Below are 57,671 nucleotides of genomic sequence, written 5' to 3'. Positions count from 1 at the left end.
GTGCTGAGCCTGCGGGACGTATCACGCACATATCAGGATGGCCAGCCCGTGCACGCGTTACGCGCCACCAACCTTCAGGTGGAGACCGGCGACTACGTGTCGATAACGGGCCCGTCCGGGTCGGGCAAGTCAACCCTGCTGAACCTCCTTGGCCTGCTCGACGTACCCACCACCGGTTCGTATCGGGTGGGTGCCGTGGAGACAGCCGACTGCGGGCCCAGCACCCGCGGCGCGATCCGGGGCCAACTCTTCGGTTTCGTCTTCCAAGCATTTCACCTGCTACCGGGACGCACCGCTCTGGAAAACGTCGAGCTCGGGATGCTCTACGGGCCGCAGGGGCGCCGACAGCGTCGGCTGATGGCGACCGAGGCGTTGGAGCGCATGGGCCTGATCCACCGCATGAAAGCCGACCCCCGACAGCTCTCCGGCGGCGAGAAGCAACGGGTGGCCATCGCCCGCGCGGTGGCGGCACGGCCGCGGGTTCTCTTCTGTGACGAGCCGACGGGCAACCTGGACACCGCCAACACCGCTGTCGTGCTCACCGTGTTGCGTCAGCTCAACCAGGAAGGGTTGACCCTGATCGTGGTCACCCACGACGCGGAGGTCGCCACCGAGGCCCGTCGCCGCCTGCGTGTGACCGACGGCCTCGTGGAGGAGACGTGAGGAAGAGTCTCCGTCGCGTGCACCAGGACATCGAAGAACTGGGGATCCAACGGTCCCGGATGCACGTCCGTGACCTGCTCTGGGAGGCCGCCCTCTCCGTACTCGGTCATCCGGGCCGCTCACTCGTCACCGTGATCGGCACAATTCTCGGTGCGGCGGCCTTCGTGGCGAGCCTCGGTCTCGGTTCCACCCTCAACCAACAGGTTTCTGCCGCCTTTGACGCACGTCGAGCTACCGAGGTGCTCGTACAGCCGGAGGACCCGGAGCTGATCAGAGCCTGGTTCGGTGATGCGGCCCTCGGCCGACTCACCCGGCTGAACGGTGTGGTGGCGGCCGGACGCCGCGTCAGTCTCGGCGAGCAACCGATGCGCCGGACGATCGACTCCTTGGCCGCCCCGACCGGCGTACCCCTGATCGGAGCGGATCCGGCGGCACTGCGGGTGATGGCGCCTCAACTGACCGTCGGGCGCAGCTTTGACGACTTCCACGAGCGCGACGCCACGCCGGTGATCATGCTCTCCGATGCGGTGGCACGTCAGCTCGGGATCCACCGCGCCGGTGTCGCGATCTTCGTGGCGGATCAGCCCTACACGGTGATCGGCATCTTCCACGACGTCGTCCGGCGGCCCGAGGCGATGGCAGCCGCCATCGTGCCCTTCTCCGTGGCCAGCCGCCTCGACGAGGCGACCGGCGGTCAACCGGCGACCAGAGACGTGCTGGTGGAGACCGCTCCTGGTGCTGCTCAACTCATCGGACGTCAAGCGCCCCTCGCACTGCGACCCGAGGCCCCGGCCGAGCTACGGGCCGTGGCACCGCCAGATCCCCGTACCCTCCGCCGGGAGATCGAGGGCAGCACCACCAGGTCAACCCTCCTGATCAGCGGCGTCGCCCTACTGATGGGCACCGTCTCGATCGGTAACGCCGCAACGGCCGGCATCGCCGCGCGCACCGGTGAAATCGGCCTCCGCCGAGCGGTTGGCGCCCGGCGACGCCACATCTTCGGCCAACTGGTCTTGGAGACCGCTGTGCTGGGCGGGTTGGGCGGAGCGATCGGCGCTCTGCTCGGCGTGCTGGCCACCTCCGTCGTGTCGATCGTCAACGGATGGGCGCCGGTCATCGAGATCCGGTCCGCCCTGGTCGCCTGCGCGATCAGCACGGTCGCCGGTCTGCTGGCCGGGCTCGTTCCGGCAGCCCGAGCGGCCCGTGTACCTCCCGTGCAGGCACTGCAGCGATGACCCACCGCGTCCAACCGCCGAGCTGACCTGTCCACGTAAGACGCGCTGACTACCGGAGCCGGGCACACCGGCTCTTCTGGTCCCTGAGCCCTCGCCTGCCTGCCTCAGAGGCTGCGGTCGGTGCCGAACCAGAACCAGAGGAACGGCAGGGCCAGTGCTACGAGGGTCGCCGCCAGTAGAGGCAGGAACGCCACGAGGCGCACGGCCCGGAACCGGCGCCACTGCCGACGATTGAAGAGCACCGCGGCGACCAACAGCACCACGCCCGTGACGGCGATCTCGACGACGGCGAAGCGGGCGCCGTCACGGCCGTACGGCGCGACGACGTCTTGGCCGTTGACCGCGCGAAGGTAGTAGGTGAGGGTATCGAGGGCGGCGATCGGCACGATCGCACACAGGCCGATGACCAGGTTGCCGGCCAGCCAGACCAGCACGATCCGAAGGAGGCGCGTGCGGTTCGCGGTCGCCGGCACGGTCATTGACTGCCTCGCATTTCGACAAGGTCATCCATGAGGGCCGGTTCCTGGTCAGGAGGCGGACAGCCATCTGACCAGGAACCGGTCGAGCCTACATCGGTCGATGGGACTGCTCGGTCAGCGTTGCCGCACGGTGGCGTTGAACCGCTCAAAGACCCGGTAGACGCCGATGAGCTCTTTGCCGTAGGTGATCGAAAGGTCACCGTCGCCCTGGTAGGACGCGAGCATACTCTGCATCTCCGCATCGGTGTAGGTCAGCCGTTGCCCGGTGATACCAGCGCGCCGGGCGCCACCTTCGAAGAGCATGAGTGGGACCGTACTGATGTTGTAGTTGTCGTCCTCGTTGAGTCGTTGCCACTCGGCCCACATCTCGTGCCAGTTGCCGGGGTCCATCGGGGCACCTCGATGCAGGCCGTTGTTGCGCGCCCAGTTCTTTGCGCGCATCGACGCCCAGGCAAAAATCTGGCTGACCCCGGTGCTGCAGTCGGGGTTTTCCGGCATGGGGGTCGGGGGTTGGCCGATCATGCCACTACGGCGCCACGCCTCTTCCTGCGTCAGGTAGCTGTACCAGAGCCGAACCGCTGTATCGGACACGATCGTGTCCTCATAGGTCATCTTCCAGTATTCCCAGAAGGGGTTGGACTGGAACAGCGCCTTACGCACGTTGAACGAATTGGACAGGTTGGTGATGAGTTCGTCGTAGGCGAGCACCTTGTCGACAGCCTCGTCGATGTCATGTATGAGCAGGGTGGTCGCCGTGTCCAACGAGTTGCAGTACGTTTCCATGGCGGCGACCAGATCGTTGCGCAGCGCCATGTCGAACCGCACGTCGGGCTTCGGCCCGACGTCCCGAACCTTGCCCTGACCATAGTCCCGGCCCGAGAAGATGTTGTTGTCGATCTCGATGCGCCCGTCACCGGAGCCGATGGTGACGGTGGAGATCTGGTCGAACGCCCAGTCCCTTGGCAGCGGGAAACCGAGGTTTCCGCTGAATCCGGTCGACAGGTCGGCGACGAAGCTCGACTCGGTCAGGCCCGCGTCGGCCAGACGGCTACACACGTTCCGGGCACCATAGACTCCGATGCGGTACGGGTTGTGTAGCTGGTCCATGGTCCGCTGGATGGCGCGGAAGTGCGGGATGATGTTGCTGGTGATGTCGCTGTTGAGCGCATCGAAGTCGACGGCGTGGTAAATGATGGTGTCCCGGTCGAAGCCGTAACCCGCCGCCGCCTGCACACTGAGACTGGCATCCCGGGCGCCCTGCTGCTCACTGAAGTAGGAAACCTCGCCGCCCCAGGTCTGGTAGATGGGGAAGATTCGCAGTTTCCCCGCGAAGATGTCGGCAATCTCGCCCGGCTTGATCTTCTTGTCCAGGCTGGTGTTCGGCACGTTGGTCAGATAGCGGCCGACCACCCGGTAACCGGCGTTGTACAGCGTCTGCGCCCGAGCCGGCGTGATCGTCGTGACGCAGTCCACGGCACCGCCCACCCGGCTGGTATCTCCGGTGCTGACCAGCAGCGAACACCACGTCTGGTAGTCACCCTTGCCGGTGACCGGGAGCGCGGAGAAGTTCTGGAACTGGCTCACCAGACTGCTGGTCTGACTGCCGAAGGCTCCGTCGAAGGACACCGTGTACCGGTTGAAGATCATACCGGCCTGGAACAGTCGGATGAACGAGCTTGAGCCGCTGTCCGACTGGTTGACCGAGATGCTGCCGCGCGCCCTGAGGCCGGCCTGCGTGTTCGGCCCGAAGACACCGTTCGGTGAAGCGATGTTCAGCTCGATCTGCAGCGCGTAGATGAGCGCCTTCGCGACGTCTCGGGAGGGATGTCCGTCCGTCGGGATGATGTAGAACCAGGACTCGTTGACGTACTTCCGGTTCATCCACTGCTGGACGTTGCGCACCTCGGTGGAGCCGTTCTCCACGACGACGTAGGCGTCCATCGTCAGCAACGCCTTGAACACCTTGGGGCTCACGAGGTTGCTGACCTCGGTGAACCCCATGTTGGTGCGCAGTTGGGCGATCGAGTTGGTGGTGACGGCGCCCCACACGCCGCTGATGTCCTCGCCGTAGTAACCCTTGCAGTACAGCCCACTCTGGATGATTTTGATGATGTTGGCGGGTGCGGTGGAACTCACCAACCCGTACTTGCTGGCCAGGGTGGAGAGGGTGGTCGGGCCGAAGGTGTCCGACGTCGCGGTGATGCCGAGCTCGAGCTGCAGCGCACGCGTCAGCGCGTACATCGTCGGCCAACCCGTCCGGCCGTCCTCCGGCGCCCGCACGTAACCGGCCCGATTGCCGTAGGTCGCGTTCACCCACTGCTGGGCTCGTAGCACCCACTCGTCGACGGAGGCGGCGAGCAGGCCCGGGGCGCGCACATTGAACTGCAGTACGCGCATGTCACCCTGCTGCTGGGCCAGGGCGGGAGCGACCTTCGGCTGGACCGCCGCGGAGTCCGTCAAGGGCTTGACCGGCGGGACCGCGCGGGGGCCACCCGAGGGTTCCGCAGGCGCGCCCGCCGCCGGGCTTCCCACCACAGCGACCGCGCCGGCACTCGCACCGGCGGCACCGATGAGCTTGAGTAGATTTCGTCTGGGAATGTGCACCATCAGCTTGCCCCCGAGTATCTAGATGATACGCCCGGACCCAATTGTGGAGACCGAGAACCTGCCTGAAAGAAGAGCTGTACGCGCCAACGAAGAATCGAATTCGATAATTCGGTGGCGCGCTTCTTCCTAATGGTTAAATCGGGCTTCCGGTAGACCTCGCGCGGCATTGATCCCGTTGTGTGCGCTGCCGAACGGCCTCATGGCACAGGGATGCTGATCAACGGGCGTCGTTTATTCGGTTGAGCGAAAAACCACACGTGGTCGACTTCGAAGTCAGTCCGCGAAGTTGACGGCCAACCATCCCCATGAAGAGATCTTTACTTATGTTTGCTGCCGACGCAAGCCTGAAAAAACCAGACAGCGCGTACCAATGCAACCGGTTTGCGGCATTGACGTCAGTCTCCGGAAGAGCCTTGATCCCAGCGGCCTGCTGGCCGGGTGATTGCCCGCCGCGCAGAAACGCTCCGGTCGCTACCCCCACCGAAGGTAGGGCAGCGCCGGAGCGTCAGTCCGACCCCGCCGCCCAGGGCGGGGCAGGTGCGTCGGGTCAGCGGGCGATCTCGGTGACCCGGGACTCGCGGACCACGGTGACCCGGATCTGACCCGGGTAGGTCAGCTCCTCCTCGATCTGCTTGGCCACGTCGCGGGCCAGCACGGCCGCCCCGATGTCGTCCACGTCGTCCGGCTTGACCATTACCCGGATCTCCCGGCCGGCCTGCATGGCGAAGACCTTGTCCACGCCGAGCTTGCCGGCCGCGATCTCCTCGATCCGTTCCAGCCGCTTGACGTACGCCTCCAGGCTCTCCCGACGTGCGCCCGGCCGGCCACCGGAGCAGGCGTCCGATGCCTGGGTGAGCACGGCCTCGATGGTCTGCGGGGGCACCTCGTTGTGGTGTGCCTCGATGGCGTGCACCACGTCCTCGTGCTCGCCGTACTTGCGGGCCAGGTCCGCGCCGATGATGGCGTGACTGCCCTCCACCTCGTGGGTGAGCGCCTTGCCGATGTCGTGCAGGAACGCCGACCGCTTGATGATGGGCACGTCCAACCGCAGCTCGGCGGCCATGATGCCGGCGATGTGGGCGGTCTCGACCAGGTGCTTGAGCACGTTCTGCCCGTACGAGGTGCGGTAGCGCAGCCGGCCGAGCAGGGTCACCAGCTCCGGGTGGATCTCGGTGATGCCGACCTCGACCAGGGCGTCCTCGGCGGCGCGCAGGCAGAGCTGCTCCACCTCCTGCCGGGCCAGGTCGTAGACCTCCTCGATCCGGTGCGGGTGGATGCGCCCGTCCAGGACCAGCTTCTCCAGGGTCACCCGGCCCACCTCCCGACGGACCGGGTCGAAGCAGGAGAGCAGCACCGCCTCGGGGGTGTCGTCGATGATCAGGTTGACGCCGGTCACCGACTCGAAGGCGCGGATGTTGCGCCCCTCCCGGCCGATGATCCGCCCCTTCATCTCGTCACCGGGCAGGTGCAGGACGCTGACCACGCTCTCCGCGGTCTGCTCGCTGGCGACCCGCTGGATCGCGTCCACCACGATGTGTCGGGCGCGCTGCTCGGCCGTGTTGCGCGCGTCCGACTCGATGTCCCGTACGAGCAGCGCCGCTTCCCGCTTGGCCTGCGTCTCGATGGCCTCGACCAGCTCCAGTCGCGCGGAGTCGGCGGTGAGCCCGGCGACCCGCTCCAGCTCCCGGCGGCGCAACTCCTCCGACTCGGTCAGCTCCGCCTCCCGCTGGGCGAGCGCTGCCTCCCGGGCGGCGAGGGCAGCTTTCGCGGCGGTGAGCTGCCGCTCCCGCTCGGCGAACCGCTCCACCTCCTCGGTGTGCATCCGCTCCCGCTCATCCATCCGAGCTGCCCGACGTTCCACCTCGGCGGCCTGCTCCCGGGTGGTGGCGGCGAGCACCGCGACCTCCCGCTCGCCGCTGCGCCGGGCTGCCGTCCGCAACTGCTCGGCGTCCGCCTCGGCCTGCTTGTGGGCGCGCTCCAACACGGTGTCCGCCTCGGCCCGGGCGTCGTCGAGGACCCGCCGCGCCTCGGCGCGGGCCGCCTTCGCCTCGGCCTTCGCCGCCGCCGCCTCGGTACGGGCTGCGGCGGCTGCGGACTTCGCCACGTCGATCGTGCTGTTCGCCTCGTCGGCCGCGGTCCGCAGGGCGGCCAGCGACTGCTCCTGGCGGTCCTTCTCGGCGATGAAGGCGGGGTCCTCCGGAGCCGGCGCGGCGCCCATCCGGCGCAGTGTCCGGATGCCGACCAGCACGGCCCCGATCACCACCACCGCGAGGACGAGGACGGCCGCGAGGAGCACGACGTCGAAGGCGTTCATGCCGGGACCCCGTCGGGTCTACCGATGAACCTGTGCCGCCGCCCCGCCATGGCCGCCTCCCCTAACGTCGAGACCGCAGCGACCGTGCCGGGGGCACACTCCTGCGGCTGTGGACGCCCGACCGGAGCGGCTGGCCGTGGGTAGCTTTCTCCGCCGGCGGTGCCCATGGGCAGCGTCGGCGACCGGGTGCAGTTGTCGCAGCGTTCCGGACCGGCCTGTCCGGAACTGCCGCCAAAGGCCGCGGAGTCGGCCAAAGTGATGCTGTTCTGTTACGCGATCTATGTTGTGCGCTTAGCCTGCGCTGGTCGGGCAATGTGAGCCTGTATGGCGAGGCTAGGTCGCCGGGGGTGCTCTGGTCAAGGACTCATGATCAAACCCCCCGAACGGAGAGAAGTTGAACCGTCACCCCGCGCTGATGTCACGCCGGACACGAGGGGACAAACTCCGCGAGGCGTACAGGCTGCCAAACACGTCACGCCTGCTCAAGCCGGGCCTAACCGACCGTCGGGTGCCATAGGGCCGGGGCGCGCCGGCCGGTGGGCGGGTGTGACCCATCCGTCCAACTGGCGGACAGCTCCCTCGGCAGGAACGGCACGCGGTCAGTCAGACGAACGGTTGTCGCGCTCCAACTCGCCCTCGGCGTCGGCGAGCGCGTCGGCGTCGATCTGCTCGGCGAACTCGGCCGCCTCGGCGCTCTGCGCGGCGAGCGCGTCCTTCACCGCCCGGATGGCCACGCCAGGCGGGTAGCCCTTGCGGGCCAGCATGCCCACCAGCCGACGGAAGACCGCGTCCGGCTCACCTCGGGCGGTGCGCAGCTTGCGCTCCACAAGGCCACGGGCGGTGTCCGCCTCGGTCTCCTCGTCCAGCTCACCCAGCGCCTCGGTGGCCACCTCACCGTCCACGCCCTTGCGGCGCAGCTCGTTGGCGAGCGCCCGGCGAGCCAGGCCGCGACCGGCGTGCCGGCTGGACACCCAGGCCCGGGCGAACGCGGCGTCATCGATGATGCCGACCTCGTCGTACCGGTCGAGCACCTCGGCCGAGACCTGCTCGGAGATGCCCCGCTTGGCCAACGCCCCGGCCAGCTCGGCCCGGGTGCGGGGCCGGACGGCAAGCTGGCGCAGGCAGATCTCGCGGGCCACCTCCGACTCATCACGAGGAGGGGCCGGAGACTCGACGGTGTCGGCCTCCCCGGACCCACCCCGGCGGCCTCGCCGTGGGCGGGGTGGATCGGTGGCGTCGCCCGTACGAGGCGGACTGGCATCCCAGCCCCGCCCCGTACGAGCGCGTCGTCCTGCCATGGGTCAGCGACCGGTCAGAAGTCGACCGGCGGCAGCTCCGGGCCACCGGCGGCGTCACCCGCGCCGACCCCGACGCCGAGCTTCTCCAGGATCTTCTTCTCGATCTCGGCGGCCACGTCCGGGTTTTCCTTCAGGAACTCCCGGGCCTTCTCCTTGCCCTGGCCGAGCTGGTCGCCGTCGTACGTGTACCACGCTCCGGACTTGCGGATGATCGCCTGCTCCACGCCGACGTCGATCAGCGAGCCCTCGCGCGAGATGCCCTTGCCGTACATGATGTCGAACTCGGCCTGCTTGAACGGCGCGGCGACCTTGTTCTTCACGACCTTGACCCGGGTGCGGTTACCGACCACGTCGGTGCCGTCCTTGAGGCTCTCGATGCGTCGCACGTCGAGCCGGACCGAGGCGTAGAACTTCAGCGCCCGACCACCGGTGGTGGTCTCCGGGCTGCCGAACATGACGCCGATCTTTTCCCGCAGCTGGTTGATGAAGATTGCCGTGGTGCCGGTGTTGCTGAGCACACCGGTGATCTTCCGGAGCGCCTGGCTCATCAGCCGGGCCTGGAGACCCACGTGGCTGTCGCCCATCTCGCCCTCGATCTCGGCGCGCGGCACCAGGGCCGCCACCGAGTCGATCACGATGATGTCCAGAGCGCCGGAGCGGATCAGCATGTCCGCGATCTCCAGCGCCTGCTCGCCGGTGTCCGGCTGGGAGACCAGCATCGCGTCGGTGTCGACGCCGAGGGCCTTCGCGTACTCCGGGTCGAGCGCGTGCTCGGCGTCGATGAAGGCGGCGATGCCGCCGTTGCGCTGGGCATTGGCCACCGCGTGCAGTGCCACCGTGGTCTTACCGCTGGACTCGGGACCGTAGATCTCGACCACCCGGCCACGGGGCAGGCCGCCAATGCCGAGGGCCACGTCGAGCGCGATGGAGCCGGTCGGAATGATTGCGGTCTGGACGACCGGCCGGTCACCCAGCCGCATCACCGAGCCCTTGCCGAATTGCTTGTCAATCTGAGCGAGAGCAAGGTCGAGTGCCTTCTCCCGGTCAGGCCCTGCTGCCATGGTTGCCACCCCTGCCTTCGCCGGCGTCTTTGCTGAGCTTCGCGTCACGCGGACACGCTAGGCGCTAGGTCCGACAGAAAACCAGCCGACGGGCCGCGAGCTGTGGACGAGCACCCAGCTGTGGACAATAGCCGAACAGGTGTACGACTCGACAAGCGACACGCGGAACCGGCGAAAAGGCTGCTCAGCGTAGTCGAGCGGGCACCCGGTCGGGGTACGCGGCACAGACCGCCCGCCACACCACGTGCGTCTGCTCCCCCGCTGCCAGGGCCTGCTCGATGGTCCGTCCGCCAAGCTGGGACAGCACCTGATCGCGGGCGATGCTGGCCGCATAGCCGGGCCCGAACGCCTCGTCCAACCGCGTCCAGAAGTCGGTCAGCCGCACAGTGATCAGCCCTCCTCGTCCGGTGCCCCGGTCGGCACCGGGCGCAACGCTAGCGCCACCAGGGGCGCCGCCGCGACCGCCGCGAGCAGGGTGAGCACGGGATATCCGGCGAACTGCATGACAAACCCGCTGACCACGGCGGCCCCGGCCCCGGCCAACCCCATGATCAGGTCGGACAGCCCCTGGACGCTCGGCCGCACCTCGGCCGACACCGACTCGGACAGCAGGGTCGAGCCGGCCACCATCGTCCCCGACCAGCCCAACCCGAGCAGGACCAGACCGACCGAGAGTCGAGGTGTGTGATGCCCGGCGGTGCCGGCGACCGCGCAGGCGGCCAGCAGCAGCCCGACCCCACCGAGGATCACCGCCCGTCGACCGAGCCGGTCGGTGAGCCAGCCGACCACCGGGGAGAACGCGTACATGCCGGCGATGTGCAGGCTCAGCACGATGCCGACCAGCCGCAACACGTCGGCGTCGGCGTGTGACTCACCGAGCCGGACCGGAGTCATCGCCATCACCGCCACCATCACCAGGTGACCCACCGCCACGGCGGCGATGCCGAGTCGGGCGGCGGGCTGTCCGCGTACCACCGACCAGGCCGCGCGCATCCCGGCGCCGCGCGGCGCGCGCACCTCGACCGGCGCGGCGGCCGGCGACGCACCGCCACCTGCCGCCGGCGCCTCGGCCGCCACCGCGGTCGCCGTCGCGTCGGCAGCCGACGGAGGGTCGACGGCCGGTGCATCGGCCGCCGCCAGCCGCCGCGCGGTGAGCAGCGGGTCGGGCCGGAGCAGCCCGAGGAGTACGACCGCAGCCAGCACGAACGCGGCCGCGCTGAACGCGAACGGGCCGGCCAGCGGAGGCAACCCCCAGCCGGTGGTGACCCGGTCGGCCAGCGCCGCGAAGTTCGGCGCCGCCACCGCACCGATGGTGGTGGCCCAGACGATCAGGGAGAGCTGCCGCCCCCGGCGGGCCGGCTCGGCGAGATCCACCGCCGTGTAGCGGGCCTGCAGGTTCGCGGCGGTGCCCCCACCGAAGAGCAGCATGCCGAGGAAGAGCAGCGGCACCCAGCCGGTGGCCGCCGCCAGCACCACCAGCAGGCCACCGACGGCGCCGACCGCGTACGCCAGCACCAGACCCGGCCGGCGACCGTGCCGCGCCATGATCCGGGTGACCGGGACGGCGAGCAGCGCGGCACCGACCACCCCGGCGCTCTGCGCGACACCGGCCACCGCGGTCCCGGCGATCCGGGCCGCGAGCAGCGCGCCCACGGCGATGCCGATGGTCACCCCGATCCCGCCGATGATCTGGGTGGTGAAGAGCAGCCGGAGGGTACGCCGCTGGATCGACGCGACGTCGGGTCGGGCAGCGGTACGCGGCGCGGTCAGGTCGGTCGCCATCGGCGCTCCTGTCGGAAGGGGTGACTCATCCTCGCGCACCCGCACCGACCAGCGGCAGTGGGTTTTGCCCGACAGCCGAACCCGGTCCGGCCGAGCACGCCCCGTCGCGCCGGAACGGGGTCGCTCCCGGCGCGGCCCACGCCTATGGTGCCCGGGTGAGCGATGCCGGGGTGTTGGTGGTCGAGCGGTTCAACGCGGCGTGGCACCGCGGCGACCTGGCTGCGGTGTCGGCCTGCCTCGCCGAGGGCGTGACCTACAGTCCGAGCGCCTGGGACGGGCCGGCGGTGACCCTGCGGGGTCGGGACGCGGTGTGCCGCGCCTTCGCCGACCAGCTCGGCCCCGGGCCGACCCTCGGAGCGGTTCGCTCGGCCGGCGATCGGGTCCTGTGCGAGTGGGGCTGGCCGCCGGCGGAGGACGGGACCGTGCTGCGCGGAGTGGATCTCTATCTGGTCCAGGATGGCCTGATCGCCGCCAAGGACGTGTTCAGCAAGATCACGGCGGGCGACTGAGCTGCCTCAGGGTCCTGTCGGGCCTCGCGCTGTCCCCCGATACCCACCCACGCGATCCGCGACGCACTGTCAATCTTGGACAGGTGACGGCGGCGCGACGGGTGGCTGGCGGTCGCCGGCTAGGCGGGCAGGGCGCGGGTGACGACGGTGAGGTCGGCGACCAGCCCTTCGTACGCCTTGTCCTGGTCGTCGGCTCGCAGCACGGCGGACGGGTGGATGGTGGCCAGCAGCCGAGCCTGCGGCGCGTCGGCCCGCTTTCCGGCGTTGTCCACCGGCACCTGCTCGAAGTCCGCGGGGTGTTGGGCCGACTCCGGCCAGGGCAGCAGCTCGCCCCGCTGCCGGGTGACCCGGAAGGACGGGCCGAGCAGCGCCTTGGCGGCGGTCGCGCCGAGCACCACCACGACCTCGGGACGCAGCCGGGCGAACTCGGCGACCAACCAGGGGCGGCAGGCGGTGATGTGCGCCTGGTCCGGGGTCTGGTGGATCCGCCGCTTGCCGCGCTGCTCAAAACGAAAGTGCTTTACGGCATTGGTGAGGTAGAGGTGACCCGGGTCCAGCCCGGCGTCGTCGACCGCGCGGCGCAGCAGGCGACCGGCCGGACCAACGAAGGGCAGTCCCTTCTGGTCCTCCATGTCGCCGGGCTGCTCGCCGACCAGCACCACGCGGGCGCTCTCGTCGCCCCGGCCGAAGACCGTCTGCGAGGCGTCCCGGTACAGCTCGCAGCCCCGACAGCCGCCGGCGGCGGTGCGCAGGTCGTCGATGGTGTCGGCGTCGGGCGGGATGAACCGCTGGGCGCCCGGAGCACTCCCGGTCTGCTCGGCCATGCCGACTGTTATATACCCGTTCGATGCTCGCCGCCGGATACGCCCCGGCGCACCTGCCGCAACACGTCAGTACCCGTTGCCGCCCCCATCGCCACCGGACGCGATCGCGATCAGCACGATGACGATGATGATGATCGCCACCGCCACCGCGATCCAGATCCCCTTACGAGCCCCACCAGAAGCCATGTCCCCCACCTCCGGGCGCCCGCATACCCGTCCCCGCCGTCTCGAATCCCCGCGATCTCGTACTTTCTGCCCCGACCAACGCGCACAGGGCCGACATTTCGCCAACACAAGCCGCAAGATCGCGGGGGCCGGGGGCGGGAGCGCGAGGACGCGAGGGCGCGAGGGCGCGAGGGCGGGGCGGGAGCGGGTCAGGTGGGAAAGCCCTGGGAGGGGGGTGGGTTTTCGGCGTGGGCCAGGGCCGCCGCCAGGGGGGCCAGGTCGGTGGGGTCCAGGGAGCTGACGGTGATGCGCAGGGCGGGCGGGGCGGCGATCCGGTAGAGAGCGCCGGGGGCCACCGCCCAGCCGGCGTCGCGGAGCGCGGTCACCGTGCTGGTCTCGTCCGCGACCGGCAGCCAGACGTTGATGCCGCTGCGACCGTGTGCGGTCAGGCCGTGCTCGGCCAGCGCCGCGAGCAGCCCTTCGCGGCGCTGCTCGTAGCTCTGCGCCGCCCGCTGCACCAACTCGGTGACCGCCGGATCCCGCCACAGGGCGAGCACCAGGCGTTGCAGCACGGTGGAGACCCAGCCGGCGCCGACCCGGGTACGGCCGCTCACCCGGGCCACCGTCGTCTCGTCGCCGACCAGCACCGCCATCCGCAGGTCCGGGCCGAAGGGCTTGCTCACCGAGCGGAGGAAGGCCCAACTCGCGGTCGCACCGGCGAGCGGGTGCAGGGGGACGCGGGCCAGTTCGGCCGCGTGGTCGTCCTCGATCAACAGCAGGTCCCGACGGCCGGCGAGCAGCATCCGCAGCGCCTCGGCGCGGGCCGCGGAGACGGCGGCGCCGGTCGGGTTCTGCGCCCGGCTGGTGATGATCAGCGCCCGCGCTCCGGCGGCGAGCACCGCGGCCACCCCGGCGACCAGCGGCCCGTCGTCGTCCAGCGGTACGCCGATCGGGCGCAGGCCCAGCGCGGCGACCAGGTCGAGCAGGTTGGCCCAGCCCGGGTCCTCGACCGCCACCGCGTCGCCGGGACGCAGGTGGGCGCCGAGCAGCCGCTCGATGCCGTCCAGCGCGCCGCCGGTGAGCGTCAACTCCCCGGCCGGTACGCCGTCGGCGCGCAGCCGGGCGCGGGCCGCCTCGGCCAGTTGGGGCAGCACCCCGGCGTCGGAGTAGCCGACCGACGGGCCGTCGTCGGCGGCGAGCGCCGACAGGTGCGGGCCCAGCGGGGGCAGCAGCCGGGGGTCGGGTTCGCCCCGGGACAGGTCACGGGCGCCGGGCAGCGGCGGGGGGCGCAACGCGGAGCGGCGGGCGGCCACCGGCGGGCGGGGGCGTACCCGGGTGCCGTGCCGACCGGCGGTGGCGAGCAGGCCGCGCTGGCGTAGCTCCTGGTAGGCGCGGGCGACGGTGGCGGGGCTGACCCCCAACTCCGCGGCGAGTGCCCGCACCGGCGGCAGGGCGGCCCCCGGCGACAGGGCGCCGGTACGGATGCCCGACTCGATGCTGGCCGAAATCTCGACGGCTGTCGTACCGGTGAGCTGATAGTGTGCTGACACAAATAGGAGATTGTACTAGAACAAAGGGGCGCGCGCATGTATCCACCCACCGCCCGAACCACACCCCACCGTTCCCGCGACAAGATGAGCTACGACCAGGCCGCCGCCCACGCCGTGCTCGACGAGGCGTACGACTGCGCACTCAGCTTCACCGTCGACGGCCAGCCACGAGTGCTGCCCACCCTGCACGTCCGCATCGGCGAGACGCTCTACCTGCACGGCTCCACCGGCAGCCGCCCACTGCTCGCCGCCCGGGGCGACGACGGGCTACCGGTCTGCGTCGCGGTGACAGTGCTCGACGGGCTGGTCTACGCCCGTTCCCAGTTCCACCACAGCGCCAACTACCGCTCGGTCGTCGCGCACGGCACCGCCCGACTGGTCACCGACGAGCGGGAGAAGCTCGCCATGCTCACCGCGCTGGTCGAGAAGGTCGGCGCGGGACGCAGCACGGCCACCCGCCCGCCCAGCCGTCGCGAGCTGGCCGAGACCGCCGTGCTGGCGCTGCCACTGCGCGAGGTGTCCGTCCGGGTCCGCACCGGCGGGGTCCGCGAGGACGAGGCCGACCTGCACCTGCCGCACTGGGCCGGCGTGCTGCCGCTGCGCCTCACCGCCGGGCCACCCGAGCCGGACGCCGGGGTCACCGCGCCGCTGCCGGCGTACCTGCGGACGCCCCGCACGCCCTGGCACGACCCGGTGCCGCTGCACGGCGAGCACGTTCGGCTGGAGCCGCTGGAGCTGGCGCACACCGACGAGTTGCACGCCGCCACCGCGGACCCGGAGGTGTGGCGGCACCTCAGCGTCGCGCCGCCCACCTCTCCGGCCGAAACCGCCGAGGTGATCGGCGCCGCCCTGGCCGCCCAGCATCGGGGTGAGCGGGTGGCCTGGGTGCAGCGGTGCGCGGCGACCGGCGCGGTGGTGGGCAGCACCTCCTACTACGACATCGACCCGGAGCGGCGGGCCGTGGCGATCGGGCACACCTTCCTCGGCCGGCCCTGGTGGCGTACCGGGATCAACACCGAGGCGAAGGTGCTGCTGCTCAGCCGGGCCTTCGACGATCTGGGCGCGGTACGGGTCGCCTGGCACACCGACATCCGCAACGTTCGCTCGCAGGCGGCCATCGAACGACTCGGCGCGACCCGGGAAGGGGTGCTGCGGATGCACCGGCAACGCCCGGACGGCTCCTGGCGGGACACCGTGCAGTACGCGATGACCGTCGACGAGTGGCCGAACGCACAGGCCAGGCTGCGAGAAAGACTTCTGCGGACGGCACCGGTGGCGTGATGATGGCGGGCGTGCTGGGGATCACCGACATCTGGACGTACGTGCTGGGCACCGTGGCCATCATCCTGCTGCCCGGGCCGAACTCACTCTTCGTGCTCTCCACCGCGGCCAAGCGGGGCGTCGCGGTCGGCTACCGGGCCGCCGGTGGCGTGTTCGTCGGCGACGGGGTGCTGATGTTCCTCTCCGCCGCCGGGGTGGCGTCGCTGCTCAAGGCGTACCCACCGTTGTTCATGGTGATCAAGTACGCCGGTGCCGCGTACCTCGGTTATGTCGGGGTGACCATGCTGCTCGGCGTCGCGCGGCGCTGGCGCGACCGCAACGACCCGAGCACACCGCGGCTCATCGACGCCGCGGAGCCGGCGGCGATGCGCAGCCCCTTCCGCAAGGCGCTGGTGATCAGTCTGCTGAACCCGAAGGCGATCCTGTTCTTCATCTCGTTCTTCATCCAGTTCGTCGACCCCGGTTACGCCTGGCCCGCGTTGTCGTTCCTGCTGCTCGGGCTGATCGCGCAGGTGACCAGCGCGCTCTACCTGACCGCGTTGATCTTCGCGGGCACCTTCCTGGCCGCCCAGTTCCGCCAACGCCGCCGTCTGGCGGCCGGCGGCACCACCGCAGTGGCCGCCCTCTTCCTGGCCTTCAGCCTCAAGCTGGCCACCGCCAGCGCCGGCTGACCCACCCCCGGTCAGGTGCCGTCGCCGCCGGAGCCGCCGCCTCCCACGCCGGCGCCGCCGGCGGTGCCGCCGAGGCCGTAGCCGGGTCGGATCGGCTCGTCGGGATGGCGGCTGACGTGGGCCGACCCCGCGATCTGCGCGGACCAGTCGGCGTGCGCGGCCGCGGCGGCGTGCCGGTTGATCGCCTGACGGATCCAGCCGTCCACGGTGGCGACCCAGTCCCGCCGGTCGGCGTCCTCGTGCCAGATCCGGAACCGGCTGATGCTCTGGTGGGTGATTCCGGCCAGCGCCAGCCGGCGATCCATCCAGAGGATCGCCTCCAGGCCCGCCGAGTTGGTCACGAAGATCACCTCCAGCTCGGTGATCGGGCCGGCGTAGAGCGGCCCCACCCAGTAGCCCCAGCGCTGATGCAACGGCAGGGTGTGCTCCACCCCCGGCAATCCGCCCTCCTGCAAGCCGGACTGGCGGATCATGAAGCCCAGGGTGTCCAGCGCCGCCAGCACGTGCTGCTGGGTGGGGATCGGGTGCACGAAGACCGGCACCATGGCCCCCTGATCAAGGTCGGGGTCGAGGGACACCTCGGTCCGCAGGCCCATCCGCAGGCTCAGCAGCGGCACCCCGCCGAAGGTGGTCACCGGGGTCTCCCACGGCAGCGGGAACGCGAAATCGACCGCCCGTCGCCGACCGGCCGGCACCACGAACCGGCCGGCGATCGGCAGGTGGTGGAACTGCACGAGACGTCGGGCCGCGGCCGGGTCATCCGGCTCGACCGTGGTGACCAGGCCGAGCCGGATGTGGCGCACCAGCACGTCCTCCGGGCCGGCCGCGAGGGTCACCCGCCCGGGCAGGCGCAGGCCCGGACGGGTACTCGGGTTGGGGAGCGTGGTCTGCACGGAGAGCCCGGTCCCACCGGACTCCGGGGACACTCCGGTCAACCGCACCGCGCCCTCCGCTCCAGGCTGGGTGGCCTCGCGGCGACGAGGCCACCTCAACTGTCGCGGACCTGGCGAGCGGTCACCCCGACTTCCGCGGATCCGGCGCGAGGTCACGCCAACTTCCGCGAAGAGGGACCACCCCTCCGATTCACCTCATTCGCCGCCCGCGCGGGACCGTGTCGGTCTCGTCGTCGAACTCCCCGATGACCTCCTCCAGGAGGTCCTCCAGGGCCACGAAGCCGATCGGCCGGGCCGGGCCACCGCCGTTGCGCACCAGCGCGAGCTGTGACTGCCGGGCCCGCATGGCCGCCACCGCCTCGGTGACCGAGGACGTCGCGGGCAGGGTGAACGCGGGCGACATCAGCTCGCCCGCGGTGGCGACCCGGCCGGTGGTGACCACCCGTACCGCCTCCCGGACGTGCACGAGCCCGCACACGTCGCCCGCCTCGTCGAGCACCGCGAGCCGGGATCGGCCGCTGTCCCGGCTGACCTCCTCGATCCGTCCGGCCGGGTCGTCCCGACGGACGGTGACCATGGTGGCGAACGGTTCCATCACCTGCGCCACCGACGTGCCCTGCAACTCCAGCATGCTGGTCAGCAGCTGGTGCTGCTCGGCGCCGAGCAGCCCGTGCTCACGGGACTGCTCCAGCAGGATCCGCAGCTCGTCCGGGCCGTGCACCTGGGCGAGCTGGTCCTGCTGGTTCACCCCGAACAGCCGCAGGATCGCGTTGGCCAGGGCGTTCAGCGCGGAGAGCACCGGCCGGGAAACCCGGGCGAAGGCGCGGAACGGCAACGCGAGCAACGTCGCCGAGCGCTCCGCGTCGGTGATCGCCCACGACTTCGGCGCCATCTCCCCCACCACCAGGTGCAGGAAGGTCACCACCCCGAGGGCGAAGACCAGGGCGATCAGGTGACTGGCCGCGTCCGGTAGGCCCACCGCGTGCAGCAAGGGGCTGAGCAGGTGCTCGATCGCCGGCTCGGCCAGCGCGCCGAGACCCAGGGTGCACAGCGTGATGCCCAGTTGTGCGCCGGCCAACATCAGCGACAGCTCGCGGACGCCATCGAGCGCGGCCCGGGCCGCCCGGCCACCGTTCGCCGCCGCCTGCTCCAGGCGGTACCGCTTGCTGGCCACCAGGGCAAACTCGGCGGCCACGAAGAACCCGTTCAGCGCCAGCAGGATCACCGAGCTGAACAGTGCGATCCCGGGGCTCATGCGATCACCCCGGGTTTGGTCAGCTGCAACCGCACCGAGTCGGCCACGTGCCGGTCCACGGCCAGCACCTCGACCAGCGCCCGAGGCTCCGCCTCGCTGTCCTCGCCGTCCGCCCCCTCGGATTGCAGGCTGATTTCCAGCCGGTCACCGACCTCCGGCACCCGGCCCAGCTCCCGCATCACCAACCCGGAGAGGGTGTCGTACTCCGGGGCCTCGGGCAGGGCGATGCCGGTGCTGTCGGCGACCTCGTCGATCCGCCAGCGGGCCGGCACCACCCAGGACCCGTCGTCCTGCCGGGCCGGCGCCCGCTCCGGTGGGTCGTCCTCGTCACGGATCGGGCCGACCAGCTCCTCGGCGATGTCCTCCAGCGTGATGACGCCGGCGAAGCCGCCGTACTCGTCGACCACGCACGCCATCTGCCGGTGCCCGGCCCGCAGGCGGTCGAGCACCGTGGGCAGGGGCAACGTCTCCGGCACGAGCAGCGGCGGCCCGGCCACCGCGCTCACCGGGGTGGTGGCCCGCTCCCCCGGGGGTACGCCGAGCACGTCGGCGATGCCGACGATGCCGAGCAGGTCGTCGACGCCCTCCGCACCGCGTACCGGGAAGCGGGAGTGGCCGGTGTCCAGCAGCTCGACCACCCGGCTCACCGGCTCGTGCGCCCGTACGGTGTGCACGTCGACCCGGGGCACCATGGCCTCGCCGGCGGTCAGTTCGCGGAAGTCCAGACCTCGGTCGAGCAGCGTGGACATCTCGGCGTCGAGGCTGCCCTCCTCGCGGGACTCGGCGATGATCTGTTCCAGGTCCGCCGGGGTGGCACCGCTGGGCAGCTCCTCGATCGGTTCGATACCGAGGCGGCGCAGCAGACGGACCGATGCCCGGTCGAAGAGCCGGATCAGCGGCCCGGCGACGGCGAGGTAGATCAGGGTGGATCGGCTCAGCGCCCGGGCCAGTTGCTCGGCCCGGGCGATGGCCAGGTTCTTCGGGGCCAGTTCACCGAGGACCATCTGCACGATGGTGGCGATGACCAGGGCCAACGCCACCGACAGCGGCAGGCTGACCGCCTCGCTGACGCCGGCCACGCCGAGCAGGTCAGCGAGACCACCGCCCAGGTACGGCTCGGCGACGTAGCCGACCAGCAGCGCGGTGACGGTGATGCCGAGTTGGGCGCCGGAGAGCATGAAGGAGAGCCGGCTGGTGACGGTCAGGGCCCGGGCGGCGGCCTGATCGCCGTCATCGGCGAGCTGGCGCAGCTTGCCCCGGTCCACGGCGACGTAGCCGAACTCCTGCGCCACGAAGTAGCCGGTGGCGGCAGTGAGAATGATGATCAGAAGGAGACCAACGACGATCAACACGGGTCGCTCAGGGCTCCCGGGGTCGTCGGTACGGGGATATGCCGGGCACGACCCGGCTGGCTACTGCTGCCCTCCTGGGCAGAAGAGTCGATCATGCCGTCATTTTATCGGCGCTGGCTGGGACTCCGCTGGGGGTGGGCCGAAGGAGCGGAACGTCCGGTTCACCCGGGGGCCGCCGGTCGTCACGCCGGCCCCGCCGACCCCCCACCCGGCCCGCGCTCGGCCAGCTCGTCGGCGTCGAGCAGGCTCCGGTCGAGCCGCCCCGACCGGTACGCTGCCCGCCCGATCATCTGCGCCGCGACCGGCGCGGTCGCCAACTGGAAGACCGCCACCAGCAGGATCATGCCCAGGTCCGCGGGGGACCGCAGCCGCAGCGCGATGCCCAGCAGCAGCAGGAGCACCCCGAGCACCTGCGGCTTGGTGGCCGCGTGCATCCGGGACAGCGCGTCCGGGAAGCGCAGTACGCCGATCCCGGCGGCCAGGCCGAGCAGCGCGCCGGCCACCAGACAACCGGCGCCGAGCCAGTCCGCGATCGTTGCGATCACTGCTGCTCCCGAACGGCGAAGCGGACCAGCGACACCGAGCCCACGAAGCCGAGCAGGGAGAGCACCACCAGCACGGGCAGGGTGGTGGCGTGTCGGTTGACCGCCGCCTCGGCGCCCACCGCGCCGACCATCGTGGCGAGCAGCATGTCCGCGGCGATCACCCGGTCCACCAGCGAGGGGCCCCGGTAGAGGCGGGTCAGCGCGAGGAGCGCGGTGACCGACAGCAGAGCGGTGAGGACGACTGCCAGGAACGTGGTCACGGGCGGGTTCCCTTCTCGGATGAGGTGACGTCGAGGTGGCGCAGTTCGGCCGTGGAGCCCACCGCGCGGACGATTCGCCGCTCGACCGCGAGCGTGCGTTCCCGGTACACGCCCAGGTCCCCGGGGCCGTGGGTGTCCAGGACGTGCAGGTAGAGCGTTGCGGAGTCCCGGTCCACCTCGAGGATCAGCGTGCCCGGCACCAACGAGACCGCCTCGGCGGTGAGCGCCAGGTTCAGGTCGGTGGACACCCGCAACCGGACCGCGATGATCGCCCCGCGCGGCCGGTAGCCGGGCTGCACGGCGATCCGGGCGACGTGCAGGCTCGCGCTGACCAGCTCGACGACGAACCGGCCCGCGAACACCAGCAGCGCCCGCGGTCGCAACCGGCCACCGAAGCTGACCGCCGGCAGCGGGAAGAAGACCAACACGGCCGCGCCCACCAGCAGACCACCGACCAGGTTGGCCCAGTTGATGTCGCCCCAGAGCAGGTTCCAGACCACCACCAGCCATGCGAGCGCCAGCGCCTGGTCCCGCCAGCGTCCGAGCCGGCCCCGCCCCATGACGGCGGGCCGGGGGGCGTCGGGAGCCGGCTCAGGGGAACCGGTCACGGCACACCGCCCGGCAGCACGGCACGGACGTACGGGGTGCGCATCCGCAGGTCGGCGGCCGCGTCGGCGGTGACGTCGAAGAGCGGACCGGCCAGCACGGTCAACGCCAGCCCGAGCGCGACCAGGGCCACGGTCGCCCCGACCATCAGCTTCGGCAACCGGGCGGCCGACTCGCTGGTGGCCAACCGGGGCGCGCGCCAGAACGCGATGTTCCACACCCGGGACGCCACATACAGGGTGAGCAGGCTGGTCAGCGTGCCGGCCGCGACCAGCACCCCGGGCAGCGGCCCGCCGGCCGCCACCCCGGCCTGGAGCAGTCCGAGCTTGCCGAGGAAGCCGGAGAACGGCGGCACTCCGGCGAGATTCATGGCCGGGACGAAGAAGAGCACCCCGAGCAGCGGCGCCACCCGGGCCAGCCCGCCGATGCGACGCAGGTCGGTGCTGCCGGCTCGCTCCTCGACCAGCCCGGCGACGAGGAACAACGTGGTCTGGATGGTGATGTGGTGCACCACGTAGAAGATCGCCCCGGAGAGCCCGGCAACGGTGCTCAACGCCACCCCGAAGATCATGTAGCCGATGTGACTGACCAGGGTGAACGAGAAGAGTCGCTTCAGGTCGGACTGGGCCACCGCACCGAGGATGCCGATCACCATGGTCAACCCGGCGACGACCATGAGCAGCACGTGGGCCCGCCCACCGGGAAACAGCAACGTCTCGGTGCGGATGATCGCGTACACACCCACCTTGGTGAGCAGACCCGCGAAGACGGCCGTGACCGGGGCCGGCGCGGTGGGATAGCTGTCCGGCAGCCAGGCCGACAGCGGAAAGACCGCCGCCTTGATCGCGAAGGCCAGCAGCAACATCAACTCCAGGGCCAGCCGGACGCCGTCGGGCAGGTCGTCGAGGCGCTGGGCGAGCTGGGCGAGGTTGAGCGTGCCGGTGGCCGCGTACACCAGACCCACCGAGGTCAGGAAGATCATCGAGGAGAGGATGCTGACCACCACGTACGTCGAGCCGGTCCGGATCCGGGTCTCGGTGCCACCCAGGGTGATCAGCACGAAGCTGGCAGCCAGCAGGATCTCGAACCCGACGAAGAGGTTGAACAGGTCACCGGCCAGGAACGCGTTGGTGACTCCCGCGGTGAGCACCAGGTACGTCGGGTGGAAGATCGACACCGGCGAGCTCTCGCTCGTCTCGCTGCGACCCTGCCCGATCGAGTACAGCAGCACGCAGAGGGTCACCGCCGAGGAGACCACCAGCATCAGCGCGGCCAACTGATCGGCCACCAGGACGATGCCGACCGGCGCCGGCCACGCCCCGACCGCCGCCACCACCGGCCCGTGCCGGTACGCCTGCACCAACAGCAGCAACGCCACCGTGAGCGTGCCGCTCAGGCACAGCACGCTGATCGCGCGCTGGATTCGGGGCTTCCCGGCCAGCAGCAGGGTCAGCGCCGCACCGAGCAGCGGCACCACCACCGGCAGCGGCAGCAGGGTGCTCATCACGCGTCGTCCCCGTGTCGTAGCCGTCGGCGGGCCGGCTCGGGATCGACCTGTTCCGGGTCACCGTTCGGACCTTCCCCGCCGAAGTCGACCGCGCCCATCTCGTTCCGGTCGGCGCGGCGGATGATCTGGCGGTCCTCCAGGTCGTCGGGGACCTCGTCGTCGCCGGACAGATACCAGCTGCGGTACGCCACCGCGAGCAGGAACGCGGTGAACCCGAAGGTGATCACGATGGCGGTCAACACCATGGCCTGCGGCAGCGGGTCACTCATCCGCTCCACCGGCCCGGTGCCGACGACCGGCGCCCCGCCCGGCCGCCCGCCCAACAGGATCAACAGGTTCACCCCGTTGCCGAGCAGAATCACCCCGAGCAGGATCCGGGTCAGGCTGCGCTCCAACAGCAGGATCACCCCGCACCCGACCAGCACCGCGACGGCCAGCACCAGCACCAACGTCGGCCCCGCACCGCTCGCCGTCACGCTGCCACCTCTGTTCGCGACTGCGGGGCTCGCAAACCCGGCTCACTCCTCGCGCTCACCGTGCCACCTCTGTTCGCGACTGCGGGGCTCGCAAACCCGGCTCACTCCTCGCGCTCACCGTGCCACCTCTGTTCGCGACTGCGGGGCTCGCAAACCCGGCTCACTCCTCGCGCTCACCGTGCCACCTCTGTTCGCGACTGCGGGGCTCGCAAACCCGGCTCACTCCTCGCGCTCACGCCCGGTCTCCCTTGTCGACGGCCAGCCCGCCGGTGGCCGTTCCGGTCGCCTCGATGTGCCGGTCCACCTCGGCACCGAGGCTGCGCAGGATGTCCAGCACCAACCCGATCACGACCAGGTACACGCCGATGTCGAAGAAGAGCGACGTGACCAGGTGGGTGTCGCCGATCAGCGGCAGCGACTGGTCGACCTTCGCGCTCTCCAACACCGACCCACCAACCAGCAGCGCCACCACGCCGCTGCCCACCGCCATGGCCAGCCCGGCGCCGAGAATCGCGCCGGCGCCGATCGGGGCCGCCTCGGTCAACTCGTACCGGCCGCCAGCCAGATACCGGACCACCAGGGCGAGACCCGCCACCAGCCCGCCGGCGAACCCGCCGCCCGGCGCGTTGTGCCCGGAGAAGAGCAGAAACAGCGAGAAGAGCACCACGGTGTGGAAGATCAGCCGGATGACCACCTCCAACACGATGGAGCGGCGCTCCTCGTGGAGGGTGGGCCCACCGCGTAGCCAGACCGGCCGGTCGCGGCCACCCACCCGCTGGTCCGACTCGGGTCGGCGCGGTCGCGGCCCGGTGCGGGAGCGTTCGAAGATCAGGCTGGCCACCCCGGTCGCGGCCACCACCAGCACCGCCAGCTCGCCCATCGTGTCCCAGGACCGGATGTCGACCAGGGTCACGTTGACCACGTTGCGGCCGTACCCGTGCGCCACCGCCAGATCCGGAAAGGCGGCGGAGATGTCCGGCGCCCGGCGGGCCCCGGCGGCGGTGAGGGCCAGCCCGGCGGCGACCAACCCCGCCGCCACCCCGATCACCCGACGGACCCAACGGGTGCGGCGCAGCGGGCGGGCCGAGAACCGCTCCGGTAGCCGACGCAGCACCAGCACGAAGACCGCGATCGTCGAGGTCTCCACCAGAAACTGGGTGAGCGCCAGGTCGGGCGCTCCGTACAGCACGAACAGCATCGCCGTGCCGTAGCCGGTCATGCCCACCAGCAGCATCGCGGTCAGCCGGCGACGGGCACCGACCGCCAGCACCGCCGCCACCGTGATCACCAACACGACCACCGGTTGCAGCAGGTTGTCCCAGAGCGGAAGCCGCGCCCGCCAGGGGCCGGCGGAGAGCATCGCCGTACCGGGCACCAGCACCAGGGTGACCAGGATGATGCCCAGATACTGCGGCAGTGAGCCGCGCTGGGTCGCGCTGGTGACCTCGATCGCCAGCCGGTCGAACCGGCCCACGACCCACTCGTACCCCTGGTTGCCCCCCACCGGTGACCGAAGCCGGGCCAGCACCGGGGCGAGCGGCCCGCGCACGGCGAAGAGCAGACCGCCGCCGACGAGCGCCAGCACGGACAGGCCGAGCGCGGGGGTCGGCCCGGCCCAGAGCGCCAGGTGCGCGTCGACCCCGCCGAGCAGATCGGCGTACGGGCGCAGCAGGTCGTCCAGCACGCTCGCGGCCGGGCCGGCGAGCAGACCGACACCGGCGAGCACCGCGGGCGGAACCAGCAGCGACGCGGCGATCGACCCCGGCGGGACCGGTGCCACCCCGGGCCGGTCGGCGAACGCCCCCCAGAGGAAGCGGGCGCTGTAGGCGACGGTGAGCACCGTCCCGGCGACCAGGCCGGTGAGGAGCACCGGCTGGTCGGTGAACGCCCCGAACACCGCCTCCTTGGCCACGAAACCGACCAGCGGCGGCACCCCCGCCATCGACGCCGCGGCCAGCACGGCGACCACGAACAGCGGCCGGGACCAGTGCCGCAGCCCGGACAGCTCGCGCAGGTCACGGGTGCCGGCACCGTGATCGATGATGCCGACGACCAGGAACAGCGCCGCCTTGAACAAAGCGTGTGCCAGCAGCATCGCGGTGCCGGCCAGCGCGGCGTCCGGGGTGCCCGAGCCGGTCACCGCGACCAGCAGGCCGAGCTGACTGACCGTCCCGTACGCCAGCAGCAGCTTGAGGTCGGTCTGGCGCAGCGCGGCCCAACCGCCGAGCAGCATGGTCGCCACGCCGGCGACCTGCACCACCGGCCGCCACGGGCCGACCGTGGCGAGCACCGGCGCGAGCAGCCCGACCAGGTAGACGCCGGCCTTGACCATGGCGGCGGCGTGCAGGTACGCGCTGACCGGCGTAGGTGCCGCCATCGCCACCGGCAGCCACGAACTGAACGGCAACACCGCCGACTTGGACAGCGCGCCGGTCAGGATCAGCAGCACGGCGCCCACCAGGTACCCGCCACCGGGCAGCGGCTGCGCGCTGATCTCCGACCAGTGGTAGCTGCCGGCGTGCTCGCCCAGCATGATGAAGCCGACCAGCATGGCAAGCCCACCCAGCGTGGTGACGGTCAACGCCTGCGCCGCCGCCCAGCGGCTGGACCGCCGTTCGGTGCTGTGCCCGATCAGCAGGTACGAGAAGATCGTGGTCAGCTCCCAGCCGACGTAGAGCAGCAGCAGGTCGTCGGCGAAGACCAGGACCAGCATCGCGCCGGCGAAGGCGACCAGGACCGCGGCGAACTGCGCCATCCCGATGGAGCCGGCGCTGAAGTAGCGGGCGCTGTAGACCAGCACCAGCGCGCCGACGCCGCCGATCAGCAGCGTCATCAGCCAGGACAGCGTGGTGAGCCGGAACGCGATGTCGAGGCCCAACTGCCGGATCCACGGGTACGTCTCGACCACCGCCCCGCCGTGGGCGACGGCCGGGGTGCGTGCCACCGCCCAGCAGAACGCGGCGGCCGGCGCGAGCGCCAGCGGATAGCACGCGCGCGGACCCCACCAGCGGACGAACAGGGGCGCGGCGAGAGCCGCCACGAGATGGAGGATGAGCAGTACCAGCACCTGCGCTCCCGATCGACATGGCCGACGCCCGTGGCAGCGGTGGCGCCTAGCAGCGATCAGACGCCAGTTCGTTCCCCGCCGGGCGGTTTTGCCGGAATCCGCCCGCCAACCCCACCCAGCCCCGACCCAGCCCCAGACCGTTGATCAAGAGATTTGCGTCGTCCGCGCCCGCGTTTCTGACATAAAGCTCTTGATCAACTCAGGAGGGGCGGGTGGGTCAGCGCAGCAGCGCGTTGTTGAGGGGTTGCACGTCGTCGGGTGTGGGGTGGTCGCGACACAGCTCGGTCAGCAGGTCGGGGCGGCCGAGTTGACGGGCGACCCGGTCGACCACCCGCTCGGCGGCGGTCAGCGACCGCACCGAGAGCAGGCGGCCACGGCTCTCGCGACGCAGCACGAAGTAGTGGACGGCGACGCGGACCTGCCCCCGATCGGCGGCGCTGGCCTGGGCGGTGCAGAGGACCAACTCGCGCAGGCAGCGGGCGAGACGTTCGGCGAGCTCGAGCTCGGGGCCGTGCAGGCCGGCGCGGAGCGCGGCGAGGTGGCTGTCGACCTTGCGAATCAGCACGTCGGTGCCCGGTTCGACGGTGCGCTGCTCGCCGGCCATCAAATCCCCTCACCCCGGTTCGCGTTGCGAGTGAAGTTACTTTATGTTGCTCCTTAGAAGCAAGCAGTTAAGTGAGACTTAACGTATTAAGCGCACGTTCCACGCTTTTTGCCTTTTGCTGGCCCATTCCGTCGTGAGGTCGCTCGTAGATGTCGGACCGGCGGGGCACGATGGACCGGTGACCGGGGCAGACGCAGACGCCGGCGCGGTGCTCGCCGGGTTCGGCCCGGCCACCCGCGCCTGGTTCGACAACGCCTTCGCCGCCCCGACCGCCGCGCAGACCGGCGCCTGGCGATCGGTCGCCGCCGGTCGCAACGCGCTCGTGGTGGCACCCACCGGCTCGGGCAAGACGCTCGCGGCCTTCCTCTGGTCACTGGACCGACTCGCCCGCGAGCCAGCCCCGACCGAGGCCCGCCAGCGGTGCCGCGTGCTCTACGTCAGCCCCCTCAAGGCTCTCGCCGTCGACGTGGAACGCAACCTGCGCGCCCCGCTGGCCGGCATCCGGCAGGCGGCCACCCGGCTGGGCGTCGCACCGCCCGACATCACCGTCGGCATGCGCACCGGCGACACCCCCGCCGACGAGCGACGCGCCTTCGCCCGCACCCCGCCCGACATCCTCATCACCACGCCCGAGTCGCTGTTCCTGCTGCTCACGTCCGCGGCTCGCGACTCGCTGCGCGGCATCCAGACGGTGATCATCGACGAGGTGCACGCGGTGGCCGGCAGCAAACGCGGCGCCCACCTCGCCCTCTCCCTCGAACGCCTCGACCAGCTGCTGCCCGCCCCGGCGCAGCGCATCGGCCTCTCGGCCACCGTCCGGCCGATCGAGGCCTGCGCGCAGTTCCTCGGCGGCGCCCGCCCGGTCGACGTGGTGCAGCCGGCGACCCCGAAGACCATCGAGGTCAGCGTGCAGGTCCCGGTGGAGGACATGACCCGCCTGGACGAGCAGGAGCAACCACCGGAGGACGACCTCGGCGGCCCCGGGCCACGTCGGGCGTCGATCTGGCCGGCCGTGGAGGAGCGGGTCTTCACCCTCATCGGGCAGCACCGCTCGACCATCGTCTTCACCAACTCCCGCCGCAGCGCCGAGCGCCTCTGCGCCCGGCTCAACGAGCTGGCCGCCGAGGCGGTGGCCGCATCCGCGTCGGACGAGAGCGCGATCGGCGTACCGGAGGGGTTGCCGGCGGGCGACGACCCGGCGGGCGACGACGGCCCGGCGTCGGGCGCGCAGCGCTGGGGTGGCCCCGCCGGCCCGGTGCGCAACCGGCCGCCGGCCGAGGTGATGGCCCAGTCCGGCGCGGCCACCGGCGCGGCGCCCGTGATCGCCCGCGCCCACCACGGCAGCGTCTCCCGGGAGGAGCGCAAGCACATCGAGGAGGCGCTCAAGTCCGGCCAGCTCCCTGCCGTGGTGGCCACCTCCAGCCTGGAGCTCGGCATCGACATGGGCGCGGTCGACCTGGTGGTGCAGATCGAGGCGCCGCCGAGCGTGGCCGCCGGGCTGCAACGGGTCGGCCGGGCCGGGCACCAGGTGGGTGCGATCTCCCGTGGGGTGGTCTTCCCCAAGCACCGCGGCGACCTGCTCTCCTGCGCGGTGGTCGCCGAGCGGATGACCGAGGGCGCGATCGAGGAGCTGCACTACCCGCGCAACCCACTGGACGTGCTGGCCCAACAGATCGTCGCGATGGTCGCGCTGGAGCCATGGCCGCTCGGTGACCTGGCCGTGCTGGTCCGCCGGGCCGCACCCTTCGCCGAGCTGCCCGACTCGGCGCTGCACGCCGTGCTGGACATGCTCTCCGGCCGCTACCCGTCCACCGCCTTCGCCGAGCTGCGCCCCCGCCTGGTCTGGGACCGGGCCACCGACCTGCTCACCGGCCGCCCCGGCGCGCAACGACTCGCGGTGACCAGCGGCGGCACCATTCCCGATCGGGGCCTGTTCGGGGTCTTCCTGGCCGGCGCCGAGCGGGCCGCCCGAGTCGGCGAGCTGGACGAGGAGATGGTCTACGAGTCCCGGGTCGGCGACGTCTTCCTGCTCGGCTCGTCCTCCTGGCGGATCGAGGAGATCACTCCTGACCGGGTGCTGGTCTCGCCCGCCCCGGGGCAGGCCGCGCGGATGCCGTTCTGGAAGGGCGACCAGCTGGGCCGGCCGGTGGAGCTGGGCCGGGCCATCGGCGCCCGGGTGCGCGCCCTGCTGCGACAGACCGACGAGGCGGCACTGGTCGCGCTGCGCGACGGCGGGCTGGACGACTGGGCCGCCGGCAACCTGATGGCCTACCTGCGCGAGCAGCGGGAGGCCACCCGCTCGCTGCCCGACGACCGCACGGTCGTGGTCGAGCGGTTCCGCGACGAGCTGGGTGACTGGCGGCTGGCCGTGCACAGCGTGCTCGGTGCCCGGGTCAACGGGCCCTGGGCCCTCGCAGTGGGCCGCCGGCTGGCCGAGCGGTACGGGGTCGACGCCCAGGTGATGCCCTCCGACGACGGCATCGTGGTGCGACTTCCGGACACCGCCGACGAGCCCCCCGGCGCCGACGTGGTGGTCTTCGAGCCCGACGAGATCACCCAGCTCGTGGAGGAGTCGGTCGGCACCTCCGCCCTCTTCGCCGCCCGTTTCCGGGAGTGCGCCGCCCGGTCACTGCTGCTCCCCCGCCGCGACCCGCGCCGCCGCCAACCGCTCTGGCAGCAACGGCAACGCGCCGCGCAACTGCTCGACGTCGCCCGCGAGTACGCCGACTTCCCGGTCACCCTGGAGGCGGCCCGGGAGTGCCTCCAGGACGTCTTCGACCAGCCGGCGCTGGCCGGGCTGATGCGCGACCTGGCCACCCGCAAGGTACGACTGGTCGAGGTGGAGACCACCGCACCGTCCCCGTTCGCGCGCTCGCTGCTCTTCGGCTACGTCGGCGCGTTCCTCTACGAGGGCGACGCCCCGCTCGCCGAACGCCGCGCCGCCGCTCTGGCTCTCGACTCCACGCTCCTCGGCGAGCTGCTCGGCCGGGTCGACCTGCGGGAGCTGCTCGATCCGGCGGTGCTCACCGAGACCGACCGGCAGCTGCGGTGGCTGACCGAGCAGCGCCGCCCCCGCGATGCCGAGGACGTCGTCGAGCTGCTGCGGGTGCTCGGTGACCTGAGCGACGCCGAGTTGACCGAGCGGGGAGTGCCGGAGACGTGGCTCAGCGAGCTGGAAGCCACCCGCCGGGTGCTGCGGGTCCGGATTGCGGGCGAGCAGCGCTGGGTGGGCGTCGAGGACGCCGCCCGGCTGCGCGACGCCCTCGGCGTGGCGCTGCCGATGGGGGTGGCCGAGGCGTACCTCGCCCCGGTGGCCGATCCGCTCGGTGACCTGGTGGCCCGCTACGCCCGCACCCACGGGCCGTTCGCCGCGGCCAGCTGCGCGGCCCGGTTCGGGCTCGGCGTGTTCGTCGTCGAGCAGGCGCTGCGCCGGCTCGGCGCCACCGGTCGGGTGGTCTCCGGGGAGTTCACCCCGGATTCGGCCGGCGCCCAGTGGTGCGACGCCGAGGTGCTGCGGATGCTGCGCCGCCGCTCGCTCGCGGCGCTGCGCCGGGAGATCGAGCCGGTGCCGCCCCGGACGCTGGCGACGTTCCTGCCCCGCTGGCAGCAGGTCGGCTCGTCCGCCCGAGGGGTGGAGGCGCTCGCCGCCGCGGTGGAGCAGTTGCAGGGCGCGACGGTGCCGGCGTCCGCCCTGGAACGGTTGGTGCTGCCCGCCCGGGTCGCGGACTACTCCCCCGCCCAGCTCGACGAGCTGTGCGCGAGCGGGGAGGTGCTCTGGGCGGGGGCCGGCGCGATCTCCGGGGGTGACGGCTGGGTCACCTTGGCGTACGCGGACGCCGCGCCGCTGCTGCTTCCGCCGCCCGACGAGGCGTTGACCCGTACCCCGCTGCACGACGCGGTGCTCGACGCGCTCGGCGACGGGCAGGCGCTGTTCTTCCGCCCGCTGGCCGACCGGGTCGGCTCGACCGACGACGCCGCGCTGACCGGGGTGATCTGGGACCTGGTCTGGGCGGGCCACCTCAGCAACGACACCCTCGCCCCGCTGCGCGCGGTGCTCGGCGCTGGCGGCGCGCACCGCTCCCGGCCGTCCGCGCCCCGCACCCGATACCGGCGGCCCGGTCGGGTGGCGCTGCCGACCCGGGGTGGCCCGCCGACCGTCGCCGGCCGCTGGTCACGTCTTCCGGACCGGGATTTCGACCCGACCCGGCGGGCCGCCGCGCTCGCCGACCTGCTGTTGGAGCGGCACGGGGTGGTCACTCGGGGTGCGGTGATGGCCGAGCAGGTGGTCGGCGGGTTCTCGGCGGTCTACCCGGTGCTGTCGGCGCTGGAGGAGCGCGGCGCGGCCCGCCGGGGTTACTTCGTCGAAGGGCTCGGCGCGGCGCAGTTCGCCGTACCGGGTGCGGTGGACCGGCTGCGCGCGCTGGCCGAGCCGACCGACGGCGCCCGGGGGCGGGGCGCGGTGGCCACCGTGCTCGCCGCGACCGACCCGGCCAACCCGTACGGCGCGGCGCTGCCCTGGCCGGAACGGGTGGTCGACTCGGGCGACGGGGCCACCCCGGCGACCGGGCATCGGGCCGGCCGCAAGGCGGGCGCCCTGGTGGTGCAGGTCGGTGGCGACCTCGTCCTCTATGTCGAACGCGGCGGCCGCACGCTGCTCTCCTTCAGCGACGACACCGACACGCTGGCCGCGGCCGGCAAGGCGCTCGCCGACGCCGTCCACTCCGGGGCGTTGGGCGCGATGTCGGTGGAGCGGGCCGACGGCGAGGCGGTGCACTCCTCGCCGCTGCGCGACGCGCTCACCACCGCCGGCTTCCGGGCCACTCCTCGCGGCCTACGCCTGCGCGGCTGACCCGGTCTCCTGCTCGCGCCGGCTGTTCTTCGCCTCGCTGGGCGAAGCTCGCGAGCAGCCTCGGTGGCGGCGCGGCGGCCGAACCCGTCCCACCCCCTCTAAGGGGCCAGCCCCGCCGGGACGCGTGATTGGGCGATATACCTGTGAGTCATAGATATGCCTCACAGGTATATCGCTGCGAAGACAGACATGCCCCGGGCCTCGGGGGCCGCGGCTCGGTCCTCAGCGCAGGCCGTTGAGCACCTTCTCGTAGCGGGGCCGGTCGGCGGCGGGGGTCTTGGCCTCCAGGTAGTTCAGCACCACCGCACCCCGCTGGTACGACTGGCCGCCCCAGGTCTCCGCGATGTCGCCGGCGCTGGTCTCGTCCGGGAACACGTAGACGGTGACGGCGTCGGTGGCCATCAGCTCGGAGCAGCCCAGGCCGAGGCCGTCCGGCCCACAGTCGACCGAGCGGTCCTTCGGGTGCGGGACCTTCAGGCCGGCGGCCCGGAATGCCTCGACGACCTGCTTCGCCCCCGGGGCGGTGGCCGGACGCTTGGGCAGCACCACCGGCGGCGGGCTGGCCGGCCGCCGCTGCGTCGTGCCCTGCGCCGCACCGGAGGGCGGGGCCGCACCGTCGGCACTCGGCGAGGCCGGGGGCGTTGGCAGGCCGGTCGGGGCCGCCTCGGACGAGACGGATGGGGTCGCGTTCGGGCTGCCGTCGTCGTCACTGCCACAGCCGGCGGTCAGGGCGACGGCGACCAGCAGGATTCCGAGCGCGGGGAGGTTCCGAGTTGTCACCAGGGCAGTCTGCCCAACGTCGTCCGGCGACGGGAGGGGCCGGTCGGCTACTGCGCTGTCCCGTATCCGCCAGCAGCGGGCGGGCCCGCGGACCTCCTCGCGGCGTCCCCGGGGGACCTGCTGCGGGTATCGGGCTGATGTTCGACTGTGGAATGCTTCTCCGGTGGGTGAGCATGTGGTTCCTGTGGGCTGTCCCTGCTGTGCATCCCGGACCGGCGGGGGGACCTGCCCCGTCTGTTTCTGGACCGACGACGGCCAGACCGACGCCGACGCCGACGCCGTCCGGGGTGGCCCCAACGGCGACCTGAGCCTCACGCACGCCCGCCTCAACTACGCCGTCTACGGTGCCAGCCACCCGCGCTACCAGGACATGGTGCGCATGGCTCGCCCCGACGAGCGCCCCTGACACACTGACCGGGCGCCCGACGGGGCGAGCGTGGTTCAGCAGACCGGCACGCTGCCGCCGTACACGCTGGAGATGTACGCGTGGCTGACGTACTGACCGCTGGCCAGGCGGTTCCAGCGGGTGGTGGTCCGGAAGGGGCCGGCGATCGACTGGCCGGTGACGTAGCACTGGATCGGCACGTGGGCCAGCCGGGCGGCGAGGCCACGGGTCGCATACGACGTGCTGGCCCCGGTGCGGATGTTGAGCGGCCCGTCGCCGACCACGCCGCGCGGCCCGCCCCCGGTCCACAGGTAGGCGACGTCCACCCAGGCGTTGGTGGTCAGCCGCAGCCCGTCCCAGAACGTGCCGTCGGCCAGGTCGATGCCGGCCGGGTTGAGCACGGTCCGCCCGAACTGGTCCCGTCCGCCGTTGTAGCCGGACTGGTACGCGGCCTGCGCCTCGGGCCGGCCCTGCGGCAGGTTCTTCCAGTTCTCCCGGACCGATGACGGGTTCCAGTAGTCGTCGCGGGTGTTCCACGGCCCGACGTCCCAGACCGGGGCGTACTCGCAGCGGGAGCCGCTGGTGGTGCACACCCGCACGGTGTAGTCGCCGGTGTTGAGCGGGGAGAGACCCCGCCGCGACGGCAGCGCCGCGAAGTGGTCCCGGGGTTGCACGGTACGGCCGTTGGCGGTCAGCTCACCGACCAGCCCGATGCGGGTGGCGTACACCCGGTAGGTGCGGCCGGGCGTGGCGGCGGACACGGCGGCGTTCGCGTCGGCGGTGAGCTGCACGCCGCGTACCGTCGCCGTGGCGCCGCCGTTCGGGGCGGTGAGCACCACCCGGGTCTGCACCCGGGTGACGGGCCGGTCGAAGACGGCGCCGGCGGTGGCCGCCCGCCACTCCGTCCAGCCGGCGGCCCGCCAGCCGCGGACCTGTGCCTCCACGGTGGCCCCGCTCGGGACCGCGGCGCTGATCTCGGCACGGACCCGGGTGGCCGGCCGGGCGAGGGTGCGGGGAGCGGTCAGCAGCATCCCCTCGGCGACCGCGCTGTGCGGGCTGCGGGCGCCGCGCCCGGTGGACCGGGCCTCCCGCAGGCGGAGGCCGTCGGCGGTGCGCCGGACGTTGACATCGTCGCGGTCGACGATGGTGAGGTCGGCGCTCCACCGTTCGTCGCCGGGTGCGGCGGCGACGAGGGTGATCGGGGCATCGCCGGGCGCGGCCGGGACAGGACCGGTGGCGGCTAGGAGCGCCGCGGTGAGCAGCAGGGCGAGGGTGGCAATGAGGGCGACGGATGGGATACGACAACGGGGTCGCGTCATGGGCATTCTCCTCAGAACCCCCTGACCTTCGCATGTCAGGAGATCATGAGGAACCTGTGTACAAATAGCGACACATGCGAATCTTGCTCGAAAGAGAGAGGATGGCAGGGTGCCCGAAGGCGACACCGTCTGGAACACCGCGCGCGTGCTGCACCGCGCGCTGGCCGGCGCGCGGATCACCGGCAGTGACTTCCGGGTGCCGCAGCTGGCGACCACGGACCTCACCGGCTGGACCGTCCGCGAGTCGGCCAGCCGGGGCAAGCACCTGCTGCTGCGGCTCGACGCTCCGACCGGGGAGCACTGGACCCTCCACTCCCACCTGCGGATGGACGGCGCCTGGCGGGCGTACGCCCCGGGGGAACGCTGGAGCGGGCGGCCCGCGCACCTGATCCGGGTGGTGCTGCGCAGCCCCGGCGCCGTCGCGGTCGGCTACCACCTGCACGACCTGGCCCTGGTGCCGACCGCCGAGGAGGACCACCTGGTCGGCCACCTCGGCCCCGACCTGCTCGGCTCCGACTGGGACCCGGCCGAGGCGGTCCGTCGGCTCGCCGACCACCCGGAGCAGACCATCGGCGAGGCGCTGCTCGACCAGCGCAACCTGGCCGGCGTGGGCAACCTCTACAAGTGCGAGGTGCTGTTCCTGCGCGGCGTGTCACCGTGGACCCCGGTCGGCGTGGTGCCCGATCTGCCGGGCCTGGTGGCCCTCGCGCAGCGGCTGCTCGCCGCCAACCGCGGCCGGTGGACGCAGAGCAGCACCGGTTCGCTGCACCGGGGGCAGACCAGCTACGTGTACGGCCGTCGCGCCCAGCCCTGCCGCCGCTGCGGCACCGCGATCCGCAAGGAGGAGCTGGGCGAGCGGGTCACCTACTGGTGCCCGGTCTGCCAGCCCGAACGCCCGGGTCCGTCGTCATCCGGCTGACCAGGCTCTCGCCGAACGAAACCCATCGCAGAAACGGACGATTGGGTAATTCCTAACCGGCCGCCGGAGTCGCATGCTGCGGTTGAGCGCTCACCGACCGTCAGCAGAGTGCCGAGGTCCCCCACGCCGGGGTGGCGGACCTCGCGCCCCGAACCGGGGGAAGTCATGGCGATGTTCCGCAGACTCCGCTCCACCTTCTTCGCGCGGACCACCCGCGACACCGACGCCCGCGCCAACGGCCGGGCGGCGTCCGTGCCGGCTGCGCGTACCGCCGAGGAGGCCGTTGCGACGCCGAGCCTGGACCCGGCCGTGGTGCCCCGCTACTTCGGCCCCGTGCCGAACTTCGCCCACAGCCCTCGCCCGACGCGTGACCCGAACGGGCAGGTGGCAGCCGGGACCGGGCTGCGCAAGTTCGTCGACCCGCTGCCCCTCCCCGGCCAGCCCGGCCGCGGCGATCTCGGCAGCCACCTGCCGGTGGCAGCGCCGGACACGATCAGCTATCCGGGCTGCGACTACTACGAGATCGGCCTCCAGGAGTACGCCCAGCGGCTGCACCGCGACCTGCCGGCCACCCGGTTGCGTGGCTACCGGCAGCTCAACCTGGGCACCGACCCGGCCGGACACAACACGGTGGTGCCTCCGGAGCGACCCTGGCACCTCGGGCCGATGATTCTCGCCCGTCGGGGTCGACCGGTCCGGGTGAAGTTCATCAACCAACTCCCCACCGGTCGGGCCGGCGAACTGTTCCTGCCGGTCGACGACACCATCGAGGGCGCCGGCCTGGGCCCGCTGGACGGACCGGCGCCGTACCCGCAGAACCGGGCCGTGCTGCACCTGGCCGGGGCGCAGACCGGCTGGACCAGCGCGGGCAACCCCGGGCAGTGGATCACCCCGGCCGAGGAGATCACCCCGTACCCGACCGGGCCCGGACTGGCCCACGTGCCGGACATGCCGGCGCCCGGGGCCGGGGCCACCACGCTCTACTTCCCGAACGAGCAGAGCGGCCGGCTGCTGTGGTTCCACGACAACACCCTCGGCCTGGCCCGGCTCACCGCCTACGGTGGACAGCTCGCGCTCTACCTGCTCACCGACCCGGTCGAGGAGCAGCTCGTCGCCGACGCGGTGCTGCCGGCCGACCAGCTGCCCCTGGTGATCGAGGACAAGACGTTCGTTCCGGACGACACCCAACTCGCCGCCGAGGACCCGACCTGGGACCGGGAACGCTGGGGCGCCCGGGGCAGCCTCTGGCACCCGCACGTCTACCAACCCCGGCAGAACCCGTACCGGTCCGGCGGACGTAACCCCACCGGTCGGTGGGACTACGGCCCCTGGTCCCGCAACTCCGCCCCGGACGACGCCCACGCCGACGGCTGGGTGCCGAACCCGTACCACGACCCGGTCGACGCGCCGGACGAGCCGCCGCTGAGCCCCGGCGTACCGCACCCGTCGGCCGTCCCCGAGGCGTACGGCGACACCCCGCTCGTCAACGGCGTCGCCTACCCGTACCTGGAGGTGCGGCCGCGCGCGTACCGGTTCCGGATCCTCAACGCCTGCCTGGACCGCAGCCTCAACCTCCAGCTCTACCGCGCCTGCTCCGACGCGGCGATGTGGACGGCCGACGGCGCGCTCGCCGATCCCGACGCCGGCGAGGTGCCGATGGTGCCCGCCGCGCGGGCGGCGGACCGTCCGGCGGGGTGGCCGGCCGACGGACGCGACGGCGGTGTGCCGGACCCGCGCGCCGCCGGCCCGGAGTTCATTCAGATCGGCAACGAGGCCGGCCTCCTGCCGGCACCGGTGGTGCTGCCGAACCGACCGGTCGGCTACCGCTACGACCGGCTCGACCCGACCGTGCTGAACGTCGACGGGCACACCCTGCTGCTCGCCCCGGGCGAACGAGCCGACGTGCTGGTCGACTTCTCCGCCGTGCCACCGGGCAGCACGCTGATCCTGTACAACGACGCCCCGGCCCCGCTGCCCGGCTTCGACCCCCGCTACGACCAGCACACCGACGCCCCGGACCGCGGCGCCGAGGGTGGCCCGCCGCCGACCGAACCGGGGTACGGCCCGAACACCCGCACCCTGCTCCAGTTCCGGGTCACCGGGACGCCCGCGCCGCCGTACGACCTGAGCCGGCTGCGCGAACGGCTGCCCCTGGCGTACGCGGCCAGTCAGCGCCCGCCGATCGTCCCGCAACCGGCGTACGACCCGGCGTTCGGAACCCGGACCCCGGCGCAGACGACGGTGCCGGTGCACGCCACCACGGTGACGTTCACGCCGACGGCCGGCACCGGCCCGGTGACCCTGCCGATCGCGGTCAAGGCCGCACAGCAGATCTTCGAACCGGACCACGGCCGGCTGGCGGGCCGGCTCGGCGTCGGGCACCCGCACGCCGGGCCGCTCAACCCGACGACGCTGCCGCTCGGTGCGACCGACCCGGTCACCGAGGTGCTCTTCACCACCGACCCCGCCGTGCCGGTGGGCGCTCCCACCGACGGCACGCAGCTCTGGCGGATCAGCGGCAACGTCCGGCAGACCGAGCCGTTGCACGTCGGCGGCTGCGACGTGCAGGTGATCAACCGGGTTGGCTGGGACGGCACGCTGCGGCTCCCGCACGGCACCGAGCTGGGCTGGAAGGGAATCGTCCGGGTCAACCCCCGGGAGGACGTGGTGGTGGCGCTGCGCCCGATCGCGCCGGTGCTGCCGTTCAAGCTCGGTGACAGCGTCCGGCTGCTCGACCCGGGCCGCCCGGCCGGTGCACGGACCGGGTCGACGCCGGTCAGCCCGGCCGACGGGCGACCCGCCACGGTGGTCAACCAACTGGTCAACCTGGGCTGGGAGTACCGCTGGCACAGCCAACTCGCCGGCCACCGCGACGGCGGGATGAGCCGACCGCTGGTGCTGCGGGTGGCCCCGAAGGCACCGACCGGACTGACCGCCACACCGGTGCCCGGCTCGGCCACCGCGCTACCCGCGATCGCGCTGGCCTGGACCAGCAACGGTGGACGTCCACCCGCCACCAGCCACCTGCTGCAACGGGCCACCGACGCGACCTTCGGCGGTGAGGTCACCACGATCACCGTCGCGGCGGCCGCCACCCGGTACACCGACGCGACCGTCACTCCCGGGGTGACCTACCACTACCGGATCCGGGCGGAGAACGCGGTCAGCTACTCGTCCTGGTCGAACGGGGTGCCCGCGTCGGTGCACCTGGCCGCACCGAGCGGTCTGGTCGCGACGCTTCCGCCGGCCGCGCCACTGCGCGTGGCGCTGCGCTGGACGAACCGCTCCTTCGCCACCGGCATCGACGTGCAGCGGGCCACCAACCCGACGTTCACCAGCGGCCCCGGCACCACGGCGATCGGAGTCGGCGACAACCACCTGGACCCGACCGTCGCACCGGACACCACGTACTACTACCGGGTGCGGACCACCTACCTGGGCGCCGCCTCGGCGTGGTCGACGGTCGCCACGGTGACCTCGCCACCCCCGCCCGGCACCCCGACCGGGGTGAGCGCCACCGCCAACGCTCCGGGGCCGGACACCGCGACGGTGACCCTGGCCTGGGCCGCGAGCACCCCCGGCGGCCCGGGGTCCGGGTTCACCGTCCAGCGAGCGCTCGACCCGGTCTTCGACCACGAGGTGGCCACCTTCACAGTGACCGGCCGCGGCTTCACCAACACGGGGCTGGCCCGGGGGGTGACCTACCACTACCGGATCCGGTCGTTCAACGTCGTGGGCACCTCGCCGTACACCGGGCCGGTCCCGGTGACGACACCACCGTGACCGACCCTGCGTCGGCGCGCGGTCTCTCGGGGCGTGCGCCGTCAGCGCGTCGGCGCGCGCAGCGGGGTGCCGACGGCGCGCAGCTCGGCGAGGGCCCCGGCCACGCCGTGCAGGAGGTCGGTCGCCTCGGTGAGCCGGTCGGCGGCCGGGTGGGCGGTCTCCGGTCGGAAATCCTCGGCCAGATAGCCGGCGGCGGCCACCACCAGCCGCTCGTACGCCGCCACCCCGCCCTCCAGTTGAGCGGTCAGCGCGGCGTGCGCCTCGGCCAGCGGTGGTCGAGCGTCGGCCGGGGCCAGCCGCAGCGCGCGTTCGACGCTGGCCACCCGGGCGGCCAGGTCACGCAGCGAGCGGTCGGCGGCGGCGGCCTCCAGCACCGCCGGCTCGGCCAGCCCGGTGAGTCGAGGGGCCATTCCGGCCAGGGTGAGCGCCGCCCGGTCCAGTCGGGCCCACTGCTCGCCGGCGCTGGTGCCACGCAGCGCGATCCGGGAGCGGACCCGGCGCACCTCGGCCAGTACGCCCGCGCCGACCGGCAACCGCTCGACGGCGGCGACCAGCCGGGCCCGCGACCGGGCTGCCGCCTCGGCCGGGTCGAGCGCGGGGGGCGCCGGCTGGGCGGCCAGGGCGCGCACGTCGATCCAGCGCCAGGCGGCGAGCGCCACGGCACTGCCCGCGGCGCCGGCCCAGGCCGCGTCGGGCAGACCAAGGCCGGCGTACGGAGTCAGCACCGCCGCCGCACCGCCGAGCCCACCGGCCAGCACACTCCACCGTCGGGCCGACCGGCGAAGCCGACCCAACCTTCGGAAGTACCGTGTCCGCTCGTCTGCCACCCTGACCCCCTCGGTCCGGTCGTTCAGCCGGCGGCGGTCGGGTCGCCGGTGCCCCGCTCGCGAGCCATGCTGGCGCGTAGCTCGTCCAGCCGGGCGGCGGCCGTCGGGTCGTTGGCCGGGCCGGTCTTCTCGGCCTGCGGCACGCCCGGTCGCTGGGCCGCGCCGCCGAGCTGCTCCCCCGCCATGCTGGACCGGATCTGCTCCAGCCGGGCGGAGCCGGCCGAGTCGATCGTGGCCTTCTGGATTTCCAACATACGGCCCTCGACGGAGTTGCCGGCCAGTTCGGCGCGACCCATCGCGTTGGCGTACCGCCGCTCGATGCGGTCGCGCACCTCGTCCAGCGACGGGGTGGTGCCCGGCGCGGTCAGCGACGACATCGACTCCAGCGAGCGGGCCACCGTCTCCTGCATCTTGGCCTGCTCCAGCTGACTGAGCAGCTTGGTGCGCTCGGCGAGCTTCTGCTGGAGGATCATCGAGTTGTTCTCGACCGCCCGGCGGGCCTGGGCGGCGGCACCCAGCGCCTGGTCGTGCAAGGTCTTCAGGTCCTCGGTGGCCTGCTCGGCGGAGACGAGCTGGCTGGCCAGCGTCTGCGCGGACTGCTCGAACCGCACCGCCTCGGCCTCGTCGCCCTTGGCCCGGGCCTGGTCGGACAGGACCAGCGCCTGCCGGGCGTTGCCCTGCAACCGCTCGACCTCGGACATCTGCCGGGACAGCTTCATCTCCAGCTGACGCTGGTTGCCGATCACCGCGGCCGCCTGCTGAACCAACGCCTGGTGCTGCCGCTGGGCATCCTCGATGGCCTGCTGGATCTGCACCTTGGGATCGGCGTGCTCGTCGATCTTCGCACCGAAGAGCGCCATCAGGTAGTTCCAACCCTTGACGAACGGGTTCGCCATCTCCGTGGTATCCCCTCAGTAGCGTCGCTCCACCACGGCCGGGCCGGCTGAACCGACCGACCGTGACCGGCCGGTCTCCATCGTCCCAGCCGAACGCCAATGAGGCATCCGTACCGGGCGGTCGACAGCACCGGCGGCTCCTGCGAGCAACCCTACGCGGCCGGGGCCAACCCGCCCATGGTCAACCGGATCGGCGGCTCAGGCGGCGCAGACCACGTCCCGGTCGCGCTCGGTCGGGCGGACCCGGGTGCTACGCAGGGTGGCCTTGAGCGGCGAGTCCTGGCGGACCGAGACAGCGACCTTGCCGTCGGAGGTGACCTGACGGACACCCCGGTTGGTGCTCTTGGCGGCGGCGTCGGCCGGCTCGTCCTGCATCGAGACGAGCACCCCGGGCATCTGCTCGGCGAGCGCCACGGTGTCGCTCACCTCACGCAGCAGCTCGGACAGGCGGGCGCCGAGGGCGTCACAGATCGCGGCGAGCAGCTCGCTCGACGGCTCCTTGTGCCCCCGCTCGATCTCGGAGAGGTAGCCGAGGCTGACGTTGGCGGCGGTGGAGACCTCACGCAGCGTGCGCTGCTGGCCCTGCCGGCGCGCCCGCAGTGCGTCACCGATCACCCGGCGTAGCAGGATCATCGCACCTCCCCCTGAGGGATACCTCACGCCCGCCGCTGGGCAGCCGGTCGCGGCGGACCGCGCCGGCCCCGAACGTCGGAGCCTTCCCGCAACCGTACCCGTTGCGGGCCCGGGCGACATCCCGCCCCGCCCGTCGGTTCGCCGCGACGGGCTCACCGGGGCGCGTCGCCACCCGTGTGGCGTCGGCTTGGATGGCTTCTGACCGCTTCGGCCCTGGCGTTCACGATGTCGCGGCGGCCAGCCGTTCGGCGAGCAGCCGCAGAGCCCCGACCACCGCCCCCGCGCGAACGTGGTCCCGCCCGTTGCCCAGGTCGAGCTGGCGGACCTCACCGCCGTCCGGGCCGGCGACCGCGACGTAGACCAGGCCCACCGGCTTCCCGTCCTGCGGCTCCGGGCCGGCGACCCCGGTGGTGGCGAGCCCCCAGTCCGCGCCGCACCGCTGCCGGCCGCCCTCGGCGAGCGCCGCCGCCACCTCCGGGTCGACCGGCCCCCGCTCGGACAGCAGCTCAGCCGGTACGCCAGCCAGGGTCCCCTTCAACTCGGTGGCGTAGACCACGAGGCCACCCCGGTAGACCCCGCTGACCCCGGCGATGGTCACGATCGAGGCGGCCAGCGATCCACCGGTGAGCGATTCGACGGTGGCCAGGGTCTCGTGCCGCTCGGCGAGTCGGTGCACGACCGCGGCCGCCGCACTACCCAACTCGGCACCGTCCCCGTCAACACCATTTACCTCAGCACCACCCACCACAGCACCACCCACCTCGTCACCATCCACCGACACCCAACCAGTCCTTCCCCACCCACCAATCCCCAACCCACCTGCCCCCAACCCGACGACCCAATCGCGTCGATCATGAAGTTAGCGTCACGACACGCCGCCCCGGAGGGCAATAACTTCATGATCAACGGGGTGGGTCGGGAGGGGGGAGGGGCGGGGCGTGGGGGGTTAGCGGGGGCGGCGGAGGCGGAGGGCTTGGGCTATGTAGTCGAAGCCGGTGGCGACCGTGACCAGGACGGCGGCGGCCATGATCCAGGGGCCGACGGCGGCGAGCGCGGCCGGCATCGGCCAGAGGTACCAGGCGATGGCCAGGATCTGGAGCGCGGTCTTGACCTTGCCGCCTCGGCTGGCGGCGATCACGCCGTGCCGGATCACCCAGAACCGCAGCCCGGTGATGCCCAGCTCGCGGACGAGGATCAGCGCGGTCACCCACCACGGCAGTTGGTCGTACCACGAGAGCAGCACCAGCGCGGCACCGGTGAGCGCCTTGTCGGCGATCGGGTCGGCCACCTTGCCGACCGAGGTGACCAGCCCGAAGCGGCGGGCGATCCAGCCGTCCACCAGATCGGTCGCCGAGGCCACCGCGAAGATCAGGCAGGCCGCCATCCGCCAACCGGCGTGGGTCATCCCGGACATGATCACCGAGGCGGCGAAGACCGGCACCAGCACCAGCCGCAGGGCGGTCAGCGCGTTGGCCGCGTTGACGACCGGCACCACGGCCACCACCCGGCCCGGCGTCGACTCCGTCGCCCCGGTCACCGCCGCACTCCGCTCGGGCCGCCGTGGCGTTCCCGGCACCGCACCACCTGGGTCCCCCGCTCCGCTCGGGCCCGCCGTCACCGTGCCGCGCCGGGCGCCGCCGAGATCATCTCATCCGGCACAGCGAGCAGGTCCACCCCTTCGGTGCCGGTCACCGTTGCGCGTACCAGATCGCCCGGACGCAGCGCGGCCAGGTCGACCCCGCCCTCGGCCGGGGCGACCAGGGTGGTGGAACCGTCCACCTCCGGCGCCTGGTGGGCCGCCCGACCCTCCACCACGCCGTCCTCGATCGAGTCGACCAGCACCTCGACGGTCGAGCCGAGCCGGTCCTCGGCCCGCTGCGAGCAGAGCTCGTCGGCGAGGGCGCTGAGCCGGTCGTAGCGCCGCTTGATCGTCGCGGCGGAGACCTTGCCGGGCAGGCCGGCGGCCTCGGTGCCGTCCTCGTCGCTGTAGTCGAACATGCCGATCGCGTCGAGCCGGGCCTCGGTCAGGAACCGGACCAGCTCGTCGACGTCGGCGCGGGTCTCGCCGGGGAAACCGACGATGAAGTTGCTCCGGGCGCCCGCGTCCGGGGCCAGCGCGCGGGCACCGGCCAGCAGCTCCAGGAACCGGTCGGTGGAGCCGAAACGCCGCATCCGGCGCAGCACCGGCTCGCTGGAGTGCTGGAACGACAGGTCGAAGTACGGGGCCACACCCGGGGTCGTGGCGATCGCCTCGACCAGACCCGGCCGGGTCTCGGCCGGCTGAAGGTAGCTCGCCCGCACCCGGACGATGCCGGTCACCGCGGCGAGCTGCGGCAGCAGCTTCTCCAACGCGCGCGGGTCACCCAGGTCCTTGCCGTACGAGGTGGAGTTCTCACTGACCAGCACCAGCTCCCGTACGCCGGTCTTGGCCAGCCACTCCGCCTCGGCGAGCAGCTCGTCCGGGGTACGCGACACGAAAGCCCCCCGGAAGGCCGGGATGGCGCAGAACGCGCAGCGGCGGTCGCAGCCGCTGGCCAGCTTCAGCGAGGCCACCGGGCCGGTGTCGAGCCGTCGGCGCAGCACCTGGCGCAGGTGTGCCGGGGTGTGCTCGTCGGTGTCGACGACGGTGCGGGTCACCGTGCCGTGGCCGGGCAGCGACACCCCGCTGTCGCGGCGCTGCACCGGGGTCAGCGGTAGCAGTTCGCGCCGGTCGCGCGGGGTGTGCGCGGTGATCTGCTCGCCGGCGACGACGGCGTTCAGCCGGGCGGCGATGTCCGGGTAGTCGTCGAAGCTCAGCACCGCCTGCGCCTCGGGCAGGCTGTCGGCCAGTTCGCGGCCGTACCGCTCGGCCATGCAGCCCGCGGCGACCACCTTGGCGCCCGTTCCGGCGGCGGCGAGCAGGGTCTGGATCGAGTCCTGCTTGGCCTTCTCCACGAAACCGCAGGTGTTGACGACCACCACGTCGGCGCCCTCGCCGTCGGTGGTCACCTGCCAGCCGTCGGCGTGCAGGCGGGCGGCCAGCTCCTCCGAGTCGACCTCGTTGCGGGCGCAGCCCAGGGTCAGCAGGGCGACGCGACGGCCCTCGGCGTGGTCAGCGGGAGAAGGAGAGGTGGCAGACACCATCCGAGGGTACCGGGCCGGCCGGGTAAGCCCACGCACGCGGGCTGCGGAGACGGTCGACACGGAGGCGAACGTCATTCCGGTCAGCGCGCCTCGGCGCCAACCCGGGTCAGTGCGTCGAGCAGGAACACCTCGGTGCCGGCCAGGCCGGTGGAGCAGAAGACGGAGATCTGGTCCGCTGTGCTCCGGCCGGGGACCGCGCCGACCAGGATGCCGCCCAGGTCGCGCAACCGCCCGGAGTACGGGGGTGTCGCCGCGAGCATCGGCGGCTGGTAGTCCGCCGCCTGGGCCGGTGAATCGGTGACCAGCAGGTCGGCGGCGTCCAGCAGGTCCGTGCCGAACTCGCTGCGGTCGCGCTGCTTGAAACCGACCGCGTTGACGTGCGTGCCGGGGCTGAGGTCGGCGGCGCAGAGCACCGGGGTCGGGCTGGTGGTCGCCAGCACCACCAGGTCCCGCCCGGCGACGGCCGAGCCCGGGTCGGCCACCGCGCGGGCCGGCACGCCCAGTTCGGCACGGATCCGGGCGGCGAAGGCCTCCCGACGAGCGGCGGAACGGCTGTGCACCACCACCTCGCGCAACGGCCGGACGGCGGCGGCGGCCCAGACCTGGGTCCACGCCTGCCGGCCGGAGCCGATCACCCCGAGGGTGACGGCGTCGGGACGGGCCAGCGCGTCGACCGCCACTCCCCCCAACCCGCCGGTACGACGGGAGCCCAACTCCTCGCCGACCGCGACCGCCCGGATCGCCCCGGTCCGGGCGTCGTGCAGCACCACCAACTGCTCGCCCTGCGGATGACCGAAGGTGTCGTACGAGCGGAAGCCGTACCACTCGCCGACCAGGTGCCCGGCGGTGAGCACCATCCGCCCGCCGCTCAACGGTGCGGCGGCCCGGGGTGGCGCGATCAGGCGTCCCTCGTACGCGGCCAGGAGGGCGGCGCGCATGGCGTCGACCGTGGTGGCGGCGTCCAGCGCGGCGGCGACCTCGGGGTCGGCGTAGAGCATGGTCATGCTGGCGATCCTGCAAGTTGAAGTCAGGTGGAGGTCAACGGGTCGTGGCGGTGGTCACCGCCACGCCGCCCGGGCCGGTGCTAGCGTCGGCACCGGTGGCCGGATGCTCGTGGCCACTCCGGACGAGTGGTGGGCGTACCCGGTCAGGCCAAGACGCCCCGCGTGACGTGCAGACTCGACTCGTCCCGGCGCGGCAGCCCCGGGCGCTTCCGGTGAGGTGGACGATGGCCTGGCTCGTACTGGTGATCTCAGGACTGTTGGAGACGGCCTGGGCGATCGCCCTGGACCGCAGCGCCGGTTTCAGCCGGCTGATCCCGTCCGTGGTGTTCGCGGTGACCCTGCTCCTGAGCATGGCCGGGCTGTCGTACGCGCTCCGGGACATCCCCGTCGGCACCGGCTACGCGGTCTGGGTCGGCATCGGCGCGGTCGGCACCGCGCTGGTCGGAATGCTGGCGCTCGGCGAGTCGGCGAGCCTGCCCCGGATCCTCTGCCTCCTGCTGGTGGTCGCGGGGGTGATCGGGTTGAAGATCTTCCACTGAACGCCCCGTCGGCAGGCGTGGCCAGCACCCACAGTGGGTAGTGATCGATCCGTCACGACAGGCTCTCACCCGGAGGAAGACATGGCCGACATGCCGAGCACCGCCCGTCCCCGCAGCAACGCCGCCCGCATCCTCACCATCGTGGGCTTCGTCTTCGCGGTCCTGGCCCTGCTGCTCAACCCGATCATCTTCGGCGTGCTCGGCGTCATCGCGGGCGTCGTCGGCGCGGTGCTCGGTGACAAGCCGCTGGGTTGGTACGCCGCCGCGGCCAGCGTCGTCGCCGCGATCATCAGCCTGGTGATCATCGGAGCGCTGATCAACAACTGACCGCTCCCCCACGTCACGGGCCCGCCGGACACCGGCGGGCCCGTCGTGCGTCCGGGATCGGCTGTCGGTCAGTCCCCGTCGCCGCGCAGGCCGACCAGAACCTCGTCCAGCTCGTCCGGCTTGACCAGCACGTCGCGCGCCTTCGACCCCTCGGACGGCCCGACCACGCCCCGGGTCTCCATGAGGTCCATCAGGCGGCCCGCCTTGGCGAAACCAACCCGCAGCTTGCGCTGCAACATCGAGGTCGAGCCGAACTGCGAGGTGACCACCAGCTCGACCGCCTGCACCAACAGGTCCAGGTCGTCGCCGATGTCCTCGTCGATCTTCTTCTTGCTCTCCTGCGCCGGGGCCAGCACGTCCTTGCGGAACTCCGGCTCACGCTGGTCCTTGCAGAACTTCACCACGTCGGCGATCTCGCGCTCGGTGACCCAGGCGCCCTGGATGCGGACCGGCTTGGACGCGCCCATCGGCAGGAAGAGCCCGTCACCACGGCCGAGCAGCTTCTCCGCGCCCGGCTGGTCGAGGATGACCCGGGAGTCCGCCAGAGACGAGGTGGCGAACGCCAGCCGGGACGGCACGTTCGCCTTGATCAGACCGGTCACCACGTCGACCGAGGGGCGCTGCGTGGCCAGCACCAGGTGGATGCCGGCGGCCCGGGCCAGCTGGGTGATCCGGACGACCGAGTCCTCCACGTCGCGCGGCGCGACCATCATCAGGTCGGCCAGCTCGTCCACGATCACCAACAGGTACGGGTACGGACGCATCTCGCGTTCGCTGCCCGGCGGAGCCTTGATCTCGCCGTTGCGGACCTTGCGGTTGAAGTCGTCGATGTGCCGGACCCCGTTGGCGGCGAGGTCGTCGTAGCGCATGTCCATCTCGCGGACCACCCAGTCCAGCGAGTCGGCCGCCTTCTTGGCGTTGGTCACGATCGGGGTGACCAGGTGCGGGATGCCCTCGTAGCCGGTCATCTCGACCCGCTTCGGGTCGATCAGCAGCAGACGTACCTCGTCCGGGGTGGCCCGGGTGAGGATGGAGACCAGGAGGGTGTTGAGGCAGCTCGACTTGCCCGCGCCGGTGGCGCCGGCGATCAGGATGTGCGGCATCTTGGCGAGGTTGGCCACCACGTAGCCGCCCTCGATGTCCTTGCCGAGCGCCACCACCATCGGGTGGTGGTCGCTGGTCGCCGCCCGCGAGCGCAGCACGTCGCCGAGGGCGACGTTCTCCGGGTCGGTGTTCGGGATCTCCACGCCGACGGCGCTCTTGCCCGGGATCGGACTGAGGATCCGTACGTCCGGCGACTTCACCGCGTACGCGATGTTGCGGGACAGTTGGGTGATCCGCTCGACCTTGACGCCGTGCCCCAGCTCCACCTCGTAGCGGGTGACGGTCGGGCCGCGGGTGAAGCCGGTGACCGCGGCGTCCACATCGAACTGGTCGAACACGCCGGTCAGCGCGGCGATCACCTCGTCGTTGGCCTTGCTGCGGGTCTTCGCGGCGGCCCCGGCGCTGAGCATGTTGGCCGGCGGCAGGGTGTAGTCCCCGGCCAGCCCGGTCAACGCGAGCTGCTCGGCCCGGGTCGGGGCGGGCGAGTGCTCCGGCGGCTCGGCCGGCGGTTTGCGGCTCGCCGGCACCTTCGCCGCAGACTTGCGCGGCAGCACCATGGTCTCCTGGAGGTCCGCGCCGTCCAGGTCCTCGAAGTCGTCCGGGTCCAGTGGCGCAGGCATCCGCTTCGCGGGTCGCTTGCGCGCCGGCTTCGCGGCCGGCTCGTCCGCCTCCTCGTCGGCCTCCGGTGCGCTGACCAGCCCACCGGCGAGCAGGCCCAGCCGCTCGGGGATCTTGTTGATCGGCGTCGCGGTCACCACGAGCAGGCCGAAGAGCAGCAGCAGGATGAGCAGCGGCACCGCCACCCAGGCGGTCACCGCCCGCTCCAACAGCCCGCCGACGCCCGCGCCGACCAGACCGCCGGCGAAGTCACGTTGCAGGGGGTCGGCCGGGTCCTGGCCGATCTGGAGCAGCGCGGCGGTCGACACGAGCAGCGAACCCCAGCCGATCAGCCCACGGCCCCGGTGCTCCGGATCCGCCGGCTGACGCATCAGCCGCCACGCCCCGATCATCAGCAGCACCGGTACGACCACCGAGATCGCGCCCAGGAACAGCCGGATCGTGTCGGCCAGTCGCGCGCCCACCGGCCCCGCCCCGGACAGCCAGAGCGCCACGGCGGAGAGCAGGGCGAGCCCGAACAGGAACAGCCCGGCGCCGTCGCGGCGATGCTCCGGGTCGAGGTCACGGGCCGAGGCGGCCTGCCGGCCGGCGGCCCGCACCGCCCACCCCATCCCGTGCGCCAGCCCCATCCACAGTGCACCGACCGCCCGGCCGACGTAGACCGCCGGGCCGGGCCGGGGCGGCGTGGTGCGACGTCGCACCGGCGCCCGGGTGGCCTTCTTCGCCGGTTGACGGGCACGACTGTTGGTGCCACCGCGCGGCGACGCGCCGCGCCGCCGGCTCGCCTGAGAGGTACGGCCCGCCATAGAGTCACGGTAACGGTGGGGCCGGGCAGATCCCCGCTTTTCCGGGTCGTGTCCGCGCGTCGAAACACGAACCCCACCGCCGGTCGTGATATCCGCCTCAGAAGGGATGCCCCATGGCGTCGCCGGAAATCGAGGGCGATCCGGACGATCCGCTGGCCGGGCACCCTGGCGCACTGCGTCCGCTGACCGGCGAGCTGGTTGCCGCGGTGCTCGCTGCCCGCGGCCGGTCCGTCGGCCTGACCCCGGGCGGCGAGCTGGTGGGCCACTTCGACGACAACCTGATCTGGTTCCTCCGCGTCGGCGGCGACGGGGAACTGCTCCAGATCCGCACCATGGTCGATCCGACCTTCGGCATCGAACGGGTGCCCGACCTGTACGCGTTCTGCAACTCCTGGAACCACGACCGGCTCTGGCCGAAAGCGTTCGTGCACGTCGACGACGACGGTCGGGCCCGGGTGTACGGAGAGGTGATCACCGACCTGGAACGCGGGGTGACCCCACACCAGCTCGACCAACTGCTCGACTGTGGCATCTCCACCGGCTGCCAGTTGGCCGTGGCGGTCCGTCGACTGCCCGGCGCGGTGCCGTCGTGACCGGCCGGGACGAGTTCACCGGCAGCCGCACCGGCACGCCGCCCACCGGCCCTGGTGACCGTTCCGCGCGAGGTCGCGTACCGGCGCTGGAGGCCGCGCTCGCCGACGCCCGGGACCTCCCCGACGGCCCGGCCCGGCAGGTGGCCCTGGAACGGCTCGCCGAGCGCGCCGACGCGGCCGGCGACGTCCGATCCGGGATGGACGCGCGGTTCGCGCTGATCGAGGCGTACCTGTTGCACGGGGAGCGGTGGCGTCTGGTCGAACCGGTCCGGCGCTGCCGGGCCGCCGCCGACCACCGGCCCGACCTGCTCACCGACGCGGAGACCGGGCTGCTGCTGCGCTACCAGCGGTACGCGGTGGAGGCGCTGCTCGGCACCCCCCGGGTCGGGCTGGACCAGACCCGGTCCCTGCTGCACGACCTGGCCCACCGCGTCGGCGCGGATGGTCCGGACACACCGACCGTCGCGGAACTGCACTGCCGGATCGCCGATCACCTGGGCGACGAGCCCACCGCCCGGCACTGGTACGAGCGATGGTCCGGAAAACGTCCCGGTCCGGCCGGCGGCTGCCCCGGTTGCGCCTCGGCCCGGCGCGCCGAACTGCTGGCCGGCTGGGGCGAGTGGACCGCCGCTCTCACCGAGCTCGCGGAGTCCGACGGCGACCCGCAGTCCTGCACCGACCAGCCCGAGCGGGACCTGGTCGCCGGTCTGCTGCCGGCACTGCGCACCGGCGAGCCGGCGCGGGCGGCGGCGGCGCACGTGCGGGCGTACCGCCGGCACCGGCGCGAGCGGGCGGCGTTCCCGCACCTCGCCGCGCACCTGCGGTTCTGTGCGCTGGGCGGGCACCTGGAACGCGGGCTGGCCATTCTGGCCGAGCAGCTGCCCCGGTTGGACCGGCCGACCGACGACCTCGCCGCCATGGAGTTCGCCGCCGCCGGGGCACTGGTCTGCGGGCTGGCCGCCGACGCCGGGCTGGGCGGGCGGACGATGCCCCGCCCCGCGTCCGGCGAGCGGGCGGCCACCGAGTTGGACGTCGCCACGCTCGGGGCGCTGCTGCTCGGGGTGGCCAACGAGTTGGCCGGGAGCTTCGACGCGCGCAACGGCACCGGGCACCACTCCGGCCGGATGGCCGCCTGGTTGGCCGAGCGCCCGCTCACGGCGCCGGTTCCGCTGCCCACCGCCGACGACGAGCCTGACGGGCTCGACGAGCCCGACACCGACCGCTCCGACGTTGAAGCCGAGCTGGGCGAACATGAGGTGTCCGCACTCTCCCTCGCCATGATCACCGCGATTCTGGACGGGCGGGGCGACCGGTACCTGGTGGACGAGGGCGAGACGGTGGTCGGCCACTGGGACGGTGTGGTGATCCAGTTCCGACGGGCTGGTGAACGCGGTGAGGTGCTGCACGCCCGCGCCATGGCCAGCCGCCGGCTGCCGGCGGCCCGCCGCGCCGAGGCGTACGCCTTCTGCAACGCGTGGAACCACGACCGGCTGCTGCCCAAGGCGTACGCACACGACCTGGGCGACGAGTTGGTGCTGGCCGGCGACGCGGCCACCGACCTGGCGCACGGGGTCGCCCCGGCGCAACTGCGGGTCCTGGTGGACGCCGCGATCGCCACCGGCGTGGCGTACGCCGAGGCGGTCGCCGCGCTGCCCTGATCTTCCGGATACGGCTGACGCCGGCCCACCCCCGTTCGGGTGGACCGGCGTCAGCGGGAGTTGCTCAGACCTCGACCACGGTGGGCACGATCATCGGCCGACGACGGTACTTGTCGTTGACCCACCGCCCCACGGTCCGCCGGACGATCTGCTGGAGCTGGTGCGGGTCGGTGATGCCGTCCGCCGCGGCCCGGTTGAGCGCCTCGGTGACCAGCGGCACCACCGGGTTGAACGCCTCCGGGTCCTCGGAGAAGCCCTTCGCGGAGAGCGTCGGGCCGGCGACCACCTTGCCGGTGACCGAGTCGACGACCACGGTGGTGGCGATGAAACCGCCGTCACCGAGGATCCGTCGTTCGGTGAGCAGCGACTCGCTGACGTCACCGACGGCGAGGCCGTCCACGTAGACGTACCGGCTCTTCACATGCCCGACCAGGGTGGCGCGACCCTCGACCAGGTCGACCACGTCGCCGTCCTCGCAGATCACCACCCGGTCGGCGGCGACCCCGGATTCGATGCCGAGCCGGGCGTGGGCGCGCAGGTGACGCCATTCGCCGTGCACCGGCATCAGGTTGCTGGGCCGGACCACGTTGAGCAGGTAGAGCAGCTCCCCGGCGGGGGCGTGCCCGGAGACGTGCACCTTGGCCACGTCCTTGTGCACGACCACCGCGCCGGCCCGGGCGAGCCGGTTGATCACCCGATAGACGGAGGTCTCGTTGCCGGGCACCAGCGAGGAGGCCAGCACGACGGTGTCACCGGGGGCGATGGTGATGTGCCGGTGGTCGCCGCTGGCCATCCGGCCCAGCGCGCTCATCGGCTCACCCTGGGATCCGGTGGACATCAACACGATCTGCTCCGGCGGCAGCGTGGTCGCCTCCTCGATCCCGATGACCAGGCCGGCCGGGATGTTGAGCAGGCCGAGGTCCCGGGCGATGCCCATGTTGCGGACCATGGACCGGCCGATCAGCGCGACCTTGCGGCCGTGCTCGGCGGCGGAGTCGAAGACCTGCTGCACGCGGTGCACGTGCGAGGCGAACGAGGCCACGATGATCCGGCCCTTGGCCTTCGCGAAGATCGAGTCGAGCACCGGCCCGATCTCTCGCTCCGGGGTGACGAAACCGGGGATCTCCGCGTTGGTGGAGTCGGACAGCAGCAGGTCGACGCCCTCGGCGCCGAGCCGGGCGAAGCCGGCAAGGTCGGTGATCCGGCCGTCCAGCGGCAGCTGGTCCATCTTGAAGTCGCCGGTGTGCAACACCAGGCCGGCGGGGGTGCGGATGGCCACCGCGAGGGCGTCCGGGATCGAGTGGTTGACCGCGAAGAACTCACACTCGAACGGGCCGAGCCGCTCGCGGCCGCCCTCCCGCACGGTCAGCGTGTACGGCTGGATCCGCCGCTCGGCCAACTTGGCCTCGACCAGGGCGAGGGTGAACTGTGAGCCGACCAGCGGGATGTCGGGCTTGTGGGCGAGCAGGTACGGCACCGCGCCGATGTGGTCCTCGTGACCGTGCGTCAGCACGATCGCCTGGACGTCGGCCAGCCGGTCCAGGATCGGACCGAAGTCGGGCAGGATCAGGTCCACACCCGGCTGCTCGACGTCGGGGAACAGGACCCCGCAGTCGACGATCAGCAACTTGCCGTCGTACTCGAAGACGGTCATGTTCCGACCGATGGCGCCGAGCCCGCCGAGCGGGATGATCCGCAGGCCGCCTTCCGGCAGCGGCGGGGGTAGTTCCGCCTCGATGTGCGCCTCGGTCACGCGTCCACCTCATTCTGCGACGCCGTTACTCGACGTCCATCGTGTCGTTCGTTCATTCGGGCAGCTCCAGGCCCGCTGCCGCGAAGTCCGCGCGCAGCTGGGCGATCTCGTCGTCGGTGGCGTCCACGAGCGGGGGTCGCACCGGGCCGGCAGGCAGGCCCAGCGACGCCAGGCCGGCCTTCACCAGGATGGTGCCCTGGGTGCGGAAGATGCCGGTGAACAGCGGCAGCAGCCGCCGGTGCAGGGCCAGCGCGGTCGGCATGTCCCCCGCGTCGTACGCCTCGATCATCTGTACGGCCAGCGCCCCGGTGAAGTGCGTCGAGGTGCCGACCAGGCCCACGGATCCGACGGCCAGCGCCGGCAGGGTGAGGGCGTCCTCGCCGCTGTAGAAGGCGAGGTCGGACCGGCTGGTGACCCAGCTGGTGGCGGTCAGGTCGCCCTTGGCGTCCTTGACCGCGACGATCCGGCCGTGTTCGGCGAGCCGGACCAACGTCTCGGTGTCGATCGGCACGCCGGAGCGGTGCGGAATGTCGTACAGCATCACCGGCAGGCCGGTGGCGTCGGCCACCGCGGTGAAGTGGCGCAGCAACCCGCTCTGCGGCGGCTTGTTGTAGTACGGGGTGACCACCAGCAGGCCGTGCGCACCTGCCTTCTCGGCGGCGGCGGCCAGCTCGATGGTGTGCCGGGTGTCGTTGGTGCCGACGCCCGCGACCACCTTGGCACGGTCACCGACGGCCTCCACCACGGCCCGGATCAGGTGCTCCTTCTCCGCGTCGGCGGTGGTCGGCGACTCGCCGGTGGTGCCGTTGACCACCACAGCGTCGTTGCCCTGTTCGTCGACCAGGTGGCTCGCCAGCCGGGCGGCGCCGTCGAGATCGAGGGAACCATCGGGGGTGAACGGGGTCACCATGGCTGTGAGCAGCCGGCCGAAGGGGCGGGACGCCGGTCGGGCCGCGGCGTCGAGGTGGTCGTGCGTCATACCCTCCAACCTAGCGGACGACCAGCCGGGGCCCGCCGGGGAAGGGCTCAGGACGCCTCGTGCGGGCTGGCCGCCACTTCGGTGCCGTCCGGCAGCGTCGAGATCACGAAGTCGGCGAACACGTTCGGGGCGACACCCTGGAGCTGGCGCAGGCACTCCACGGCCAGCTCACGGATCTCCACGTCGGCGTGCTCGGTGGCCCGCATCGCGATGAAGTGCCGCCAGGCCCGGTAGTTGCCGGAGACCACGATCCGGGTCTCGGTGGCGTTGGGCAGCACCGCCCGGGCCGCCTGCCGGGCCTGCTTGCGGCGCAGCGTCGGGTTGGGCTCGTCGGAGAAGCGCTGCTCGAGGCCCTCCAGCAATTCGGTGTACGCCCGAACGCTCGCCTCGGCGGCCTCCACGAACTTCTTGTGCAGCTCCGGGTCGTCGGCGATGACCGCTGGCTCGACCATGGCCGCGTCCCGCTCCGGGACGTAGCGCTGGGACAGCTGGGAGTACGAGAAGTGCCGGTGCCGGATCAGCTCGTGGGTGAAGGACCGGGACACCCCGGTGAAGTAGAAGGTGACCGACCCGTGCTCCAGCACGCTCAGGTGGCCCACTTCGAGGATGTGCGCCAGGTAGCCGGCGTTGGTGGCGGTCGCCGGGTTCGGCTTCTTCCACGACTGGTAGCAGGCCCGGCCGGCGAACTCGGCGAGCGCCTGGCCACCCTCCGCGTCGGTCGACCACGGCACGTCGTCCGGGGCCGCGAATTGGGTCCACGCGATCAACTTGACCTGGGGCTGCACCATGTCCGGCATTCCTGGGACTGTAGTAGCGCAGTGCCTGCCGGCCCAACTCAGGCGCGCCCCGTGCAATGTCGATCACTCAGCCCGCGCCGGAGCCGACGACGCCAGCGGGGTGGGCCGGGGTCCGGGCATCGTCGTCGAGACCGGGGCGGACAGTTCCGTTGGCGTCCTTCGGAGCTGAATCGTTTACGACATCAGCCCTGGCGGATGGGCCGCCCAATCCGCCGAGCGAGGCCCGAGCGCCGCCAAAACGCCCAGGGACCCAAACGACCCAAGCACCCAACGCCGAGCACGCAGCGCCGAGCACGCAGCGCGACCCGGACAACCCAGCGCGACTGCAGCGACCCGAGCCCGAGGCGACAACCCGAGCCCGACCGCGACGACCCGACCCCGACCCAACAACCCGACCGCGACCCCAAGACCCGACCATCGATCGCCGAGCGCCGAGCGACCCGAGGGACCCGGCAGCCAATTCCGCCCGCAAGATCGCGCAGCATCCTGGATGTAGTGGCATCCGCCGCGCCCGACCCCACTGCATCCAGGATCGAGCACGATCTTGGGGCAAGGTGCGTCGGCCGCCGTGCGCCCGAGAGCGCGGGTGTGCGGCGGCTCGCCGGTGATCGACTCGGGTTCCTGGAAGTCGCGGTGTCCGGGTCGGAAGGATGGCCCGTTTCCTGGAAGCCGAGTCGATCACGGGGTGGCGGGCTTCGGAGGACTTTCGGCAGCTACGGCCGACCCCTCGCGCGCCGTAGCACGACCCGAACGACCCGAACACGACCCGATCACAGCCTGAGCGGGACCCGAACGACCCGAGCAGAACCCCGAACAGCCCGAATCGCCCAAGCGACCCGAGCAGGGGACGATCACCGGCAGTGGTCGGTGAAGGAGGCACGTGATGCCGTAAACGATTCAGCTCCAAAGGACCCCGACAGCACATGCCGGCCGAGCGGCACAACCCCGGAGCGGGCGCAGGGCGGCGGCGGGTCAGACGTAGAGCGAGGTGAACGGCGCCCAGGGCAGGTTTCGTAGCACCGAGAAGGCCAGCCACGCGGCCAGGAAACCGCCGATGACCTTCGAGCTGATCCGCAGCTCGGGCAGTCGCCAACCGAATGCCTGGCTGCCCGCCCAGGCCACGAAGAGGTACGCGAGGAACGGCAGCGCGAAGATGAAGACGAAGTGGTGCCGGGCGGCGGCCGGCAGGTCGCCGTGTAGCACGTACCAGAGTGCGCGGGTGCCACCACAGCCCGGGCAGTCCAGCCCGGTGGTCAACTTGAGCAGACAGGTGGGCGCGGCGTCCGGGTCGGCGTGGGTCGGGTTGCTGAGCAGCGCGTAGCTCATGCCGACGGCGACGCAGCCGAGCGCGGCCAGCGGCACGGCCCAGCGCGGGGAACGTTCGTAGAGGCGCAGCACGAACCGGGTGAGCCGATCCGGCTCGGGCGCCGCGTAGCCACCCGGCGGAGTCGTCGGCCAACCCTCCGGACCCGCGCCACCCGGACCAAAGTCGCCAGCACCCGCGCCACCGGGACCAAAGCCGCCGGGACCCGCGCCACCCGGACCGAAGCCGCCAGGACCAAAGCTATCGGGACCCGAGCCTTCGGGAGCCCCGTCGGCCGGCGCCGTGTGGACCGCGCCGGGGGCGGGCTGTGGCTGGTCGACCGGTCCGGGAGCGCTCGTCACGCGCTCACGGTACACCGGACACGCCGGCCAACGCGGCGGTGAGCGGACCGGCCAGGTCGCCGGCCGCCGGCGGTGCCACCGCGTCCAGGCCGAGCCAGCCGGCGAGTCGGTACAGCTCGGCGGCGAGCGCCACCGCGGTCTCCCCCGGGTCGGCGTCGGGTTCGAGCCAGGCGGCCGGGACCAGCAGCACCCCGGCCTTGCGATCGGCCTTCAGGTCGACCCGGGCGGTGAACCGGTCGCCCTGCAGGAACGGCAACACGTAGTAGCCGTAGACCCGCTGTGGCGCCGGGACGTAGATCTCGATCCGGTAGCTGAAGTCGAAGAGCCGCTCGGTGCGGGCCCGTTCCCAGATCAGCGGATCGAAGGGGCTGACCAGGGTGTTGCCGCGCACCCAGCGGGGCAGCCGGGCGGAGGTGTGCAGCCAGGCCGGCTGGCGCCAGCCCGCCACGGTGACCGGCACCAGCTCACCGGCCTCGGCCAGCTCCGCGACGGCCTGCCGGGCGCCGGCGAGCGGCAACCGGAAGTAGTCGCGCAGCTCCGGCTCGGCGGCCACCCCGAGCGACCGCGCGGCGAGGCCCACCAGCGTGCGGTACGCCTCGGCGTCGGTCGGGGTGGGCGCGGCCAGCACCGCCGCGGGCAGCACCCGTTCGGGCAGGTCGTAGCGGCGGGCGAAGGAGGTGCTGCGCTCGGCAGCGGTGACCTCCCCGGCCCAGAACAGGAACTCCAACGCCCGCTTGACCGCCGACCAGTTCCACCCCCAGTTGCCGGTCTCCCGGGGCGCGTCGTGCTCGATCTCGGCGGCGGTCAGCGGCCCTCGGGCGGCCACCTCGTCCCGGACCCAGGCGACCAGCTCCGGCTGCTCCTCGGCGATCCGCCGCATGCCGCCCCAGGATTCGCTGTGCGCGCGGGCCATCCGCCAGCGCAGCATCGGATGCAGCTCGACCGGGACCAGCGACGCCTCATGCCCCCAGTATTCGAACAGCTCCCGCGGACGGCGGTAGGCGGCCTGGTCGAGCAGGGTGGTCGGGTAGGGCCCGAGCCGGCTGTAGAGCGGCAGGTAGTGCGCGCGTTGCAGCACGTTGACCGAGTCCATCTGGATCAGCCCGACCCGGCCCAACACCCGGCGCAGGTGCCGGCGGGTGGGCACGCCCGTCGGCGCCGGGTCGGCGAAGCCCTGGGCGGCGAGCGCCACCCGGCGGGCCTGGGCAAGCGAGAGTGATTCCGGTGCGGTCATCGTCGGCGACCTTAATTCATGGGTACGACGTCGGTGCGGGAAGCTGGACGTGACGACCAACGGGGCATAGAACGGT

General features: G+C 72.2%; 47 protein-coding genes and 1 riboswitch. Of the genes, 13 read left to right on the top strand and 34 right to left on the bottom strand.

Annotation, left to right across the window (positions count from 1 at the left end; genetic code table 11):
• Nucleotides 1-48: 48 nt before the first annotated feature.
• Nucleotides 49-663: an ABC transporter ATP-binding protein gene (locus AC5L30_RS15920; protein WP_494868082.1), complete on the top strand. Its 615-nt coding sequence runs from the start codon at nucleotides 49-51 to the stop codon at nucleotides 661-663.
• The gene (locus tag AC5L30_RS15915; protein WP_494868080.1) at nucleotides 660-1,898 is read left to right on the top strand and encodes an ABC transporter permease; all 1,239 of its coding nucleotides are present in this window, start codon (nucleotides 660-662) and stop codon (nucleotides 1,896-1,898) included. The genes AC5L30_RS15920 and AC5L30_RS15915 overlap by 4 nt, the downstream gene beginning before the upstream one ends.
• A gap of 104 nt (nucleotides 1,899-2,002) precedes the next feature.
• On the opposite strand, the gene AC5L30_RS15910 is transcribed toward AC5L30_RS15915, so the two are convergent.
• The 7 genes from AC5L30_RS15910 to AC5L30_RS15880 all read right to left on the bottom strand — a co-directional run bounded on the left by AC5L30_RS15910 (nucleotide 2,003) and on the right by AC5L30_RS15880 (nucleotide 11,439).
• Nucleotides 2,003-2,377: a hypothetical protein gene (locus AC5L30_RS15910; RefSeq protein WP_494868079.1), complete on the bottom strand. Its 375-nt coding sequence runs from the start codon at nucleotides 2,375-2,377 to the stop codon at nucleotides 2,003-2,005.
• Nucleotides 2,378-2,491: 114 nt separating this feature from the next.
• Nucleotides 2,492-4,984 carry a glycoside hydrolase domain-containing protein gene (locus AC5L30_RS15905; RefSeq protein ID WP_494868078.1) on the bottom strand — a complete coding sequence of 831 codons (2,493 nt, stop codon included), beginning with the start codon at nucleotides 4,982-4,984 and terminating at the stop codon, nucleotides 2,492-2,494.
• Between the two features lie 547 nt (nucleotides 4,985-5,531).
• The gene (rny, locus tag AC5L30_RS15900; RefSeq protein ID WP_494868076.1) at nucleotides 5,532-7,298 is read right to left on the bottom strand and encodes a ribonuclease Y; all 1,767 of its coding nucleotides are present in this window, start codon (nucleotides 7,296-7,298) and stop codon (nucleotides 5,532-5,534) included.
• Between the two features lie 599 nt (nucleotides 7,299-7,897).
• The gene (locus AC5L30_RS15895) at nucleotides 7,898-8,596 is read right to left on the bottom strand and encodes a regulatory protein RecX (protein WP_494868075.1); all 699 of its coding nucleotides are present in this window, start codon (nucleotides 8,594-8,596) and stop codon (nucleotides 7,898-7,900) included.
• A 14-nt stretch (nucleotides 8,597-8,610) separates the two neighbouring features.
• A complete protein-coding gene (gene recA, locus AC5L30_RS15890; RefSeq protein WP_007456801.1) occupies nucleotides 8,611-9,657 on the bottom strand; it encodes a recombinase RecA in 1,047 nt (348 codons plus the stop codon).
• Nucleotides 9,658-9,841: 184 nt separating this feature from the next.
• The gene (locus tag AC5L30_RS15885) at nucleotides 9,842-10,042 is read right to left on the bottom strand and encodes a DUF3046 domain-containing protein (RefSeq protein WP_030336777.1); all 201 of its coding nucleotides are present in this window, start codon (nucleotides 10,040-10,042) and stop codon (nucleotides 9,842-9,844) included.
• A 5-nt stretch (nucleotides 10,043-10,047) separates the two neighbouring features.
• Nucleotides 10,048-11,439 carry an MFS transporter gene (locus AC5L30_RS15880; RefSeq protein ID WP_494868073.1) on the bottom strand — a complete coding sequence of 464 codons (1,392 nt, stop codon included), beginning with the start codon at nucleotides 11,437-11,439 and terminating at the stop codon, nucleotides 10,048-10,050.
• Nucleotides 11,440-11,594: 155 nt separating this feature from the next.
• On the opposite strand from AC5L30_RS15880, the gene AC5L30_RS15875 reads away from it, so the two are divergent.
• Nucleotides 11,595-11,948, top strand: coding sequence for a nuclear transport factor 2 family protein (locus AC5L30_RS15875; protein ID WP_494868072.1), 354 nt, complete (start codon nucleotides 11,595-11,597; stop codon nucleotides 11,946-11,948).
• A 119-nt stretch (nucleotides 11,949-12,067) separates the two neighbouring features.
• Here the strand turns inward: AC5L30_RS15875 and AC5L30_RS15870 are convergent, their stop codons facing one another.
• Together AC5L30_RS15870 and AC5L30_RS15865 are read right to left on the bottom strand one after the other, a co-directional pair.
• Entirely contained in the window at nucleotides 12,068-12,772 is a 705-nt protein-coding gene (locus tag AC5L30_RS15870) for a UdgX family uracil-DNA binding protein (RefSeq protein ID WP_494868071.1), read from the bottom strand.
• Between the two features lie 374 nt (nucleotides 12,773-13,146).
• Nucleotides 13,147-14,487 (bottom strand): aminotransferase class I/II-fold pyridoxal phosphate-dependent enzyme, encoded by a 1,341-nt coding sequence (locus tag AC5L30_RS15865; RefSeq protein ID WP_494868070.1) that lies wholly within the window; start codon nucleotides 14,485-14,487, stop codon nucleotides 13,147-13,149.
• Nucleotides 14,488-14,523: 36 nt separating this feature from the next.
• Here AC5L30_RS15865 and AC5L30_RS15860 point away from each other — a divergent pair, with 36 nt between their 5' ends.
• Together AC5L30_RS15860 and leuE are read left to right on the top strand one after the other, a co-directional pair.
• Nucleotides 14,524-15,768 (top strand): bifunctional pyridoxamine 5'-phosphate oxidase family protein/GNAT family N-acetyltransferase, encoded by a 1,245-nt coding sequence (locus AC5L30_RS15860; RefSeq protein WP_494868069.1) that lies wholly within the window; start codon nucleotides 14,524-14,526, stop codon nucleotides 15,766-15,768.
• Nucleotides 15,768-16,439 carry a leucine efflux protein LeuE gene (gene leuE / locus AC5L30_RS15855; protein ID WP_494868068.1) on the top strand — a complete coding sequence of 224 codons (672 nt, stop codon included), beginning with the start codon at nucleotides 15,768-15,770 and terminating at the stop codon, nucleotides 16,437-16,439. The genes AC5L30_RS15860 and leuE overlap by 1 nt, the downstream gene beginning before the upstream one ends.
• Nucleotides 16,440-16,450: 11 nt before the next feature.
• On the opposite strand, the gene AC5L30_RS15850 is transcribed toward leuE, so the two are convergent.
• The 10 genes from AC5L30_RS15850 to AC5L30_RS15805 all read right to left on the bottom strand — a co-directional run bounded on the left by AC5L30_RS15850 (nucleotide 16,451) and on the right by AC5L30_RS15805 (nucleotide 27,004).
• Nucleotides 16,451-17,380 (bottom strand): sporulation protein, encoded by a 930-nt coding sequence (locus tag AC5L30_RS15850; protein ID WP_494868066.1) that lies wholly within the window; start codon nucleotides 17,378-17,380, stop codon nucleotides 16,451-16,453.
• Between the two features lie 142 nt (nucleotides 17,381-17,522).
• Nucleotides 17,523-18,587, bottom strand: a complete 1,065-nt coding sequence (locus tag AC5L30_RS15845) for a hemolysin family protein (protein WP_494868064.1) — start codon at nucleotides 18,585-18,587, stop codon at nucleotides 17,523-17,525.
• Complete coding sequence (locus tag AC5L30_RS15840; RefSeq protein WP_494868062.1) at nucleotides 18,584-19,939, bottom strand: hemolysin family protein; 1,356 nt, start codon at nucleotides 19,937-19,939, stop codon at nucleotides 18,584-18,586. The genes AC5L30_RS15845 and AC5L30_RS15840 overlap by 4 nt, the downstream gene beginning before the upstream one ends.
• A 182-nt stretch (nucleotides 19,940-20,121) precedes the next feature.
• Nucleotides 20,122-20,481, bottom strand: a complete 360-nt coding sequence (gene mnhG / locus AC5L30_RS15835; protein WP_494868282.1) for a monovalent cation/H(+) antiporter subunit G — start codon at nucleotides 20,479-20,481, stop codon at nucleotides 20,122-20,124.
• Nucleotides 20,481-20,744, bottom strand: a complete 264-nt coding sequence (locus AC5L30_RS15830; RefSeq protein ID WP_112586633.1) for an MrpF/PhaF family protein — start codon at nucleotides 20,742-20,744, stop codon at nucleotides 20,481-20,483. The genes mnhG and AC5L30_RS15830 overlap by 1 nt, the downstream gene beginning before the upstream one ends.
• Complete coding sequence (locus AC5L30_RS15825; protein WP_494868060.1) at nucleotides 20,741-21,352, bottom strand: Na+/H+ antiporter subunit E; 612 nt, start codon at nucleotides 21,350-21,352, stop codon at nucleotides 20,741-20,743. Before AC5L30_RS15825 ends, AC5L30_RS15830 begins: the two co-directional genes overlap by 4 nt.
• The gene (locus AC5L30_RS15820; protein ID WP_494868058.1) at nucleotides 21,349-22,854 is read right to left on the bottom strand and encodes a Na+/H+ antiporter subunit D; all 1,506 of its coding nucleotides are present in this window, start codon (nucleotides 22,852-22,854) and stop codon (nucleotides 21,349-21,351) included. The genes AC5L30_RS15825 and AC5L30_RS15820 overlap by 4 nt, the downstream gene beginning before the upstream one ends.
• Nucleotides 22,854-23,333: a Na(+)/H(+) antiporter subunit C gene (locus tag AC5L30_RS15815; RefSeq protein WP_494868057.1), complete on the bottom strand. Its 480-nt coding sequence runs from the start codon at nucleotides 23,331-23,333 to the stop codon at nucleotides 22,854-22,856. The genes AC5L30_RS15820 and AC5L30_RS15815 overlap by 1 nt, the downstream gene beginning before the upstream one ends.
• A 232-nt stretch (nucleotides 23,334-23,565) precedes the next feature.
• Nucleotides 23,566-26,400: a Na+/H+ antiporter subunit A gene (locus AC5L30_RS15810; RefSeq protein WP_494868056.1), complete on the bottom strand. Its 2,835-nt coding sequence runs from the start codon at nucleotides 26,398-26,400 to the stop codon at nucleotides 23,566-23,568.
• Nucleotides 26,401-26,617: 217 nt separating this feature from the next.
• Nucleotides 26,618-27,004 (bottom strand): hypothetical protein, encoded by a 387-nt coding sequence (locus tag AC5L30_RS15805; protein WP_494868054.1) that lies wholly within the window; start codon nucleotides 27,002-27,004, stop codon nucleotides 26,618-26,620.
• 178 nt (nucleotides 27,005-27,182) lie between these two features.
• Here AC5L30_RS15805 and AC5L30_RS15800 point away from each other — a divergent pair, with 178 nt between their 5' ends.
• Nucleotides 27,183-31,853, top strand: a complete 4,671-nt coding sequence (locus tag AC5L30_RS15800) for an ATP-dependent helicase (RefSeq protein ID WP_494868053.1) — start codon at nucleotides 27,183-27,185, stop codon at nucleotides 31,851-31,853.
• Nucleotides 31,854-32,075: 222 nt separating this feature from the next.
• Here the strand turns inward: AC5L30_RS15800 and AC5L30_RS15795 are convergent, their stop codons facing one another.
• Complete coding sequence (locus AC5L30_RS15795) at nucleotides 32,076-32,633, bottom strand: hypothetical protein (RefSeq protein WP_494868052.1); 558 nt, start codon at nucleotides 32,631-32,633, stop codon at nucleotides 32,076-32,078.
• 163 nt (nucleotides 32,634-32,796) lie between these two features.
• Here AC5L30_RS15795 and AC5L30_RS15790 point away from each other — a divergent pair, with 163 nt between their 5' ends.
• Entirely contained in the window at nucleotides 32,797-33,039 is a 243-nt protein-coding gene (locus AC5L30_RS15790) for a CPCC family cysteine-rich protein (RefSeq protein ID WP_494868050.1), read from the top strand.
• 35 nt (nucleotides 33,040-33,074) lie between these two features.
• Here the strand turns inward: AC5L30_RS15790 and AC5L30_RS15785 are convergent, their stop codons facing one another.
• Nucleotides 33,075-34,337, bottom strand: a complete 1,263-nt coding sequence (locus AC5L30_RS15785) for a DUF8814 domain-containing protein (protein WP_494868049.1) — start codon at nucleotides 34,335-34,337, stop codon at nucleotides 33,075-33,077.
• A gap of 109 nt (nucleotides 34,338-34,446) precedes the next feature.
• Between AC5L30_RS15785 and AC5L30_RS15780 the strand changes: the two genes are divergently transcribed.
• Together AC5L30_RS15780 and AC5L30_RS15775 are read left to right on the top strand one after the other, a co-directional pair.
• On the top strand, nucleotides 34,447-35,256 hold the full coding sequence (locus AC5L30_RS15780) for a DNA-formamidopyrimidine glycosylase family protein (RefSeq protein ID WP_494868047.1): 810 nt from the start codon (nucleotides 34,447-34,449) through the stop codon (nucleotides 35,254-35,256).
• A gap of 165 nt (nucleotides 35,257-35,421) precedes the next feature.
• On the top strand, nucleotides 35,422-39,039 hold the full coding sequence (locus AC5L30_RS15775) for a hypothetical protein (protein WP_494868045.1): 3,618 nt from the start codon (nucleotides 35,422-35,424) through the stop codon (nucleotides 39,037-39,039).
• A gap of 41 nt (nucleotides 39,040-39,080) precedes the next feature.
• Here the strand turns inward: AC5L30_RS15775 and pspM are convergent, their stop codons facing one another.
• The 7 genes from pspM to AC5L30_RS15740 form a co-directional block, all read right to left on the bottom strand.
• The gene (gene pspM / locus AC5L30_RS15770) at nucleotides 39,081-39,866 is read right to left on the bottom strand and encodes a phage shock envelope stress response protein PspM (protein WP_494868043.1); all 786 of its coding nucleotides are present in this window, start codon (nucleotides 39,864-39,866) and stop codon (nucleotides 39,081-39,083) included.
• Between the two features lie 23 nt (nucleotides 39,867-39,889).
• Nucleotides 39,890-40,762, bottom strand: coding sequence for a PspA/IM30 family protein (locus tag AC5L30_RS15765; RefSeq protein WP_494868042.1), 873 nt, complete (start codon nucleotides 40,760-40,762; stop codon nucleotides 39,890-39,892).
• A gap of 198 nt (nucleotides 40,763-40,960) precedes the next feature.
• The gene (locus tag AC5L30_RS15760; RefSeq protein WP_091400451.1) at nucleotides 40,961-41,395 is read right to left on the bottom strand and encodes a helix-turn-helix domain-containing protein; all 435 of its coding nucleotides are present in this window, start codon (nucleotides 41,393-41,395) and stop codon (nucleotides 40,961-40,963) included.
• A gap of 220 nt (nucleotides 41,396-41,615) precedes the next feature.
• Nucleotides 41,616-42,140 carry a CinA family protein gene (locus AC5L30_RS15755; protein WP_494868280.1) on the bottom strand — a complete coding sequence of 175 codons (525 nt, stop codon included), beginning with the start codon at nucleotides 42,138-42,140 and terminating at the stop codon, nucleotides 41,616-41,618.
• 201 nt (nucleotides 42,141-42,341) lie between these two features.
• Nucleotides 42,342-42,932, bottom strand: coding sequence for a CDP-diacylglycerol--glycerol-3-phosphate 3-phosphatidyltransferase (gene pgsA / locus AC5L30_RS15750; RefSeq protein WP_030336827.1), 591 nt, complete (start codon nucleotides 42,930-42,932; stop codon nucleotides 42,342-42,344).
• 77 nt (nucleotides 42,933-43,009) lie between these two features.
• On the bottom strand, nucleotides 43,010-44,518 hold the full coding sequence (gene rimO / locus AC5L30_RS15745; RefSeq protein WP_494868041.1) for a 30S ribosomal protein S12 methylthiotransferase RimO: 1,509 nt from the start codon (nucleotides 44,516-44,518) through the stop codon (nucleotides 43,010-43,012).
• A gap of 80 nt (nucleotides 44,519-44,598) precedes the next feature.
• Nucleotides 44,599-45,522, bottom strand: a complete 924-nt coding sequence (locus AC5L30_RS15740; RefSeq protein WP_494868040.1) for an ornithine cyclodeaminase family protein — start codon at nucleotides 45,520-45,522, stop codon at nucleotides 44,599-44,601.
• 92 nt (nucleotides 45,523-45,614) lie between these two features.
• A riboswitch (guanidine-III (ykkC-III) riboswitch) is annotated at nucleotides 45,615-45,685 on the top strand.
• Between the two features lie 61 nt (nucleotides 45,686-45,746).
• Here AC5L30_RS15740 and sugE point away from each other — a divergent pair.
• Nucleotides 45,747-46,061 (top strand): quaternary ammonium compound efflux SMR transporter SugE, encoded by a 315-nt coding sequence (gene sugE / locus AC5L30_RS15735; RefSeq protein WP_124816787.1) that lies wholly within the window; start codon nucleotides 45,747-45,749, stop codon nucleotides 46,059-46,061.
• A gap of 81 nt (nucleotides 46,062-46,142) precedes the next feature.
• On the top strand, nucleotides 46,143-46,388 hold the full coding sequence (locus AC5L30_RS15730) for a hypothetical protein (RefSeq protein WP_238659633.1): 246 nt from the start codon (nucleotides 46,143-46,145) through the stop codon (nucleotides 46,386-46,388).
• 68 nt (nucleotides 46,389-46,456) lie between these two features.
• Here the strand turns inward: AC5L30_RS15730 and AC5L30_RS15725 are convergent, their stop codons facing one another.
• Nucleotides 46,457-48,916 (bottom strand): DNA translocase FtsK, encoded by a 2,460-nt coding sequence (locus AC5L30_RS15725; protein ID WP_494868038.1) that lies wholly within the window; start codon nucleotides 48,914-48,916, stop codon nucleotides 46,457-46,459.
• A 113-nt stretch (nucleotides 48,917-49,029) separates the two neighbouring features.
• Here AC5L30_RS15725 and AC5L30_RS15720 point away from each other — a divergent pair, with 113 nt between their 5' ends.
• The gene (locus AC5L30_RS15720; RefSeq protein WP_494868037.1) at nucleotides 49,030-49,509 is read left to right on the top strand and encodes a type III secretion system chaperone family protein; all 480 of its coding nucleotides are present in this window, start codon (nucleotides 49,030-49,032) and stop codon (nucleotides 49,507-49,509) included.
• Nucleotides 49,506-51,167, top strand: coding sequence for a type III secretion system chaperone family protein (locus AC5L30_RS15715; RefSeq protein ID WP_494868035.1), 1,662 nt, complete (start codon nucleotides 49,506-49,508; stop codon nucleotides 51,165-51,167). Before AC5L30_RS15720 ends, AC5L30_RS15715 begins: the two co-directional genes overlap by 4 nt.
• A gap of 64 nt (nucleotides 51,168-51,231) precedes the next feature.
• Here AC5L30_RS15715 and AC5L30_RS15710 read toward each other — a convergent pair whose 3' ends face one another.
• The 5 genes from AC5L30_RS15710 to AC5L30_RS15690 form a co-directional block, all read right to left on the bottom strand.
• The gene (locus AC5L30_RS15710; protein WP_210786478.1) at nucleotides 51,232-52,920 is read right to left on the bottom strand and encodes a ribonuclease J; all 1,689 of its coding nucleotides are present in this window, start codon (nucleotides 52,918-52,920) and stop codon (nucleotides 51,232-51,234) included.
• A gap of 52 nt (nucleotides 52,921-52,972) precedes the next feature.
• Entirely contained in the window at nucleotides 52,973-53,899 is a 927-nt protein-coding gene (gene dapA / locus AC5L30_RS15705) for a 4-hydroxy-tetrahydrodipicolinate synthase (protein WP_494868033.1), read from the bottom strand.
• Between the two features lie 47 nt (nucleotides 53,900-53,946).
• Nucleotides 53,947-54,687: an FAD-dependent thymidylate synthase gene (gene thyX, locus AC5L30_RS15700; protein ID WP_124816891.1), complete on the bottom strand. Its 741-nt coding sequence runs from the start codon at nucleotides 54,685-54,687 to the stop codon at nucleotides 53,947-53,949.
• Nucleotides 54,688-55,668: 981 nt separating this feature from the next.
• Nucleotides 55,669-56,361, bottom strand: a complete 693-nt coding sequence (locus AC5L30_RS15695) for a DUF2752 domain-containing protein (protein WP_494868031.1) — start codon at nucleotides 56,359-56,361, stop codon at nucleotides 55,669-55,671.
• Nucleotides 56,362-56,365: 4 nt separating this feature from the next.
• Entirely contained in the window at nucleotides 56,366-57,595 is a 1,230-nt protein-coding gene (locus AC5L30_RS15690) for a winged helix-turn-helix domain-containing protein (protein ID WP_494868029.1), read from the bottom strand.
• Between the last annotated feature and the right edge of the window lie 76 nt (nucleotides 57,596-57,671).

It is taken from the genome of Micromonospora sp. BQ32 (genome assembly GCF_059358895.1).
Note: the sequence above shows the minus strand (reverse complement) of the source record. Positions and strands in the feature narration are given on the sequence as shown.

What these genes read in the sequence shown, in the direction of transcription:
- AC5L30_RS15910 (WP_494868079.1), bottom strand. Translation starts at nt 2,377, where the DNA reads ATGACCGTGCCGGCGACCGCGAACCGCACGCGCCTCCTTCGGATCGTG.
- AC5L30_RS15905 (WP_494868078.1), bottom strand. Translation starts at nt 4,984, where the DNA reads ATGGTGCACATTCCCAGACGAAATCTACTCAAGCTCATCGGTGCCGCC.
- rny (WP_494868076.1), bottom strand. Translation starts at nt 7,298, where the DNA reads ATGAACGCCTTCGACGTCGTGCTCCTCGCGGCCGTCCTCGTCCTCGCG.
- AC5L30_RS15895 (WP_494868075.1), bottom strand. Translation starts at nt 8,596, where the DNA reads ATGGCAGGACGACGCGCTCGTACGGGGCGGGGCTGGGATGCCAGTCCG.
- recA (WP_007456801.1), bottom strand. Translation starts at nt 9,657, where the DNA reads ATGGCAGCAGGGCCTGACCGGGAGAAGGCACTCGACCTTGCTCTCGCT.
- AC5L30_RS15880 (WP_494868073.1), bottom strand. Translation starts at nt 11,439, where the DNA reads ATGGCGACCGACCTGACCGCGCCGCGTACCGCTGCCCGACCCGACGTC.
- AC5L30_RS15870 (WP_494868071.1), bottom strand. Translation starts at nt 12,772, where the DNA reads ATGGCCGAGCAGACCGGGAGTGCTCCGGGCGCCCAGCGGTTCATCCCG.
- AC5L30_RS15860 (WP_494868069.1), top strand. Translation starts at nt 14,524, where the DNA reads ATGTATCCACCCACCGCCCGAACCACACCCCACCGTTCCCGCGACAAG.
- leuE (WP_494868068.1), top strand. Translation starts at nt 15,768, where the DNA reads ATGATGGCGGGCGTGCTGGGGATCACCGACATCTGGACGTACGTGCTG.
- AC5L30_RS15845 (WP_494868064.1), bottom strand. Translation starts at nt 18,587, where the DNA reads ATGAGCCCCGGGATCGCACTGTTCAGCTCGGTGATCCTGCTGGCGCTG.
- AC5L30_RS15820 (WP_494868058.1), bottom strand. Translation starts at nt 22,854, where the DNA reads ATGAGCACCCTGCTGCCGCTGCCGGTGGTGGTGCCGCTGCTCGGTGCG.
- AC5L30_RS15805 (WP_494868054.1), bottom strand. Translation starts at nt 27,004, where the DNA reads ATGGCCGGCGAGCAGCGCACCGTCGAACCGGGCACCGACGTGCTGATT.
- AC5L30_RS15785 (WP_494868049.1), bottom strand. Translation starts at nt 34,337, where the DNA reads ATGACGCGACCCCGTTGTCGTATCCCATCCGTCGCCCTCATTGCCACC.
- AC5L30_RS15775 (WP_494868045.1), top strand. Translation starts at nt 35,422, where the DNA reads ATGGCGATGTTCCGCAGACTCCGCTCCACCTTCTTCGCGCGGACCACC.
- AC5L30_RS15765 (WP_494868042.1), bottom strand. Translation starts at nt 40,762, where the DNA reads ATGGCGAACCCGTTCGTCAAGGGTTGGAACTACCTGATGGCGCTCTTC.
- AC5L30_RS15760 (WP_091400451.1), bottom strand. Translation starts at nt 41,395, where the DNA reads ATGATCCTGCTACGCCGGGTGATCGGTGACGCACTGCGGGCGCGCCGG.
- rimO (WP_494868041.1), bottom strand. Translation starts at nt 44,518, where the DNA reads ATGGTGTCTGCCACCTCTCCTTCTCCCGCTGACCACGCCGAGGGCCGT.
- AC5L30_RS15740 (WP_494868040.1), bottom strand. Translation starts at nt 45,522, where the DNA reads ATGACCATGCTCTACGCCGACCCCGAGGTCGCCGCCGCGCTGGACGCC.
- sugE (WP_124816787.1), top strand. Translation starts at nt 45,747, where the DNA reads ATGGCCTGGCTCGTACTGGTGATCTCAGGACTGTTGGAGACGGCCTGG.
- AC5L30_RS15730 (WP_238659633.1), top strand. Translation starts at nt 46,143, where the DNA reads ATGGCCGACATGCCGAGCACCGCCCGTCCCCGCAGCAACGCCGCCCGC.
- AC5L30_RS15725 (WP_494868038.1), bottom strand. Translation starts at nt 48,916, where the DNA reads ATGGCGGGCCGTACCTCTCAGGCGAGCCGGCGGCGCGGCGCGTCGCCG.
- AC5L30_RS15720 (WP_494868037.1), top strand. Translation starts at nt 49,030, where the DNA reads ATGGCGTCGCCGGAAATCGAGGGCGATCCGGACGATCCGCTGGCCGGG.
- dapA (WP_494868033.1), bottom strand. Translation starts at nt 53,899, where the DNA reads ATGACGCACGACCACCTCGACGCCGCGGCCCGACCGGCGTCCCGCCCC.
- thyX (WP_124816891.1), bottom strand. Translation starts at nt 54,687, where the DNA reads ATGGTGCAGCCCCAGGTCAAGTTGATCGCGTGGACCCAATTCGCGGCC.
- AC5L30_RS15690 (WP_494868029.1), bottom strand. Translation starts at nt 57,595, where the DNA reads ATGACCGCACCGGAATCACTCTCGCTTGCCCAGGCCCGCCGGGTGGCG.